48 protein-coding genes (2 of these 48 cut by a window edge) are annotated in these 57,671 nt (G+C 54.5%); 19 read left to right on the top strand and 29 right to left on the bottom strand.

Going from position 1 to position 57,671, the window contains the following annotated elements; translation table 11 throughout:
- The 12 genes from HUF19_RS03200 to HUF19_RS03145 all read right to left on the bottom strand — a co-directional run.
- Positions 1-399, bottom strand: the 5' end (the start) of a protein-coding gene (locus tag HUF19_RS03200; protein WP_260998465.1) for an adenylosuccinate synthase. It extends 894 nt beyond the left edge of the window; the window shows 399 of its 1,293 coding nt (coding positions 1-399); the start codon lies at positions 397-399; its stop codon lies beyond the left edge, outside the window.
- A 24-nt stretch (positions 400-423) separates the two neighbouring features.
- Complete coding sequence (locus tag HUF19_RS03195) at positions 424-1,590, bottom strand: ATP phosphoribosyltransferase regulatory subunit (protein ID WP_260998464.1); 1,167 nt, start codon at positions 1,588-1,590, stop codon at positions 424-426.
- Positions 1,591-1,601: 11 nt separating this feature from the next.
- Positions 1,602-1,799, bottom strand: coding sequence for a DUF2065 domain-containing protein (locus tag HUF19_RS03190; RefSeq protein WP_260998463.1), 198 nt, complete (start codon positions 1,797-1,799; stop codon positions 1,602-1,604).
- 114 nt (positions 1,800-1,913) lie between these two features.
- The gene (hflC, locus tag HUF19_RS03185) at positions 1,914-2,783 is read right to left on the bottom strand and encodes a protease modulator HflC (RefSeq protein ID WP_260998462.1); all 870 of its coding nucleotides are present in this window, start codon (positions 2,781-2,783) and stop codon (positions 1,914-1,916) included.
- The gene (hflK, locus tag HUF19_RS03180; RefSeq protein ID WP_260998461.1) at positions 2,783-3,964 is read right to left on the bottom strand and encodes an FtsH protease activity modulator HflK; all 1,182 of its coding nucleotides are present in this window, start codon (positions 3,962-3,964) and stop codon (positions 2,783-2,785) included. The genes hflC and hflK overlap by 1 nt, the downstream gene beginning before the upstream one ends.
- Before the next feature lie 97 nt (positions 3,965-4,061).
- Positions 4,062-5,372, bottom strand: coding sequence for a ribosome rescue GTPase HflX (hflX, locus tag HUF19_RS03175; RefSeq protein ID WP_260998460.1), 1,311 nt, complete (start codon positions 5,370-5,372; stop codon positions 4,062-4,064).
- A gap of 17 nt (positions 5,373-5,389) precedes the next feature.
- The gene (hfq, locus tag HUF19_RS03170; protein WP_145469863.1) at positions 5,390-5,644 is read right to left on the bottom strand and encodes an RNA chaperone Hfq; all 255 of its coding nucleotides are present in this window, start codon (positions 5,642-5,644) and stop codon (positions 5,390-5,392) included.
- Between the two features lie 105 nt (positions 5,645-5,749).
- On the bottom strand, positions 5,750-6,709 hold the full coding sequence (gene miaA, locus HUF19_RS03165; RefSeq protein ID WP_260998459.1) for a tRNA (adenosine(37)-N6)-dimethylallyltransferase MiaA: 960 nt from the start codon (positions 6,707-6,709) through the stop codon (positions 5,750-5,752).
- Positions 6,709-8,592: a DNA mismatch repair endonuclease MutL gene (mutL, locus tag HUF19_RS03160; RefSeq protein ID WP_260998458.1), complete on the bottom strand. Its 1,884-nt coding sequence runs from the start codon at positions 8,590-8,592 to the stop codon at positions 6,709-6,711. The genes miaA and mutL overlap by 1 nt, the downstream gene beginning before the upstream one ends.
- 18 nt (positions 8,593-8,610) lie before the next feature.
- A complete protein-coding gene (locus HUF19_RS03155) occupies positions 8,611-9,939 on the bottom strand; it encodes an N-acetylmuramoyl-L-alanine amidase (RefSeq protein ID WP_260998457.1) in 1,329 nt (442 codons plus the stop codon).
- Complete coding sequence (gene tsaE, locus HUF19_RS03150) at positions 9,936-10,412, bottom strand: tRNA (adenosine(37)-N6)-threonylcarbamoyltransferase complex ATPase subunit type 1 TsaE (RefSeq protein ID WP_260998456.1); 477 nt, start codon at positions 10,410-10,412, stop codon at positions 9,936-9,938. The genes HUF19_RS03155 and tsaE overlap by 4 nt, the downstream gene beginning before the upstream one ends.
- Positions 10,412-11,932 (bottom strand): NAD(P)H-hydrate dehydratase, encoded by a 1,521-nt coding sequence (locus HUF19_RS03145; protein WP_260998455.1) that lies wholly within the window; start codon positions 11,930-11,932, stop codon positions 10,412-10,414. The genes tsaE and HUF19_RS03145 overlap by 1 nt, the downstream gene beginning before the upstream one ends.
- A 65-nt stretch (positions 11,933-11,997) precedes the next feature.
- Between HUF19_RS03145 and queG the strand changes: the two genes are divergently transcribed.
- Both queG and HUF19_RS03135 read left to right on the top strand, forming a co-directional pair.
- The gene (gene queG / locus HUF19_RS03140; RefSeq protein WP_260998454.1) at positions 11,998-13,095 is read left to right on the top strand and encodes a tRNA epoxyqueuosine(34) reductase QueG; all 1,098 of its coding nucleotides are present in this window, start codon (positions 11,998-12,000) and stop codon (positions 13,093-13,095) included.
- Between the two features lie 115 nt (positions 13,096-13,210).
- Positions 13,211-14,260, top strand: a complete 1,050-nt coding sequence (locus HUF19_RS03135) for a sensor domain-containing diguanylate cyclase (RefSeq protein ID WP_260998453.1) — start codon at positions 13,211-13,213, stop codon at positions 14,258-14,260.
- Between the two features lie 642 nt (positions 14,261-14,902).
- Here the strand turns inward: HUF19_RS03135 and orn are convergent.
- On the bottom strand, positions 14,903-15,445 hold the full coding sequence (gene orn, locus HUF19_RS03130; protein WP_260998452.1) for an oligoribonuclease: 543 nt from the start codon (positions 15,443-15,445) through the stop codon (positions 14,903-14,905).
- Between the two features lie 99 nt (positions 15,446-15,544).
- Here orn and rsgA point away from each other — a divergent pair, with 99 nt between their 5' ends.
- The gene (gene rsgA, locus HUF19_RS03125; protein WP_260998451.1) at positions 15,545-16,576 is read left to right on the top strand and encodes a small ribosomal subunit biogenesis GTPase RsgA; all 1,032 of its coding nucleotides are present in this window, start codon (positions 15,545-15,547) and stop codon (positions 16,574-16,576) included.
- A gap of 79 nt (positions 16,577-16,655) precedes the next feature.
- Here the strand turns inward: rsgA and HUF19_RS03120 are convergent, their stop codons facing one another.
- Both HUF19_RS03120 and motA read right to left on the bottom strand, forming a co-directional pair.
- On the bottom strand, positions 16,656-17,681 hold the full coding sequence (locus tag HUF19_RS03120) for a flagellar motor protein MotB (protein WP_260998450.1): 1,026 nt from the start codon (positions 17,679-17,681) through the stop codon (positions 16,656-16,658).
- A complete protein-coding gene (gene motA / locus HUF19_RS03115) occupies positions 17,681-18,532 on the bottom strand; it encodes a flagellar motor stator protein MotA (RefSeq protein ID WP_260998449.1) in 852 nt (283 codons plus the stop codon). The genes HUF19_RS03120 and motA overlap by 1 nt, the downstream gene beginning before the upstream one ends.
- Positions 18,533-18,737: 205 nt before the next feature.
- Between motA and HUF19_RS03110 the strand changes: the two genes are divergently transcribed.
- The 4 genes from HUF19_RS03110 (at position 18,738) to HUF19_RS03095 (ending at position 22,881) form a co-directional block, all read left to right on the top strand.
- Positions 18,738-20,363: an HDOD domain-containing protein gene (locus HUF19_RS03110; RefSeq protein ID WP_260998448.1), complete on the top strand. Its 1,626-nt coding sequence runs from the start codon at positions 18,738-18,740 to the stop codon at positions 20,361-20,363.
- An 84-nt stretch (positions 20,364-20,447) separates the two neighbouring features.
- Positions 20,448-21,284 (top strand): sulfurtransferase, encoded by an 837-nt coding sequence (locus HUF19_RS03105; protein WP_260998447.1) that lies wholly within the window; start codon positions 20,448-20,450, stop codon positions 21,282-21,284.
- Between the two features lie 8 nt (positions 21,285-21,292).
- Positions 21,293-22,150 carry an archaetidylserine decarboxylase gene (gene asd, locus HUF19_RS03100; RefSeq protein ID WP_145469877.1) on the top strand — a complete coding sequence of 286 codons (858 nt, stop codon included), beginning with the start codon at positions 21,293-21,295 and terminating at the stop codon, positions 22,148-22,150.
- Positions 22,151-22,407: 257 nt separating this feature from the next.
- A complete protein-coding gene (locus HUF19_RS03095) occupies positions 22,408-22,881 on the top strand; it encodes a GNAT family N-acetyltransferase (RefSeq protein WP_260998446.1) in 474 nt (157 codons plus the stop codon).
- 1 nt (position 22,882) lies between these two features.
- On the opposite strand, the gene epmA is transcribed toward HUF19_RS03095, so the two are convergent.
- Both epmA and efp read right to left on the bottom strand, forming a co-directional pair.
- Complete coding sequence (epmA, locus tag HUF19_RS03090; protein WP_260998445.1) at positions 22,883-23,806, bottom strand: EF-P lysine aminoacylase EpmA; 924 nt, start codon at positions 23,804-23,806, stop codon at positions 22,883-22,885.
- Positions 23,807-23,892: 86 nt separating this feature from the next.
- Positions 23,893-24,459, bottom strand: a complete 567-nt coding sequence (gene efp / locus HUF19_RS03085) for an elongation factor P (protein ID WP_145469881.1) — start codon at positions 24,457-24,459, stop codon at positions 23,893-23,895.
- Between the two features lie 47 nt (positions 24,460-24,506).
- Between efp and epmB the strand changes: the two genes are divergently transcribed.
- The 3 genes from epmB (at position 24,507) to HUF19_RS03070 (ending at position 29,698) form a co-directional block, all read left to right on the top strand.
- Positions 24,507-25,529, top strand: a complete 1,023-nt coding sequence (gene epmB, locus HUF19_RS03080; protein WP_260998444.1) for an EF-P beta-lysylation protein EpmB — start codon at positions 24,507-24,509, stop codon at positions 25,527-25,529.
- Positions 25,530-25,663: 134 nt separating this feature from the next.
- The gene (locus tag HUF19_RS03075; protein ID WP_260998443.1) at positions 25,664-27,481 is read left to right on the top strand and encodes a cyclic-di-GMP receptor FimW-related protein; all 1,818 of its coding nucleotides are present in this window, start codon (positions 25,664-25,666) and stop codon (positions 27,479-27,481) included.
- A gap of 117 nt (positions 27,482-27,598) precedes the next feature.
- Positions 27,599-29,698 (top strand): EAL domain-containing response regulator, encoded by a 2,100-nt coding sequence (locus tag HUF19_RS03070; RefSeq protein ID WP_260998442.1) that lies wholly within the window; start codon positions 27,599-27,601, stop codon positions 29,696-29,698.
- 75 nt (positions 29,699-29,773) lie between these two features.
- Here the strand turns inward: HUF19_RS03070 and serB are convergent, their stop codons facing one another.
- Both serB and HUF19_RS03060 read right to left on the bottom strand, forming a co-directional pair.
- Positions 29,774-30,985, bottom strand: coding sequence for a phosphoserine phosphatase SerB (serB, locus tag HUF19_RS03065; RefSeq protein ID WP_260998441.1), 1,212 nt, complete (start codon positions 30,983-30,985; stop codon positions 29,774-29,776).
- Positions 30,986-31,021: 36 nt separating this feature from the next.
- Entirely contained in the window at positions 31,022-31,192 is a 171-nt protein-coding gene (locus tag HUF19_RS03060; RefSeq protein ID WP_186435978.1) for a hypothetical protein, read from the bottom strand.
- A gap of 198 nt (positions 31,193-31,390) precedes the next feature.
- On the opposite strand from HUF19_RS03060, the gene HUF19_RS03055 reads away from it, so the two are divergent.
- From HUF19_RS03055 to HUF19_RS03045, 3 genes are all read left to right on the top strand, one after another.
- The gene (locus HUF19_RS03055) at positions 31,391-32,713 is read left to right on the top strand and encodes an adenylate/guanylate cyclase domain-containing protein (RefSeq protein WP_260998440.1); all 1,323 of its coding nucleotides are present in this window, start codon (positions 31,391-31,393) and stop codon (positions 32,711-32,713) included.
- A 105-nt stretch (positions 32,714-32,818) separates the two neighbouring features.
- Positions 32,819-33,943 carry a porin gene (locus HUF19_RS03050; RefSeq protein WP_260998439.1) on the top strand — a complete coding sequence of 375 codons (1,125 nt, stop codon included), beginning with the start codon at positions 32,819-32,821 and terminating at the stop codon, positions 33,941-33,943.
- An 11-nt stretch (positions 33,944-33,954) separates the two neighbouring features.
- Positions 33,955-34,383: a type 2 periplasmic-binding domain-containing protein gene (locus tag HUF19_RS03045; protein WP_260998438.1), complete on the top strand. Its 429-nt coding sequence runs from the start codon at positions 33,955-33,957 to the stop codon at positions 34,381-34,383.
- Positions 34,384-34,472: 89 nt separating this feature from the next.
- On the opposite strand, the gene HUF19_RS03040 is transcribed toward HUF19_RS03045, so the two are convergent.
- From HUF19_RS03040 to HUF19_RS03030, 3 genes are all read right to left on the bottom strand, one after another.
- Positions 34,473-35,057, bottom strand: a complete 585-nt coding sequence (locus tag HUF19_RS03040; protein ID WP_260998437.1) for a tRNA-uridine aminocarboxypropyltransferase — start codon at positions 35,055-35,057, stop codon at positions 34,473-34,475.
- Entirely contained in the window at positions 35,054-37,891 is a 2,838-nt protein-coding gene (gene uvrA / locus HUF19_RS03035) for an excinuclease ABC subunit UvrA (RefSeq protein ID WP_260998436.1), read from the bottom strand. Before uvrA ends, HUF19_RS03040 begins: the two co-directional genes overlap by 4 nt.
- A gap of 64 nt (positions 37,892-37,955) precedes the next feature.
- A complete protein-coding gene (locus HUF19_RS03030; protein ID WP_260998435.1) occupies positions 37,956-38,636 on the bottom strand; it encodes a LuxR C-terminal-related transcriptional regulator in 681 nt (226 codons plus the stop codon).
- Between the two features lie 283 nt (positions 38,637-38,919).
- Between HUF19_RS03030 and HUF19_RS03025 the strand changes: the two genes are divergently transcribed.
- Positions 38,920-40,320 carry an MFS transporter gene (locus HUF19_RS03025; protein WP_260998434.1) on the top strand — a complete coding sequence of 467 codons (1,401 nt, stop codon included), beginning with the start codon at positions 38,920-38,922 and terminating at the stop codon, positions 40,318-40,320.
- A complete protein-coding gene (gene ssb / locus HUF19_RS03020) occupies positions 40,304-40,969 on the top strand; it encodes a single-stranded DNA-binding protein (RefSeq protein WP_260998433.1) in 666 nt (221 codons plus the stop codon). Before HUF19_RS03025 ends, ssb begins: the two co-directional genes overlap by 17 nt.
- Before the next feature lie 77 nt (positions 40,970-41,046).
- Here ssb and HUF19_RS03015 read toward each other — a convergent pair whose 3' ends face one another.
- The 5 genes from HUF19_RS03015 to ettA all read right to left on the bottom strand — a co-directional run bounded on the left by HUF19_RS03015 (position 41,047) and on the right by ettA (position 46,287).
- Positions 41,047-42,051, bottom strand: a complete 1,005-nt coding sequence (locus HUF19_RS03015; RefSeq protein ID WP_260998432.1) for a cytochrome-c peroxidase — start codon at positions 42,049-42,051, stop codon at positions 41,047-41,049.
- 82 nt (positions 42,052-42,133) lie between these two features.
- Positions 42,134-43,369: a molybdopterin molybdotransferase MoeA gene (gene moeA / locus HUF19_RS03010; protein ID WP_260998431.1), complete on the bottom strand. Its 1,236-nt coding sequence runs from the start codon at positions 43,367-43,369 to the stop codon at positions 42,134-42,136.
- Entirely contained in the window at positions 43,369-44,034 is a 666-nt protein-coding gene (locus tag HUF19_RS03005; RefSeq protein WP_260998430.1) for a fumarylacetoacetate hydrolase family protein, read from the bottom strand. Before HUF19_RS03005 ends, moeA begins: the two co-directional genes overlap by 1 nt.
- Positions 44,035-44,103: 69 nt before the next feature.
- Positions 44,104-44,469 (bottom strand): PilZ domain-containing protein, encoded by a 366-nt coding sequence (locus HUF19_RS03000; RefSeq protein ID WP_260998429.1) that lies wholly within the window; start codon positions 44,467-44,469, stop codon positions 44,104-44,106.
- A 156-nt stretch (positions 44,470-44,625) separates the two neighbouring features.
- Entirely contained in the window at positions 44,626-46,287 is a 1,662-nt protein-coding gene (gene ettA / locus HUF19_RS02995) for an energy-dependent translational throttle protein EttA (protein WP_145469897.1), read from the bottom strand.
- 215 nt (positions 46,288-46,502) lie between these two features.
- On the opposite strand from ettA, the gene HUF19_RS02990 reads away from it, so the two are divergent.
- From HUF19_RS02990 to HUF19_RS02980, 3 genes are all read left to right on the top strand, one after another.
- The gene (locus HUF19_RS02990) at positions 46,503-50,675 is read left to right on the top strand and encodes a sensor domain-containing protein (protein WP_260998428.1); all 4,173 of its coding nucleotides are present in this window, start codon (positions 46,503-46,505) and stop codon (positions 50,673-50,675) included.
- Positions 50,659-51,804 (top strand): DUF3570 domain-containing protein, encoded by a 1,146-nt coding sequence (locus HUF19_RS02985; protein ID WP_260998427.1) that lies wholly within the window; start codon positions 50,659-50,661, stop codon positions 51,802-51,804. Before HUF19_RS02990 ends, HUF19_RS02985 begins: the two co-directional genes overlap by 17 nt.
- Before the next feature lie 110 nt (positions 51,805-51,914).
- Complete coding sequence (locus HUF19_RS02980; protein ID WP_260998426.1) at positions 51,915-52,850, top strand: GGDEF domain-containing protein; 936 nt, start codon at positions 51,915-51,917, stop codon at positions 52,848-52,850.
- A 4-nt stretch (positions 52,851-52,854) separates the two neighbouring features.
- Here HUF19_RS02980 and HUF19_RS02975 read toward each other — a convergent pair whose 3' ends face one another.
- Together HUF19_RS02975 and HUF19_RS02970 are read right to left on the bottom strand one after the other, a co-directional pair.
- Positions 52,855-54,168 carry a DUF1501 domain-containing protein gene (locus HUF19_RS02975; RefSeq protein ID WP_260998425.1) on the bottom strand — a complete coding sequence of 438 codons (1,314 nt, stop codon included), beginning with the start codon at positions 54,166-54,168 and terminating at the stop codon, positions 52,855-52,857.
- On the bottom strand, positions 54,161-56,578 hold the full coding sequence (locus HUF19_RS02970) for a DUF1588 domain-containing protein (protein WP_260998424.1): 2,418 nt from the start codon (positions 56,576-56,578) through the stop codon (positions 54,161-54,163). The genes HUF19_RS02975 and HUF19_RS02970 overlap by 8 nt, the downstream gene beginning before the upstream one ends.
- Before the next feature lie 241 nt (positions 56,579-56,819).
- Here HUF19_RS02970 and HUF19_RS02965 point away from each other — a divergent pair, with 241 nt between their 5' ends.
- Positions 56,820-57,671 carry the beginning of a ubiquitin-like protein gene (locus HUF19_RS02965; RefSeq protein WP_260998423.1) on the top strand. The gene runs 1,665 nt beyond the window's last position, so the window shows 852 of its 2,517 coding nt (coding positions 1-852); it begins with the start codon at positions 56,820-56,822; the stop codon falls past the right edge of the window.

Below are 57,671 nucleotides of genomic sequence, written 5' to 3'. Positions count from 1 at the left end.
ACCACGACCGGTGGTACCGATCTTGGCATTGCCACGCTTGATCTCACGAGCCTGATCCAGAGCACAGTGATACGGCAGAATCAGCGGACAGGCGTGGGAGATACGCAGACGTTCCATTACCGGTACGCCACGCTCTTCCAGTGCCCGGATCTCTTTCAGCAGAGCATCCGGCGCCAGCACCACACCGTTACCGATGATACAGGTCACGCCATCACGCAGGATGCCGGACGGAATCAGGTGCAGTGCGGTTTTCTCACCGTTGATTACCAGTGTATGACCAGCATTGTGACCACCCTGAAAGCGCACTACAGCGGCGGCTTTTTCAGTCAGCAGGTCAACAATCTTACCCTTACCTTCGTCACCCCATTGGGTGCCCAGAACAACAACGCTTTTGCCCATCGCGGTATCAATCACTCTAAAAAATTAAGCTTCGACCAGCTGCCACTGGCCATCCAGTTTTTTCAGATACAGATCCGCCCGGATCGCATCATCGTTCAACGGCACCAGAACCCGCTTGCCCTGCTCGCGCAGTTGCGCAATCAGTTGCCATAAGGCCGGGTCATTCTCATTGGGTGCAACTACTGTCTGTTTTACTTCTGCCTGATAGGTCCCGAAACGGGCCAGCACTTTCAGATCAGCACTGAAGCCGGTTGCCGGACGGGCACGGCCGAACACCGCGCCGGTTTCGTCATAACGGCCACCCTGAGCGATGGCATCGCCATAGCCAGGAATATAAGCAGCAAACACCAGACCGGTGTGATAGTTATAGCCACGCAGCTCGGTCAGGTCGAAATACAGCGACGTCTGCGGGAAACGCTGTGCAAGCTGCTCTGCAACCTGCTGAATATGTGCCAGTTCGGCGGAAGTTTCCGGTACCAGCTCGGCCATACGGCTGATGGCGGCATCCAGTTTCTGCCGGTCGCCCTGCAGGCGGATCAGCAGTGCAAAGGCTTCTGCCAGTGCCGCATCCTGAATTTCGCGCGCGGCCCAGGCTTCAAGGTCGGTGGCGCATTTCAGTTTCAGCAGATCAAACAGCTCACGCTGCTGCTCAGCGCTGATACCGGCTTTGGCTGCCAGCGCGCGGAAGACACCAACATGGCCCAGATCCAGATGCACCTGCTGTACACCGGCGGACTCAAGCAGAGTCAGCATCAGGCTGATAATCTCAACATCGGCACTGACGCCGGCTTCGCCGTACAGTTCAGCACCAATCTGCGTCGGGGTGCGGCTGGCCAGCAGCGAGCTGGCCTTGGCATGGAATACGGTACGGCAGTAGCTCAGACGGCTGATGCCTTCCGGAGCCAGACTGTGGGCGTCGATACGGGCAACCTGAGGCGTGGTATCGGCACTCAGTCCCATCAGACGGCCAGACAGCTGGTCGGTGACTTTAAAGGTACGCAAATCGAGATCTTTGCCGACACCGGTCAGCAACGAATCAAGATATTCAAGCGCCGGTGGAATCACCAGGTCATAGCCACAGTTATCCAGCAGGTCGAGCAAACGGCGACGCAACTGTTCAATCCGCCGCGCCTGTGGCGGCAGCACTTCTTCAATACCATCCGGCAATAGCCAACGGTCAGCGCTAGTCATCGTCCAGCCTTTTAATTGATTACGTAAAGTAAACCCAGCCCGATCAGCATACTGATCAGACCGGTCATGCGCATCGTGCGATCATCGACTGTGGCCAGCTGAGCGACCAGCTTGCGCCACCGGGTGGGGTAGAGAAACGGCATTACCCCTTCAAGAATAAACACCAGGCAGAGGGCGATAGCGAATTCACGCCATAAATCGGGCTGCACCGGAGGTCCTCAAAAGAAAATCGCACAAAAAAACCGGGCACCAGGCCCGGTTGCAGGATTCTACCAAAGCCGTTGCGCCTTGAACATGGTTAAGGCGCGGGCATTGGTTATTGCTTACTTGCCTTTTGAATCCTTCAGGTAACGGAAGAAGTCACTGTCCGGCTCCAGCAGCAGTACATCGCTCTGACTGAAGGTCTGGGTGTAGGCTTTCAGACTACGGGTAAAGGCATAGAACTCAGGGTCTTTGTTGTAAGCAGACGCATAAATACGTGCAGCTTCAGCATCGCCCTCACCCTTGGTGCGTTCAGCATCACGGTAAGCTTCAGCTTCCAGAACGGTTTTCTGACGATCGGCATCGGCCTGAATACCTTCTGACAGCTCTTTACCCTGAGAGCGGTGTTCGCGCGCTTCACGCTCACGTTCCGCCGACATACGGTTATATACCGAAGCACTGAGGTCATCCGGCAGATCAACGGCTTTCACGCGCATATCAAGAATCTCAATGCCCAGATCATCCTGAGTCTGAGTATTCAGGGCGGCGGTAAGCTTGGTCATCAGCTGATCACGCTCACCGGATACCACTTCATGCAGGGTACGGTTGGCGATTTCATCACGCAGACCTTTGTTGACCAGGTTAGCCAGCAGGTTAGAGGCTTCCTGACGGTTACCGGAAGTGGCTTTGTAGTAGGAATTCACATCCTTGATACGCCACTTGGTGAACGAATCGACGATCACATACTTTTTACCGGAGGTCAGGAAGTGCGATGGATTGGTATCCAGCGTCAGTACCCGTGCATCAAAACGCTTAACGTTCTGCATAAAAGGCACTTTCCAGTGCAGACCCGGTTTGATGTCATTGTCGACCACTTCACCGAACTGCAGCTTGATTGCGCGTTCGGTTTCGTTGATGACGTACAGGCCCTGACTGGCGACCAGCAGCAACACACCCAGAACGATCAGACTCAATAAAGCTTTCGGAGACATTAACGACCCTCCCTGCGAGTAGTGTTGCCAGTGCTGTTCTGACGGGTGCGGACTTCATTCAGTACCTGATCAGTCAGACGGGAAATGTCACCACTGCTCAGGGATGCGCCGTCGCCTTTGGCTGCCGGCATGTTCTGCATCAGCTTATCCAGCGGCAGATACATCATGTTGTTGCCGCCTTTCACATCCACCAGAACCTTACTGCTGCTGGTATAAACATCGGACAGCGCTTCGATATACAGACGCTCGCGGGTAACCGCCGGCGCTTTTTTGTATTCAGAGTAGAGGTTATTGAAACGTGCGGCCTCACCTTCTGCGCGGGCAATAATACGGGCCTTATAAGCGCTCGCTTCTTCCAGCTGACGCTGGGCGCGACCACGGGCTTCCGGTACAACCGCATTGGCGTAGGCTTCGGCTTCGTTAATAAAACGTTCTTTATCCTGTTTGGCTTTCTGTACGTCATCGAATGCCGCTTTCACCTGAGCCGGTGGGCGGGCATCTTTAATGTTGACGTTAGTCAGCACCATACCGGTCTGGTAACGGTCGAGGTAATCCTGCAGACGAATCTGCACTTTTTCCGCAAGAACCGCACGACCAGTCGTCAGAATCGGGTCCATTGCCGCCGAACCCACTTCATGGCGCAGGGCACTTTCCGCAGCAGACAGCAGAGTGCGTTCCGGCAGCTCAACACGCAGGGCGAAAGCAATAGGATCGGCCACGCGGTATTGTGCGTTCAGCTCAACTTCGACGATGTTTTCATCTTCGGTGAGCATACGCTCTTTGATTTCCGCTTCCCGAACCTTGGTGGTATTCACCGGAATCACCTGATCAACCAGAGGTATTTTGAAATGCAGACCCGGGCCTTCGGTATTCAGGTATTTACCCAGACGCAGAACAACACCACGCTCCTGTTCATCCAGGGTATAGAAAGAATTAAACGCCAGCATGACAACCAGAATGGCGGCGGCGATACCAAAAAAGCCACCGGCTCCACTGCCATTGTCATTACCGTTATTGTTATTGCCATTTCCCTTGCCGAACAGACCATTAATCTTGTCCATCAGCTGTTTCAGGGCATCATCCAGATCCGGTGGCTGATTGCCGCGATTTTTATTACCGCGGTTGTTGTTACCCCAGGGATCATTGGGATTGCCCTTTCCGCCGGGCTCATTCCAGGCCATAAGTCACTCCAGTTAGGCAGACAATTTGATGCGCACGTCCGTATGACAACGCATCCTGAAAAATATCGGAACCGGTTGCATTGAGTAACATCGTTACTCAGTGCCAGGCTTCCTGTACCGGTTCAAGAAAACGGCTTTCGGCCATATCAGCGCGCGCCAGAGCACGTTTGAAATCCTGACGCTGCATTCTCAGGGTCAGTACCATATCACCGTTTTCAGCATAGTGTTCTTTCTGTATCGCACCCAATTCGTAAAGAATTGCACGTAGCTTGGCTTCCGCCGGGTGCAGACAGATATCTTCATTGAAGACTTCCGTGCTCAGCAATTCGCCAATGGCCTGATTCAACAGATCCAGTCCAAGACGCTGCTGAGCCGATACCCATACCGCTACAGGCTTGCCCTGATCGTCACGGTCAATACGGGCTTCGCTGTGTTCCAGCAGGTCAATTTTGTTGTAGACCCGCAGTTGCGGTACCACATCGGCTTCAATTTCTTTTAATACCAGCTCTACCTGCTGAATATTGCCTTCGCGTTCCTGTGCCGCACAGTCGATCACATGCACCAGCAGATCCGCTTCGGCCGCTTCCTGCAAAGTGGCCTGAAAGGCCTCAACCAGCTTGTGTGGCAGGTGGCGAATAAAGCCTACCGTATCGGCCAGCACCACCTCACCAACGTTATCCACCGCAAAGCGGCGCAAAGTCGGATCAAGCGTGGCAAACAGCTGATTGGCGGCATACACATCGGCGGTGGTCAGGGTATTGAACAGCGTCGACTTACCAGCGTTGGTGTAACCGACAATGGCCACACTGGGAATCGATGAGCGCTTGCGCGCACGGCGGTTCTGATCACGCTGGGCATGAACCTTTTCCAGCCGGGCGTTGATGTTTTTTACCCGCTCACGCAGCAGACGACGGTCAGTCTCGAGCTGGGTTTCACCCGGCCCGCGCATACCAATACCACCTTTCTGTCGCTCAAGGTGAGTCCAGCCACGGATCAGACGGGTCGACTGAAACTGCAGCTGCGCCAGCTCAACCTGCAGCTTACCTTCATGGGTACGTGCACGCTGGGCGAAAATATCGAGAATCAGACCGGTACGGTCGAGAACACGGCACTGTAGTGCCCGCTCCAGGTTACGTTCCTGGCTGGGTGACAATGCGTGATTGAAAATAACCAGTTCTGCGCCATGCAGGCGCAGAGCCTGACCGATTTCCTCCACTTTACCTTTACCGATAAAGGTTTTGGGATCGGGGGTTGAGCGTTTGGTGGTTACCAGATCCACCGGATCGGCACCTGCCGAAATAACCAGTTCCCTGAACTCGTTAAGGTCCTCACGATTGAGGCCCTCAGGAAAATCAATATGAACCAGTACTGCGGTTTCGCCGCCATTATCCGGGCGTTCAAAGAACAAATCAGCGGCTCCTGCGTTTACTCGTCGCTGCTGCCATCAACTTCGCCGGTATCTGCAGGCTGCAGACGCACATTGCGGGATGGTACAACAGTAGAAATTGCGTGTTTATAAACCATCTGACTGACCGTGTTTTTCAGCAGAATAACAAATTGGTCGAATGATTCGATCTGACCTTGCAGCTTGATGCCGTTTACCAGAAAGATAGACACTGGAATACGTTCTTTGCGCAGCTGATTGAGGTAAGGGTCTTGTAGAGAATGCCCTTTTGACATAATGGTCTCCTTAAATGAAGGTGTGCCGTCCAATGTGGGGACAGCCAAGAAAAATAATAAGCCCCAGTTCGTCCGGAGCGACGCGAATGCGATAAAGCTGCGAAATCAGGACGATGCGCTAAATATGGCGTTGGCATGCAGGATTTTCAAGGCGCTTTGCAGAAGATTACTATCCTCTGTCTCCAGCCAGTACAGATCGGGCCAGCTGCGCAACCAGGTTACCTGCCGCTTCGCCAACTGGCGCGTGGCTATAATGCCACGCTCAATCATTTCCTCATAATCATATTTGCCGTCCAGATAGTCCCATACCTGACGGTATCCGACGGCCCGCACGGCAGGCATATTGACGTTCAGATCACCGCGCGCATGCAGCTTTTTTACTTCATCGATAAAGCCCTGCTCCACCATCTGGCGGAAACGCAGCGCAATGCGTTCATGCAGGGTGCTGCGTTCGCGCGGACATACGGCCAGATTGACCACATGATAAGGCAGTGGTTCGCTCTGCTGCTCAGCCCAGAACTCGGTCAGGGTTTTGCCCGATACTTCATACACTTCCAGTGCACGCTGAATGCGCTGTGAATCCATCGGCTTTAACCGTTCCGCCGATTGCGGATCAATGGCGGCGAGTTTTTCGTGCATATGCGGCCAGCCATACTGCAGCCCTTCGGCCAGCAGACGCTCACGAACCTCTTCATCAGCCTGTGGCAATTGCGCCGCGCCATCACGCAGAAATTTAAAGTACATCATGGTGCCGCCGGTCAGCAGTGGTACCTTGCCGCGGGCGGTGATATCGGCCATTTCGCGCAGTGCATCTTCGCGGAAATTTGCCGCAGAGTAACTCTCTGCCGGATCAATCAGATCAATTAACCGGTGCGGCGCACGCTTCTGCATTTCGGCGTCAGGTTTGGCGGTACCGATATCCATACCCTTGTACACCAGCGCCGAATCGACACTGATAATTTCGCACGGATATTTTTCCACCAGCTCCAGTGCCAGTGCGGTTTTGCCGGAGGCGGTCGGCCCCATCAGAAAGATGGCCGGCGGTAATTCATGCACAGTGCTCATCAGCGGCCCCGTAAAAACAGTTTGTCCAGTTCACCCATGGTGAGCTGAGTCCAGGTCGGGCGGCCATGATTGCACTGGCCGCTGCGCTCGGTGGCTTCCATATCGCGCAGCAAGGCGTTCATTTCCGGAATACTGAGCTTGCGGTTGGCACGTACCGAGCCATGACAGGCCATGGTGCCGAGTAATTCATTGCGGTGCGCCAGAATACGGTCGGAGGTGCCGTGTTCAAGCAGGTCGCCCAGCATATCAGTGATCAGCCGTGGAACTTCCGCCTGCTGCAGCAGCACCGGAATCTGGCGTACAACCACGCTTTCCGGTGCCACCCGCGCAAGCTCAACGCCGAGCAAGCGGAATTCATCGGCAAACTGCTCGGCGGCATCCGCTTCGCGCTCACTCACCGCCAGCGTCACCGGCACCAGCAGCGGCTGACTCTGTACGCCCTGCTGATCGACGGCGATCTTTAACCGTTCGTAGGTAATACGTTCATGGGCCGCATGCATATCAACCACCACCATACCCTGTGCGTTCTGCGCCAGAATATAAATGCCGTGCAGCTGCGCAATGGCATAACCCAGAGGCGGCATATCGGCGCTGGGCGCTTGTGGTAACGGCTGTGGCTGACCCTGTCGTACTTCCTGCCCCCAGGGCGCATCGTCGAGCGGCTGACTGAGCGCGCGCAGGCCGTCCAGTTGTGCACTGACGGCCCCCTGTTGCGGCACCGCATTAAATGCAGGCTGATAGCTGCCGGCATTTTCCTGTACCGCCTGCGCCTGCCAGTCGAGGCGTGCCTGCTCCTGAAATTCACCGGCCTGCACCCCACTGAGCGGCGCCGTCTGTGGCACCAGCGTGGCCGGTGTGCTGCCCGCCAGACGATCATCCGGACGCACATCACCCAATGCTTTATGCAGAGTGCGGAACAGGAAATCATGCACCAGCCGGCCATCGCGGAAACGCACTTCATGCTTGGTCGGATGCACGTTCACATCCACCAGCTTCGGGTCCAGCCAGAGGTAAAGAACAAAGGCCGGATGACGGCCGTGATACAGCACATCGCGATAAGCCTGTTTAATCGCATGCACTACTAATTTATCGCGAACCACACGGCCATTAACAAAGAAATACTGCATATCTGCCTGCGAACGCGAAAACGTCGGTAAGCCGACCCAGCCCTGCAGTTGCAGACCTACTGCTTCGGCGTCGATATGCACCGCACTGTCGATAAAATCTTTATTGAGCAGACTGGCCACGCGTTTTTCGCGGTCAATGGTGCGCTCGGCACTGCGCAGCTGGTGAATCACCCGGCCATTATGGCGCAGCGAAAATGCCACATCGTAACGGCTTAACGCCAGACGCTTAACGGTTTCTTCCAGATGGGAAAATTCGGTTTTTTCAGTGCGTAAAAATTTCCGCCGTGCCGGGGTATTAAAAAATAAATCGCGCACCTCAAGCGTCGTACCCACCGGATGCGCCGCCGGAGTCACACTGGCGGCCATATCACGTCCTTCGGCATGCACACTCCAGGCTTCTTCCGAATTTTGCGCTCTTGACGTCAGGGTTAAACGGGTGACCGAGCTGATACTGGCCAGCGCTTCACCGCGAAAACCAAGGCTGGCGACCGCTTCCAGATCGTCCAGGGTGGTGATTTTACTGGTGGCATGACGGCTGAGTGCCAGCGGCAGATCATCGTGTTCAATGCCGTGGCCATCGTCGCGGATGCGCAGCAGTTTGACCCCGCCCTGCTCAGCATCAATTTCGATGCGGGTTGCACCGGCATCCAGGGCGTTTTCCACCAATTCTTTAACGATATTGGCGGGACGTTCGACTACTTCACCGGCGGCGATCTGGTTCGCCAGGCGCGGTGACAGCAGATGAATTCGACTCATAAAAATACAGCCCGGAAATCAGGTATTGGGAATTTTGATACGCTGGCCGATGCGCAGCTGATCATTTTTCAGTTCGTTGACGCGGCGCAGCTCGTTTATCGCCACGCCATTTTTAACGGCAATATCCGACAGGGTATCGCCACTGCGGATTACATAGGTATTAAATACCGGCGCACTGCCTTTCTGTGCAGCAAGTAAGGTTCCCCGTGGCGGGTGCTCGCGGAAATATCCGGTAATGCCGGCAAAAATCGCCCGCGCCATTTTTTTCTGATAACTACTGGTGCCCAGTTTGCGCGCTTCATCCGGGTTGGAAATAAAACCGGTTTCTACCAGCAGCGCCGGCATATCCGGAGCTTTCAACACCACGAAGGCGGCTTCTTCCACATGATTTTTGTGCAGCCGGGAAACGTTACCAATATTATCGAGAATATGAGTGCCGAGTTTCACGCTGGAATTGCGTTTGGCGGTCATGGATAAATCCAGCAGCGTCATTGCCAGATGGTCTTCTTTATCTTCCAGACTGACACCACCGATAAGATCCGATTCGTTCTCTTTATCGGCCAGCCAGCGCGCCGCTTCTGAGGTTGCTCCGCGCTCCGACAACACAAATACCGAGCTGCCATGGGCGCTCGGGTGTTTGAACGCATCGGCATGAATGGATACCAGAAAATCGGCATTGGCTTTACGCGCTTTTTCAGTACGTTCACGCAGACCGATATAGTAATCGCCGGTACGCACCATAAAAGGATGAAAGCCGTGCTCGGCAATCAGCAATCGCTGCAGTTCTTTGGAAATGGCCAGAACAACCTTTTTCTCATAAATACGGCCATGGCCAATCGCCCCCGGATCTTCGCCACCGTGGCCGGCATCAATAGCAATAATGATGTCGCGTTTATTGTCGGTATAAATATCGGCTTTTTTAACCGGCGCCACGATCTGGGCACCGACCTCACGCTCCAGATCAACCACCAGACGATGATTGGCATACACATTATTCGGCGCCAGCGGAAAGCTTTTCGGATTCAGCGGTTCGGTTACATCGAGCACGATGCGCACGTCATTACCATTGCGCTTGCCACTGCGGATACCACGGATGGACGTGGACTGCAGATCAACTTTCGCCAGATCGTTCAGCACTTTGGAGTCGGCCAGATCGATCACGACCCGGTCAGGATTGCTGAGGGTAAATATTTTATGTTCCGCCGGGCTGGATAAATCAAACACCAGCCGGGTTTTATCCGGCGACTGCCAGACCCGCACATCTTTAACGTCGGCATGCAGTGCCGGGCTGAGCAGCAACGGCAATACCAGCCCCAACAGGAAAACAGGCAGAAAAACAGGTTTCATGTCTGCTCAAACCCCTGCGCCAGTTTATCCAGAGCCTGCACCCAGCGCTGACCACGCTCACTGCCGGCCTGCCAGCTCAGTTCGCGGCAGTCACCCAGATCGTCGATATGCAGCACCAGATCGGCCGCTGGCAGAACACCGCGGCCTTTTTCGGCCCATTCAATTAAGCACAGCGCCTGGTTATCGAGATAATCGCGGATACCCATAAACTCCAGCTCTTCAGCATCGCCCAGACGATACAGATCGAAGTGGCAGACATGGCAGGCGGCCAGTGGATAATCTTCAACCAGAGTGTACGTCGGGCTTTTCACCGCGCCCTGATGCCCCAGCGCCTGAATCAGGCCACGGCTGAAAGTGGTTTTACCCGCCCCCAGCGTACCTTCCAGAAACAGCAGGCCGCCTTCGCTTAATACCGGCGCACAGGCCGCGGCAAAGGCCGTCATGGCGGATTCTCCGCACAGGCGAATGGTCATCAGTTAATCAGCTCCCGCAACATCATCATTAAATCGCTGGCCAGTAAACCACGCTGACCGTAACGTGCCGCCACCATATCAGCCGCAGCACTGTGCAAACAAACGCCATAACGCGCCGCCGCCCAGGGAGTCATGCCCTGCGCCAGCAACGCGGCAATCACGCCACTGAGCACGTCGCCCATACCGCCGCTGCTCATGCCCGGATTGCCATCAGTACACAGCGCCAGACGACCATCCGGCGCGGCAATCAGTGAACCTTGCCCTTTAAGGACCACCACCGCCTGATATTCCTGCGCCAGCTTGCGGGCCGCAGCAAAACGGTCGGCCTGCACTTCACCAATGCTGCAACCAAGCAGCCGTGCCGCTTCACCCGGATGCGGCGTGAGCACAGCATCACGGCCGGCAAAATCGCAACGCCAGCCCGGTGATGCAAGAATATTCAGGGCATCGGCATCCAGCAGCAGTGGTCGTTCATCACCTAAAACCTGCTGCAACAACAACTCTGACCAGCTGCTCTGCCCCAGTCCCGGCCCGACCGCCAGCACCGCCGCACGGCTGAGCAGCGGCTGTAATTCCAGACCGGACTCAACAGCACGAACCATCACCTCGGGACGACGCATCAGCAGTGGAGCCACATGTTCGGTACGGGTCGCACAACTGACCAGACCGGCGCCACAGCGAACTGCGGCTTCCGATGCCATGGCCACCGCACCGCCCATCCCCTGGTCGCCGCCGATCACCAGCACATGGCCGAACTCTCCTTTATGGGCATTACCAGGCCGTGCCGGTAAGCGCTGACCCAGACGATCCAGGCGATCCCAGCTGATGCGTTCGGCATCCGCCGGCAACTGGCGATACAGCAGCGGATCGACAGCCAGCGAAGCAAAGGCAATCGCGCCACTGACATCCGGTCCGGCCGCAGTCAGCATGCCGCGCTTCATGCCGATAAAAGTCACCGTCAGGCTGGCTTCCACGGCATTGCCCATAATGCGGCCAGTATCGGCATTCAGGCCGGAAGGCAGATCCAGCGCCAGTACATCAGCCCAGTGTTGGTTGATAGCGGCAATGGCCTGAGCATAATCACCACGAACCTCGGCGTTCAGACCGGTGCCCAGCAGCCCATCAACAATGACCCGCCCTTCGTAATCCAGTTCCCCACTGAAGACCTGCGGCTGCACCCCAGCCTCCAGCGCCATTGTCCGTGCCTGTTGCGCGCTGTCCGACTGCTGTTGCAGATCGCCCAGGGTATAAAAGCAAACGTCCATGCCGTGGTAACAGGCCAGCGCTGCCAGTACCCAGGCATCACCACCGTTATTGCCCGGTCCGGCAAAGACGCAGATCTGCTGCTCGTCCGGCCAGCGTTCCAGCAGGCAGGCAAAGGCCGCTTCACCGGCACGCGACATCAGTTCAAAACCACTGATGTTTTCCTGCTCTGTCGCCAGCCGGTCAAGCTCGCGCACCTGATCGGCGCGGTAGAGTTCACCCGGCAGATGATCCCTGGCGGTGTAAGGTCGATTCATCCCTTGGCTGCCTAATATGTTAAATTGCGCAAAATTATATAGAAGCTGAGCCTGAAGACGAACCCATGACAGAAAGATCGCCGGACAATGCACCGGATTACACAGATTTATCGCCGTCATGGGCCACATTACGCGCCCAGCTGCACAGCTGGGCAGAAGAACTGGGCTTTCAGCAACTGGGCATTACCGGCGTCGATCTGGGCGAGCATGAACAGCGCCTGCAGCAATGGCTCGCCGCCGGTTACCACGGTGAAATGGGCTATATGGCCGACCATGGCAATATGCGCTCGCGTCCGGCAGAGCTGTTGCCCGGCACCCTCCGGGTGATCAGCGTACGTATGGATTATCTGGCACCGGATATCCGCATCACCGATCAGCTGAGCGATAAAAATCAGGCCTATATTTCGCGTTACGCCCTCGGCCGCGATTATCACAAGCTGGTGCGCAAGCGCCTGACCGAGCTGGGTAAGCGCCTGCAACAGGCCGCCGGCGAGATGGGCTTCCGCGCCTTTGTCGACAGCGCGCCAGTGCTCGAACGGGCACTGGCCAACCGCGCCGGGCTTGGCTGGATCGGCAAGAACACCATGCTGATCAACCGCAAAGCCGGCTCGTATTTTTTCCTTGGCGAAATCCTCACCGACCTGCCGTTACCGATTGATGAACCTTATACTCAGGATCACTGCGGGCGCTGCACCGCCTGTCTGGATATCTGTCCGACCCAGGCGTTTGTCGGCCCGCATGTGCTGGATGCACGGCGCTGTATTTCTTATCTGACCATCGAGCTGAACGGGCCGATTCCTGAAGACCTGCGATCCGGCATCGGCAACCGTATCTTCGGCTGTGATGACTGCCAGATCGGCTGTCCCTGGAACCGTTTCAGCAACGCCAGCAAAGAAGGCGATTTCAGCCCACGCCACCAGCTCGACAAGGCCAGCCTGCTGCAACTGTTCGCCTGGGATGAAGCCACTTTTTTAAACCGCACCGAAGGCATGCCCATCCGCCGTACCGGTTACGAAAACTGGCTGCGCAATATCGCCGTTGCTCTGGGTAACGCGCCGCGCAGTCTGGAAGTGGCCGATGCCCTGCAACGCAGGAGGCCGCAGGTCAGCGCTCTGGTGCAGGAACATATCGACTGGGCACTGGCGCAGCAGCAACACCAGTAACCAGGCCAGCAACAACGCCTGTACAACGCGGAGAGAGTCGCCCTCCTGCGCCAGACTGTCTAAACTTGAACCATACCTGACGCTGCTCAGCTCTCAGTTGTTGGAGATTTTCATTATGACCACTGCCTTACTTCCTACATGCGAAAAGCAGCGTCTGCAGGCTCTGAAGGAACTGGACATTCTGTACCTGCCGCTGGAAGACCGGTTTAACCCGATAACACGCACCCTGTGCCGGTTATTTGATGTTCCGGTTGCCTACCTGTCACTGATTGATGATGAAAACCAGTGGTTTAAATCTATCCATGGTCTCGACCTGATCAACACCCCGCGTTCCGATGCGCTCTGTCAGCACACTCTGCTGGAAGACGAGTATCTGATCTGTGAAGACATGACCCAGGACCCGCGCTTCGCCGACAACCCCTACGTTACAGGCGCGCCTTATGCACGTTTTTATGCCGGATATCTGCTCAAAAGCCGTGATCAGAACGTCGGTACGCTGTGTATTATCGATACGAAACCACGCACATTCAGTCAAGACGACCTCAACGCTCTGGCTGATATCGCCAGCTGGGCGCAAACCGAACTTAACCTGACGCAAATCAGCGACGCCCACGTACAGCTGATCAGCGAACTGGACGAAGCCTATCAGCAGGCGCGGATCGACAGCCTGACCCGGCTGTGGAATCAGGGCACGATCAAACAGATTCTGCACCGTACCTTTCAGCGTCATCTGCTTAATCTGACACCTTTGTCGGTGCTGATGATCGATGCCGACCACTTTAAAAAAGTGAATGATACCTACGGCCACGCCGCCGGAGACAAGGTGCTGCAGAGCATTTCCTCAGCCCTGCGTCAGGCACTGCGGCCACAGGATGCGATTGGCCGTTATGGCGGTGAAGAGTTTCTGATTATTCTGGATGACTGCGAACCACGCCAGGCCGCAGAGCTGGCCAAACGGATCCTCAACCGCGTGCGCAACCTCCGCTTTCCCGATGTTGCTCCGGATCTGAAAATCACCCTCAGTATTGGTATTGCCGGCTCATCGGCGCGCGGACTGGAGAGCGAAACCGATCTGATGGATCTGGCCGATCAGGCATTATACCGGGCCAAAAATAATGGCCGGGATCAGATTTGTCTGCTGCTCGGCGAAGAAGCCGCAGACTGAATGCTCCTGCCGGTTATAAAAAAGCCCCGCAATCGCGTAATGCTGTTCACTTAACGTTTTAAATCATTTTGAAACGCCCAATGCCTCACAGGGGAACTTATCCCCTTGCCGGCGGGCCGACCCCAGCTTCGCGCTGTGCAGGACTTAATCCGCTCTGAATAATCCTGCGATCTCGGTAACGCGAATAATGGGCCATCCATGGCCCTATTCGCTCGCCCGGCATCCATGCCGTGACGTACCGGCGCAGCATTATTCAAACCGGCGTCCTGCAGGCGCATTGATTATTCCGCTAAGCGGCTTTTCAGAGCGGACATTGCTGTTCGATAAAAACGACGTTGCGGCTGGGATAAACCGCGCCTCTGGGCCCGCCGCCATGAGCGATGATTTTTACGATCTGGCTGGCATGGATGCCAGACAAGCGTATGTGGCCATGGATGCCCGATATACGCGTGGTCAGTAAAAAACGAGTGAATAAGGATTACGGGCCAGAAAGCGCAAAGCAGGGGCCCGGGGAGAAGTTCCCCGGATTGGGGCGCAGGGGCTTGCCCCGCAAAGGCTGTTCAAATGCAGTCAGCGCTGGCTGGTTGCTTAAGTGAACAGCATTACCCGCAATCGCGGGGCTTTTTATACGTGCAAGCGAAGCTACAACGCCAAAAAGTGCTCACGGTAGTGCTGCATCTCAGCAATCGACTCTTTGATATCATCCAGCGCCTGATGGCTGCCTTTCTTCTGGAAAGATGACACCGCCGACGGTTTCCAGCGCTTGGCCAGCTCTTTCAGCGTGGACACATCAATATTGCGATAGTGCATATAGGCTTCCAGCTCCGGCATATATTTCACCAGAAAACGGCGATCCTGATGAATGCTGTTACCGCACAGTGGTGAAGTACCCGGTTTCACATGCTGACGCAGAAATTCCAGCGTTAACCGCTCAGCGTCACGGGCATTGGTACTGCTGTTGCGCACCCGCTCGGTCAAGCCAGAGTTGCCGTGGGTTTTGGTATTCCACTCATCCATGGCATCGAGCAATACGTCGGGCTGATGAACCGCGAGCACCGGGCCTTCGGCAATAATGTTGAGGTTGCTGTCGGTGACTATGGTCGCGATTTCGATAATCACATCCTGCTCTGGCTCCAGACCGGTCATTTCCAGGTCCATCCAGACTAAATTTTCGTTTTGGCTCATAACGGCTTGCTCATAGATACATAGCGGCAGTTTAGCAACTTGCGCCAGCCCCGGCCAACACGGACAATGGCCGCCTTGCCCTCACTACAGCGAAGATTGATGAGCAAACGTAAACTGACCAAACGCCAGGCCTGGCGCGTGGAGAAAATCCAGGAAGAAAAAGCCAAACGCGCCCAGCAGAAAGAAAGCGGCATAGCCGAACAGCTGAATGCCGGCGAGCTGGGTGATGAGTGCGAAGGTCAGGTGATTGCGCACTTCGGCACTCAGGTGGAAATCGAAAGCCGCGCCGAAGGCGCTCAGCGTTACCGCTGCTATCTGCGCGCGAATCTGGGCTCTCTGGTCACCGGTGACCGTGTGGTATTCCGCCCGGGCGCTGAACACAATGGCGTACACTCCGGTGTTGTCGAAACGGTACTGCAACGCAGCTCCGAATTATCCCGCCCCAATCCTTATAACGAAATCAAACCCGTCGCCGCCAATATCGACTTTATTGTGCTGGTTGTAGCGCCGGAACCTGAGGCACACAGCAACCTGATTGACCGCTACCTGGTGGCCGCCGAAAACTGCGATATCGAGCCCATTATTCTGCTCAATAAAACCGACCTGCTGAATGACAGTAACCGTGGTCATTTTGACCAGCTGCTCGGTGCTTATGAAGATCTGGGCTACCGCACTCTGCGGGTATGCAGCAAAGACGACAGCAGTCTGAGTGAGCTGAAAGAATTCCTCAATGGCCGGATCAGCGTTTTTGTCGGCCAGTCGGGGGTTGGTAAGTCTTCATTAATTGCCACGCTGCTGCCGGGTGAAGAATTAAAAGTCGGTGCCTTGTCAGAAAATACCCGCAAAGGGAAACACACCACCACCACCGCACGCCTGTATCACTTTCCGGCTGGCGGTGATCTGATCGATTCCCCAGGAATCCGCGAATTTGGCCTGTGGCATATGAGCGAAGACGAAGTGCTGTATGGCTTCCGCGAATTACGCCCACTGGCTGGTTATTGCCGCTTCCGCGACTGCGCCCACGGCCAGGAGCCGGGTTGTGCGATCCGTACGGCGGTTGAAGAAGGCAAGGTTAAGCCCGAACGCTTCCAGAGTTATCAGCGTATCCTGCAGACCCTTACCGAACTCTGAGCTCGTCAGACCACTATTGCGCATAAAAAACGGCAGCCTCAGGCTGCCGTTTTTTATGCTGTTTCTGATGGCTCTGTGACTACCAGAACGCCTCATTTTTATTTGGCGGATTATCGTACGAGTTATCTTCCGACTCGCGTTTTTTACGCAGTTCTTCCAATAATGATCCGGCTTTATTAATCACCGGCTGACGGGCGTCACCCGGAGCCTGATTATTGCTGTCGATAAACTCCACCTGCGGCTCACCACCGGAACGGTCACGCACAGTCTCTTCCGATTTCCTGTTCAGCAGGGTAATGGAAATACGACGATTCACTTCATTACCCGGATCATCCGGCTTCAGTGGTGCGGTATCTCCCATGCCTATCACCTGAGCGATCTGCGATTTTGGCACCCCGGCTTCCATTAATGCCCGGCGTGCTGAATCCGCCCGCAGCGAAGATAAGCCCCAGTTGGCGTCATCCTCATCGCGGATGCCACCCATGCGGGATGAATCGGTGTGACCGGCAATGGATAAACGGTGTTCCATGGTGGCCAGTAACGGCGCCAGTTCCCACAGAATATCTTCAGAATAATATTTAAGCCGTGCACTGCCGGGATCAAACATCGGGCGTTTGGTCTGATCGACAATCTGCAGACGCAGACCTTCGGTGGTGATATCCAGCAGCAGCTGATTTTTGAACGGACTGAGGGTCGGACTGGCGTTAATCTGCGCTTCAATCTGCGCTTTCATATCTTCCATCCGTTTCTTCTCAATCGCTTCGGCCAGACTTTCAATTTCTTCGGCCTGCAGAATATCTTCCGGATCGATGGTTTCCGATTCCGAAACGTTATCCGACACAGAAGGAGAACCACCCAGATCAATGACGTATTTAGACGGCACTTTTTTGCCATCTTCAAAGGCTTTCGGGTCCTGAAAATACCCAGAGATAGCCGCGCGTTCCTGCTCATTGGACGAGTTAATGACCCACAGCACCAGAAACAGCGCCATCATCGCCAGAGCAAAGTCAGCCATGGCCACTTTCCAGGCGCCGCCATGGTCGTCATGCCGGCCCTTTTTCTTACGCCGGACAATAATATTCTGGTGAGGACCGAGATTTTCCATCAGCGACCACGAACCTTGCTTTCAACTTCGGTAAAGCTCGGACGGCCATGGGTAAACAATGACTTACGTCCAAACTCAACCGCAAGCTGTGGTGGCAAGCCGTTAAGAGAAGCAATGATGCAGGATTTACTGGCTTCGTAGAGTTTAATTTCTTCTTCTGCCAGGTGGCGCATGACCGCACTTACCGGGCCAACAATACCGTACGCCAGAAACACCCCGCTGAAGGTACCGACCAGAGCGGCGGCAACGTGCGCCCCGATTTCGCTGACCTCACCACCGATGGCACCCATGGTGATGACAATCCCCAGCACCGCCGCCACGATGCCAAAGCCCGGTAACGCATCGGCAACTTTACCCACCGCATTACCCGGTAATTCCAGTTCGTGCAGACGGGCATCAATTTCCTGATCCATCAGAGCTTCCAGTTCAAATGAGGTCAGGTTGCCGGCGGCAATAATACGGAAATAATCGGCAATAAAATGGGCCAGCTCTTCGTTCGCCTGAATCGCCGGATAACGGGAAAAAACCGCGCTGGACGCCGGGCTTTCAACATCGGCCTCAATCGCCATAATGCCTTCTCGCCGGGCTTTATTCAGGATGTCATAAATCAGGCCGAGTACATCCATATACATCGCCTTATTGACCTTACTGCCCATAATGACCTGCGGTGTCAGCCTGAAGCACTCCACCACCACATGCCACGGATTCGATAATAAAAAGGCTCCGAAGGCGGAACCACAAATAATCAGAATTTCGAAGGGCTGCCATAACGCCAGCAAATTGCCATGAGACATGACATAGCCGTACAGCACACTTCCGATTACGATCACCAGCCCAATTAAAAACAGCATTCACTAGAGTCCTTGGTGCAACAACTCCCGGAGGGAAGGATTAAGACTACAGGAGTCTCTGAATAACCCGGAAAGGCTCGTACACGACGGCAGAGATACAGGATGCCGAGCAAAGCCGAATGCCAGAGCCGAGAGCTGTGCAGGTTTATTCAGACACTTCTATAGTTAAGTAAAGGCTACAAACGGCTGTTACACAAACAGGGTCATGACACACTTATCGATAGCAAAACCACCGGCAACGCTCTGGCAGGCACTCGCAGAGTGTCATGACTTTCCTGTTCTGGAGGAATCGCGTGAGCGTATCCGCCAGCAAATGCATAACCGCAGCGTCAGCTTTGAAGACCTCGCCAGTTCGGTTGAGCGCGATCCGGCGCTCTGCCTGCATTTATTACGCCTTAGCGTGGAGCGCCATCCCGGCTGCAACGAGCAGATTTCAGGAGCTGCCAGCTGCCTGTCTCTGCTGGGTATGCAGGAACTGGTAAAGCTTATGAAGCAACTACCGGTAGTTTCGGCCGATACAGAAGATCCCGCCGCTCAGCTGTACCGCAATGCACTGTTAACGGCCCAACTGGCGGGTAATCTGGCGGCGTTATGGGCCGCCAGTAAAGGTAATACCTCCGTCAGCTATGCCCGCTGGAGCACCATGCTGAGCTCTGCTCCGCTATGGCTGGCACTGCTGCATTACCCACAGGCACAGAACTGGCTGCATTTGCTTGGCCGCGGGTATGAGTTGGGCGAAAGCACCCGCGCTGTTTTCGGCAACCAGCTCCCTGCCATACAGAAACTGAATAAACAGCTGTCACTGCCGGTTATGGCCGCAGCTTTATTTAATAAAGAAAACTGGCCAAGTGCTGAACAATGGCGGGTTTTGCGTCATCACGACCCCCGTGATCTGGACAATCAGCGCCCATTACTGCATCACTGCCAACAGCCGGCGATGATCAGTCTGATGGCCAACAGCCTCGCCTGGCACTGGCATATAGCCCCTGACGGTCGTCACAGCAAACGCTGGCAAACCCTGGTCAGCCATTGGCTGGGTAAACCTGAGCACATGCTGCAACCGGAACTGCGCCAATTGCAGGTACAAACCAGCAAGCAACAGCACAGCGGCATTGCTACCGGGCTGCAGCTGCTGCTCAGCCCGCAACCAACCGTCCACACATACCCCTGGATTGAGACAGAAAATGCCGCACCCAAGCAGCCCATGTCCGGGGAGCAAGCACAGCCTGATCATCAACGCAGGGCAACACCTGCCGTCAATGCAGAGCCGCAAGAGCGTCACAGCGACGATAAATACATGAAGAAACTGTTGCGCCAGCTGCAACAGGAACCCGACAGTTTCGGCGACTGGCACTATCTGATGCGCGGTATGCTGAAAGGGGTCTGCGCAGGTATCGGTCTGTCCAGCGCCTGTATTGCCCTGCTGAATAAAGACAGAACGGTTCTGAAAGTATTCTATGTTGAAGGCATGAGCGAGCAGGCGCCGATGCGGCGCTTTGCGGTCGATATGCGCAAGCCTTCACTGTTCAGCAAGCTGCTGGAAAAACAAGCCAGCCTGCTGCTTAACCGCGATAACCGCCAGCGCTTTCTGCAACATCTGCCACCGGCCACCTGCGAGCTGATTCCGGCCCAGACCATGATGATGTCGATTGATGCCGGAGCAGCGCCCATTGGCGTAATGATGGGCTTTGCTGCTGAGCATCAGCCGGAATTATCCCAGGCGGAATACATCAGCTTTAAAAACCTCTGCCAGGTATCCAGCCAGAGTCTGGCAATCCTGAAAACCAACACCGAAAAAAAGCGCCGCGCTGCCGGAAACAACAGCCAGTAAAGCCGCTTATGCATGCTGCGCCTGACATCCGTCCCCGGCTTGGATAAACTCTCGCCTTTATTATTCATACTGGCGGAGTTTTCCATGGCAGATTTTCCTCTGTTGCTGGAACCGGAAGCGCTGGCGGCGCAATTACCCCTGACGCCGGCCCAGGGCAAAGTCCTGATCATTGAGCAGGCTAAATACGAAGATTACCTGCAACAGCACATTCCCGGTGCCGTGCATCTGGATTTCAAACGCCTGCAATGCAGCGGCCAGCCGGCTCCCGGCAAGTTGCCGCCGGTTGAGCAGCTGTCTGAAGTATTCAGTGAACTGGGGCTGACCGCGGATACCCATGTTATCTGCTCCGACGATGAAGGCGGCGGCTGGGCCGGACGTCTGATCTGGGTGCTGGATATGATCGGTCACCAGCACTATTCCTATCTGAACGGCGGCATTGTTGCCTGGCGTGCAGCCGGCCTGCCGACCGAAAGTGGTGAACATAAAGTACAGGCGTCCGGCTATCAGGTGGGCGCACTGCACCATGAATTTGCACTGGATAAAGAGCAGATTATCGCCCGTATCGGCCAGCCGGATTTTGCCATCTGGGATGCCCGCTCAGCGGCGGAATACAGCGGCGAAAAAGTAATTTCACAACGCGGCGGACATATCCCCGGCGCGGTGAACTACGAGTGGACGCTGGGAATGGATAAATCCCGCGGTCTGCGCATTAACGAACTGAACGGCTTCCGTCAGTTACTGGCAGAGATGGGCATCGATAGCAGCAAAGAAATCGCCACCCACTGTCAGACCCATCACCGTTCCGGCTTTACCTATCTGGTCGGAAAAATTCTTGGCCTGAACATCAAAGGCTATGCCGGCTCCTGGTCCGAATGGGGCAACGACCCGGCCACTCCTGTCAGCACTGGCAGCCAACCCTGAGGAATCCCATGTCATTTAAAGATCAAGCCTTTATCGGCGCCCAGTATCTGTTACCACAACACCTGCTATCCCGTGCTGTTGGCTGGCTGGCCAGCTGTGAAACCAGCTGGATCAAAAATCCGCTGATCCGTGCCTTTATCGATCAGTACGACGTCAACATGAACGAAGCGCAGCGTAAAACCGCCGAGGAATTCCGCTGCTTTAACGACTTCTTCACGCGCGAGCTGGAAGACGGCGCACGCACCATCGCCAGCGGTGATGATGTGATTGTTTCTCCGGCCGATGGTGCGGTGTCCCAGCTGGGGCCAATTGAAAACGGCCGTATTTTCCAGGCTAAAGGTCAGGATTACTCGCTGATCGAACTGCTTGGTGGTGACACCCAGCGCGCAGAACCCTTTATGGGCGGCGAGTTCGCGACTATTTACCTGTCGCCAAAGGATTATCACCGCGTGCATATGCCAGTGACCGGCACGCTGCGTGAAGTGGTTTATGTGCCGGGCGACCTGTTTTCAGTGAACAAAACCACCGCCGAAAATGTTCCGCGTCTGTTTGCCCGTAATGAGCGTCTGGTTGCCATCTTCGATACCGAGCATGGCCCGATGGCGATGGTGCTGGTTGGTGCCATGATTGTGGCCGCGATTGAAACCGTCTGGGCCGGACTGATTACCCCGCCGAAACGTCAGCTGAAAGTCACCGACTTCACTAACCCGCAGCCAGTCACGCTGCAGAAAGGTGAAGAAATGGGTCGCTTCCTGCTCGGTTCGACCGTTGTCCTGTGCTTCGGCAAGGACAAAATCGACTGGCTGGATCAGCTCAAAGCCGACTCGCCGCTGCGCATGGGCGAAGCCATCGCCAAGGCCGACTGACGGCACGGGCCAACCGTAATCCGACTGCTCCGGGCACAAACCCGGAGCGGTATCGCATGAACTCTCACCTCACCTCTCCGGCCTGATTGCACAAACTGCGACGTGCAGCACGGCTTTTCCGATCTCTGCACGTAATCATGACCAGCAGCAATAATAGATACATATTTATCAACAATACTGTGGGCAGTCCTGCGCTGTGCGGGGTAAGCTCCTGAACTCCTGATCAGATTATGAATTACTGCAGCAGTAGGTAAGCCATGTACATTGATACCGCTTCAACGTCCGATATTTCAGCCCTGTGTGATCTGGCTTCATTGCTGAATGAGCAGGAAGGTGACTTTTTCGGCCAGCGCACACAGCAGGTGCGTCGCCTGGGAAATCTGCTGCTGGCGAAGGATCATGCACTGGTTCTCTGCATCCGCGATCAGGATGACATCATTGCCATGCTCACCCTGAACAGCCTTAACCCCGGCAACGACGAGCCAGCTATTATGTTGCTGAATGAAATCGTGGTTCTGCCTGCCTACCGTGGCCAGGGAGCCGGCAGCACCCTGCTGCAGGGCGCGATCAATCACGCCAGGCAGGCGGGTTGGAAGCAAATTGTTGTCCGTCTGACCGACATCAGCCCACTGACAGAACAATTGCTTTCACGCTTTGGTTTCAGCCAGACAGCCGTTCAGGGCATGGTACTGAACCTGAACAGCAATCAGACCGCACAGTCTGTTGCCTGACTCAGGCACGGCTCCAGTCAAAACTCAGTACATCGGCAATATTGCCGCTGTCCTGAATCACCATTAATAAACGGTCCAGTCCCATTGCCACGCCGGCACAGTCTGGCAAGCCATGCTTCAGTGCCGCCAGCAAATATTCATCAATCGGACGGCCGCCGGCTTCCTGTGCAAAACGCCGCCGCTGTTCTTCCGCATCAGTCAGCTCATAATACCCATTGGCCAGCTCAGCACCGTTGAAATACAACTCGAAACGCTGTGCCACCGCGACACCGTCAGCGTTGTTACTGACCCGTGCCAATGCCGCCTGTGAAGCAGGAAAGTCGTCGATAAACACCAGAGTATCCGCCGGCAGAGAAGGTTCCACCTGATGACTCATAATCACATCCAGCCAGCCATCGCGACTGAGCTGCAGGTCCTGCCCCGCCAGTTGCCGGCCCAGAACAGCAATCTGCTCATCACCGGCAGCATGAACTTCCAGCCCGGCATAACGGTTCATGGCCTCGCCATAGCTCAGGTTAAGCCGTGGCAGGTGCGGGTAACGGGCCGACAATAACTGCGTCACAAGCTCAGCAACTTCATCCATTAACTGTCGGTGATCAAAGCCTACCCGGTACCATTCCAGCATGCTGAATTCCGGATTATGCCGCCGCCCGGCTTCACCTCGACGGAATACCCGCGCAATCTGAAAAATATCGCCACTGCCGGCACACAACAGACGCTTCATCGCATATTCAGGCGAAGTCTGCAGCCAGCGCTGCTCGCTGGTGCACATGGGCTCGATATTCGGATCTGAGACTGGTGCTGAGGCCAGGACCGGGGTTTCGACTTCGAGTACATCGCGGGCAGCAAAAAACTGCCGGATTTGTTGATTTACCCGGGCACGGGCACGCAGCGCATGCATTGCGGCAGAAGGTTGCCAGTTCATGAGTTACCTGTTGATGTCGTTATAAAAAACATAAAAAAGACACAAAAAAGGGAGCCGCAAAGCTCCCCTGTAACAGCATCAAGAGCTCAGGCGCGGCTGACGTAGTCGCCGCTGCGGGTGTCGATACGCAGCTTGTCACCGATATTGATAAACAGCGGCACTTTAACCACAGCACCGGTGGTCAGCGTGGCCGGCTTGTTGCCACCCTGAGCGGTATCGCCTTTCAGTCCCGGATCGGTTTCCACCACTTCCAGCTCAACAAAGTTTGGTGGAGCGACGGTCAGTACAGCACCGTTGAACAGAGTGATGGTGTAGATTTCCTGTTCTTTCAGCCACTTCACAGTATCGCCCAGCGCTTCCTGCGAGGCAGCATGCTGTTCAAAAGAACCGTCGGTGGCCATGAAATGCCAGAATTCGCCGTCGTTGTAGAGATATTCCATCTCCAGTTCCATCACATCGGCGCCTTCCAGCGAATCACCCGATTTGAAGGTTTTTTCCACCACACGGCCATTACGCAGATTGCGCAATTTAACGCGGTTAAACGCCTGGCCTTTACCCGGCTTAACGTATTCGTTATCCAGAATGGAACAGGGCTCGCCATCCAGCATGACTTTAAGACCTGATTTAAATTCGTTGGTAGAATAATTCGCCATGTAATAACCCGTTTTAAATTAATCGCTTCTTAGGAATTCATATCAAGTTGCCTATCATAACGCGATCTGCCGCCGCTGTTGAGGGCGAAGACTGGCAGCAGATTCTGGCCCAGGCATTCCGCCGTCCTCAGGAACTGCTGGAATACCTCAATCTGCCACTGTCAGAGATGCCCGAGCGCCTGCAGGCCTGCCGGGAATTCAGCATGCTGGTACCCCGGACCTATGCCGCACTGATGCAAAGCGGCGACGCCGCCGATCCCCTGTTATTGCAGGTACTGCCGCAGGCTACGGAAAACGAACACAAACCGGGCTATATCACCGACCCGCTGGCGGAAAAAGACACCAATATCCAGCCAGGAATTATTCACAAATACCGCGGCCGGGTACTGCTGCTGGCCACCAGTGGCTGTGCCGTTAACTGCCGCTATTGTTTCCGCCGCCACTTTGCCTATGGTGAAAACCGCATCGGCCGCAAACAGTGGGCAGAAGCTCTGAGCTATGTTGCAGCCGATACCAGCATCAGCGAAGTGATCCTCAGCGGCGGTGATCCGCTGTTGCTGCAGGACGACGCTCTGCAGGAACTGGTCATGCTGACAGAAGCCATTCCCCATGTGCGCCGCCTGCGTATTCACAGCCGCCTGCCGGTCGTGATTCCGCAGCGCCTGACACCGGCACTGCAAAGCCTGCTGAGTAACAGCCGCCTGCAGGTCAGCATGGTTTTGCATATCAACCACCCGACCGAACTCAGTGACGCCCTGCGCCAGCCATTACAGGCACTGCGCCAAAATGGCATCACCCTGCTGAACCAGGCCGTTTTACTGAGAAAAGTGAACGACAACCTCGGTATTCTGTCTGATTTAAGCGAACGGTTGTTTGAATTTGGGGTGCTGCCTTATTACCTTCACCTGCTTGATCCCGTGCGGGGGGCTCATCACTTTGACCTGAGCGAGCAAGAGGCCGTTTTACTGTACCGGCAATTGCTGGCAGAACTACCCGGTTATCTGGTTCCGCGCCTGGTTCGTGAAGAGGCTGGCAAAGCCAACAAGTCCCCAATCAACCTCGACAGGTAAACGGATATTGCCTATAAGGAAGTAGGCTTTTGCTATGAATCACATGCACTTACAGCAAAGTCGCTATACTGTGTTTGAGGTTCGGCAAAAATCTGCCGAATGAAAAACTTTGGTTTAATCAACAGCAGGATTGCATGGAAAGCCCAAAAACACCGATAAAACTGCACATTCCGACCACACCACTCGCGCAACCATCATTCTGCGCGGGTAATGTCGAGAGTGTTACACAGTGGGCTAAAGAATTACCGATGGCGAACACCGGTGAGGCCGCGCGTCAGTTATATCAGGCAATCCGTGAACTGAATCAATGGAATACCGACCCCTTACTGCGCTTTAAAGTGCTGGAAGTGGTGCGTCCCTACATCTATTCCATCTGCACCCTGCTGAATAAACATTTTCTGCAGTCGTCCATATCACTGAACGATAAGCAGCTGAAAATCGCCAACCTCAGTCAGGCGCTGCAGGGGCATCTGGCCACCGGCTATAAGATGGTTGTCGCGCACAGCATCAGCCGCGTTGCACCAGCCGATAAGCCATCAAAAGTCGTTACTCTGGCAATCCACCGCGCAATTTCCGATACCAATCAGACCATACTGCGTGCTTTCCAACTCTATTGTCAGCCACCGGAGCACGCCTGGCTGGAAGTGAACCAGCTCTATCTGCTGGCCGAAATGCACAAGCTGCTTGCTTTTAAAGTCAGCGATCGCCAGACCCGTTTTTTATCCACATCCACCATTCAGGATGTGTATATCCGCGCTCATCTGCTGGGGACCGCGAAACCGAACAACCTGCGTCAACAGGACCTGGCTCAGCTATACGATGCCAGCGAATTATGGGCAGAGTTTGCTTCACTGTCAGGCGCCGACGATGAAAGCGCCCTGTTTATTATTAACCTGCACCGTGACCGTCCGGGGCAGTACCGTCAGCATCTGCGTGACGCTCAGAAACCGTTATTCCGCAGCCTGAATACCGCGCAACTGGTACAGGCGCTGAAACACTGGGCTGCCAACCCGAATGGCGCCCATCAGATCACGGTTCCCGGCAAACTCAGCGATAACCTTTTGTCCCATGCCATTCAGTCCTGGGGCATTCACTGGCAGCGCTCCTTCCGCCGTGCAGCAACTGAAGGCCAGCTGCGTATTTGTATCGGACTTTCTGCAACCCACTATTACAGCGGTGGTCAGCAGGATTTCGAAAAAATGCTGACATCTGTTAAACCCAAGACTCTGGAAGGCGAGGTTGAACGCAGCGTTGATGTCGGTAAAGCCAGCAGCGAAGGCGATGTCTGGGCAAATGCATTCGATGCCGGCGGCGCCCGTATTGCCGAAAATACCGCACTGAATATTGATGCCATTGAATTCATCAATAAACACAAAGCGCAGGAAGAAAGCAGTGACGAAGTCACCACAAAATACCCTGCACATCAGGTCGACCTGATCAACACCAGTCCGGGTGGTTATTGCATTCACTGGAACGGAGAAGTACCGGCCAGTATTCAGGCAGGCGAACTGCTGGGTATTCAGGAGCGCGGGGTCAAACACTGGTCGATTGGTGTTATCCGCTGGATCCGCCACCTGCGTGATCAGGGAACCCAGCTTGGGGTTGAACTGTTAGCTCCGAAGGCCGAAGTTGGTGCTGCGCGGCTGTTGCAGAAAACCGGCAGTAACGGTCCGTTTATGAGAGCCCTGCTGCTGCCTGCCATCAAAGCCATTGCTCAGCCAGCGACTTTACTGTTACCCCGCATCCCTTTCCGCACCGGCAACAAGGTGGAATTAATGTATCCTGAATTGCAGGGGCGTTATCAGCTGACCAAACGACTGACATCAACCAGCAGTTTCAGTCAGTTCCAGTTCCGCAGTGCCGGCGCCGCCAGTCAGGCGCAATCTTCAGGTATGCAACAGACTCCGGAACTGGGCGAAGATGATTTTGATTCCATCTGGAACAAACTCTGAGCACAAACACCACCATCTGATTGTTTTAAGATGACTAACTGACGCTTTTGTCACACCTGGTCATTTTTTTTTCGCGCACGCTCTCTATAATCGCTGTTTTGTTTATCAGAGGTTGGCATGTCGACAAGTCGGGACACATTGCATCTGTTGTTGCTCACAGAAACCCAGAATGATGCCGAAAGTCTGGTGAGCCTGATGCGTAATTCCGGCAGCGCGACCCGCGCGCACCAAATTACCTCTCTGGCTGATCTGAATGAACAACTGCAGGAAAAATCCTGGGATCTTCTGGTTGCCCAGCCTGGTGCCAACAGCATCAGCTATGAAGACCTGCTGAAACAGATCAAGCGCCTGAATAAAGACCTGCCCGTTATTCTGATTGCGGAAGAAGTCGACGCCATGACCATGGAGGCAGCAATCCGCCTCGGCGCCTGCACCATAGTGCCCATCGATGAAAGCAATCTGCTGCTGCTGATCATTCAGCGCGAACTGCGCCACCTGCGTGCACGTCGCGAGTTACGCACCCTCGAAGTACGTATCCGCGATGCCGAAAAGCGTTGCCAGAACCTGCTCGAAAGCTCCAAAGACGCCGTCGCTTATATTCACGATGGTATGCACGTTTACGCCAATCAGGCCTATCTTGAGCTGTTTGGCTACGCTTCGGTTGAAGAACTGGAAGGGATGCCGATCATGGACATGGTCGACAGCTCCGGTCAGGCCAGCTTTAAAACCTTCCTGAAAACCTACCATGCTGATCAGGGAAGTAATCAGGAACTGAAAACCACCGGCGTCAACGATAAGGGTCAGGCCTTTCCGATGCTGATGAGCTTTTCCGCTGCAACCTACGGCGACGAACGTTGCACTCAGGTTGTTATCCGCACCAATGCCGATAACAGCGAGCTGGAAGCCAAGCTTAAAGAAATCAGCAGCCGCGACATGATGACCGGCCTGTACAACAAGCCATATTTTAACGCCCGCCTGGAAGAAGCGGTTGACCGTGCCGTCCTCAAAGGGGCGAAAGGCGCCGTGCTCTACATAAACATTGACCATTTCGGCAAAATCAAAAGCGAGATTGGCATCAACAATGCCGATACCGTGATCAGCGAAATCAGCAATTGCCTTAAGAGCCAGGTCAACGACAAGATTTTGCTGGCACGCATTGGTGAGGATATCTTCACCCTGATGCTGATGGGTGCAGATGCCGAATCGGCTTTGCAGTTTGGCGAGCGTCTGCGCGATAAAATCGAACACCTGCTGATCGATATCGGCAACCGTACTGTTACGGTCACTGCCAGTATCGGCCTGTCGCTGATCACCGAAAACAGCTCACGACCGGAAGACATTCTGCAGCAGTCGCACCATGCATCCGATGATGTGCGTAAGCAACCGGGTCACGAACGCGGTAATGGCGTTCACCTTTACCTGCCGAAAGAAGCAGGTGAGATTCAGCAGGCAGCCGACCTGCAGCAAACACTGGCGGATGCAGTACGTAACAACAGCTTCCGCCTGCTGTTCCAGCCGATGATCAGCCTGCGCGGTGAAGAAACCGAGCACTATGAAACATTGCTGCGCCTGCATCAGCCCAATGGCGATGAACTGTCCGGCGGTGATTTCCTGAATAATGCTGATATCAGCGATGACCTGAAGCGCAAGATTGACCGCTGGGTGATTCTGCACACCACGAAATTACTGGGTGAACACCGCGCCAAAGGACACAATACGCGTATGTTCATTAACCTGTCGGGAGCATCCCTGACAGACGACACTCTGCCAGGCTGGATTGGTGTCGCAATCAACGCCGCCAAGCTGCCAAAAGGGTCGGTGATTTTCCAGTTTAATGAAGAAGATGCCAGCCGCCTGCTGAAACAAACACAGCAATTCAGCCATGCGCTGATGGAAAAAGGCATTCCCGCTGCCCTCAGCCGTTTCGGCTGCGCACTGAACCCAATGCAGACCCTGAAGCACCTCGCGGTTGATTACGTTAAAGTCGACGGCTCCTTTACTCAGGAACTGGGACAGAATCCGGAAGCGCAGAATCACCTGAAGACCTTACTCGAAGGTCTGCACGAAGAAGAAAAACGCACCATTGTGCCATTGGTTGAAAGCGCCAACTCGGTTGCTTCACTGTGGCAGCTGGGCGTTCACTTTATCCAGGGTTATTACGTGCAACCGCCACAGGCTGCGATGAGCTACAACTTCAGTGATGAGAACGATGAATAATAATCGCTGAACATAAAAAAGCCCGGTCAGTAGCCATACTGACCGGGCTTTTTTTTATGGCCGCTGCCGGGCGCCTTACTCAAGGATATCGCGATCGCGATAGCCCAGCAGGTACAGAATACCGTCCAGTCCCAGCGTTGAAATGGCATTCTTGGCGTTTTCCCGCACCAGAGGTTTGGCGCGGAAAGCAATGCCAAGACCAGCAATGCTGAGCATCGGCAGGTCGTTGGCACCATCACCAACGGCAATGGTCTGCTCCAGACGAATGCCTTCTTTCTCCGCCAGTTCACGCAGTAACTCGGCTTTACGCTGACCGTCGACCACACGGCCGGTCACCCGCCCGGTGACGATGCCATCTTCCATTTCTAGCTCGTTGGCATAGACATAATCGATGCCCAGCTTGTCCTGCAGATAGCGGCCAAAGTAATTAAAACCGCCGGACAGAATGGCAGTTTTATAACCCAGCGCTTTCAGATTACGGATCAGGCGTTCTGCGCCTTCGGTAACCGGCAGCTGCTCGGCAATTCCCTGCAGTACATCGCCACTCAGGCCTTTGAGCAGCGCCACACGCTGTTCGAAGCTCTGGATAAAGTCCAGCTCACCCTGCATGGCGCGCTCGGTGATTTCTGCCACCTGCTCACCCACACCGGCCGCCCGCGCCAGCTCATCAATCACTTCTGCTTCGATCAGGGTTGAATCCATGTCGAAGCAGACCAGACGACGGGTGCGGCGGTAAACGTTATCTTCCTGGAAGGCAATATCCACGCCCAGCTCGTTAGCAACCTGCAGAAACTGAGCGCGCATGACGCTTTGCTCGGCATCACCACGCACCGAGAACTCGACGCAGGCACGGGTGTTCTGCTCGGTCTGCACCAGAGGCACACGCCCGGACAGGCGGTTGATCTGATCAATATTCAGACCATGCTCAGCCACGATTGCCGTAATACGGGCAATCGCATCCGCTTCAATGGCCCGGGCCAGCAGCGTAATAATATGACGCGGCTTGCCCTGACCATTAACCCAATGCTCATAGCTTTCCGGAGTGACCGGGGTAAAGCGGACAGACAGACCCAGCTCGTGAGCCTTGAATAAGACGTCTTTTAAAACCGGCGCCGATTCGGCACGGGAAGGGATGGCGGCCAGAATACCCAGCGACAGGGTGTCGTGGATTTCGGCCTGGCCAATATCAAGAATGGTGACATCATATTGCGCCAGAATGGCGCTGATGCTTGAGGTTAACCCGGGCTTATCGGCCCCAGTCACTCGGATTAGAACCAATTCAGTCACGGACGTTACACCTGCAGGCAGATCAGTTTGATGCAATTACAGTTTGCCGGCGTCAGCTTTGGCAGCAGCAACCACCGCACGCAGCTCTTCGATCAGCTCAACAGTTTCATGTACAGACAGCGCGCGTACGCGGTCAACGCTCATCAGGTACAGACCCTTTTCCAGTTGTTGCAGCTTATCTTGCAGAGACTGTTTCACGTCGCTCATGGTGAATCCCCATTCATCAAAATTATAAATTCGGTTTACAGCATGCCGGATCATCATCCCCGCCCTCAATAAGAGTGCTGACAAATGCCGTTTCGCCCTAGCGTTACCGCAGGCGGCGCATATAATACCACCAATGTTGAGGAAATCTTCGTTTGTTTGAGTAATGTGATGCGGATCGCCAGCCTGATTGGGCAAAAGTTGAATACAAGTCAAATTTGCGGCCTGCTCGCAGCCTTTCTGATTTTACTGACAGGCCTGCTGATCAGCAGCCTGACCTACACCCATCTGGAAACCCAGCTGTCGGCCAAGCTGCGTCAGGATGCACAACGCCAGCTACAGCGTCTGACCGTCGCCCTCGCACCCAGCCTGCTGCGCCAGGACCGTATCAGTATCAGCCTGACCCTGAATGACTGGAGCAAGGGCCCCGAAATTGACGCCATCCGGGTACTTAATGCCAGCCAGCAGGTCATCGCTGAAAGCGGCCGGCCAGCGCCCGGCAGTATTGAAATCAGCCAGCCGGTCACTCAGGATAATCTGTCCATCGGGCTGCTGCGCGCCGACATCAATCTCAGCAGCGCTCAACAAATCGCCCGCCGCTATCTGGCACTCGGATTGATTGCCAGCGCTCTGGCAGCATTAATGGCCGCTCTGGTGGTTTATCAGCTGAGCGAACGCTACCTGAATTATCTGCGCCAGTTACAACAACGCCTGGATAACTGGCAGGCCGATAAGGATCTGCTGCACCTGCCACCACCACCGCGCCTTGCTGATCTGCAACAGCTGCACAACACGCTGAGTAAAATCGCTCAGAAAGAACAGCAGCAGCGGGCCATGCAGGAAGCATTGGGACGGTTTATTTCTGCCCCGCCAGAAACCAGCGAGCTGCTGCGCTACCATAACTGCGCACTGCTGTTTATTGAAATTCAGGATCTGGAAGTCCTGCAGAGCCGCCTCAGCGCCGAACAGCTGAGCCAGACGCTTAATCAATATCATCGCCTGCTTTCCCACGCCGCCAAACTGTATAACGGTAAACTCGACCGCTACCTGGGCGATGGCGTGGTGATGTTGTTTGGCATGTCACGTGATACGCAGTCCGGTCATGAACACGAAGCTCTGCACTGCCTTTATGCAGCACAATTATTCCTCGGTCTGATTGCCCACCTGCGCGATCACGACAGCAAAACATTACCGGTAGAATTCCGCGTTGCCGCCCACTGGGGGCCGGTACTGATGGCACCATTAAGCGATGACGAACAGATCCAGTGCAGCCTGATCGGCGATACCGTGCACTGGGCCTCACACCTTGCCACCAATGGCGAGGAACGCCGTTTACTGGTCAGTCAGGAATTACTCGCCCACATTCCTCAGGACGCCGGTATTATCTGGGAAGAAGGACCGATGGTATCCGACCTGCACGGACGCGAGCAGGCCAGCTACTGGCTTAACAGTCTGGCAGAAAAGAATCAGCTGCTCATTCAGCGACAGATAAAACACATCACAGCCATGAAGGAAAGCGTCTGATTTTTTAATCCAGCAGACATAAAAAGAAATTAAATATTGCCAATTTGAACTATTCCAGACCTCGACTAAGGTTATCTGTGATACCAACAGTAGAGGATACTATTCATGGTTCTTCGCAAATCCGGTTTAGCAGTCGCAGTGCTGCTGGCCTTTAGCCCCGCTGCTTTTTCAAGTGATTTAAATATAAACGGCTTCATGAATGTGACCGCCGGTAACCTGTCCACCGAAGATATTTCACTGGATGGTTATGATGACGGTGTTTCATTCGATGTTGGCACCCTGGTTGGCCTGCAGATTTCAAAACAGGTTAACGAGACTACATCAGCGACTATGCAGCTGATTTCCCGTGGCAGTGATAATTACAGCACTGAAGCATCATGGGCCTACGTAACCTACGCCGCCAGCGAAGATACTGATATCCGCATGGGGCGTCTGCGCACTCCGTTTTTCTATTATTCTGACTTCCTTGAAGTCGGTTATGCCTACAACTGGGTTCGTCCGCCATCAATTGTTTACCGCCTGGATGCATTTTCATCCATCAGTGGTGTTGATGTGACACACCGCTTCGCCATCGGCGGTATGGACGGTTCTGTTCAGGCTTATACCGGTCGCTATAACGATGACTTTACGCTGAGTGGCGACACCTACAATATTGAACTGCGCCGCGCGGCGGGTATGGTTTTCAGTCTGAATTCCGGCGACTTCGGTGCCCGCCTGAGCTATCACCAGGCCGATCTGACGCTGGATGCCAATGCCGCTCTGGCAGGACCTGATGGCCGCGCCCTCGATAATCTTGCAGCAGGCGGCGCTCTTGCTGGCGTTGGCGATGAATTTACTGCCGATGAAGATAAAGCCAAGTTTTATCAGGCATCCGTATCCTACGATAACGGCAGCACTGCTGTAATTGCTGAATGGACCGCATTGGACCAGACCACCGCTTTACTGAATGATGACAGCGCATATCTCATCAGTGCTGCACAGCGCTTTGGTGATACGACTGTACACCTGACCTATACCGCTTCAGAAGATGATCTTGAGTCTGGCGTCGTCGGGCAGGTGCAGAAAAATGCGGAGTCCAAAGAAAACAGTATTATCCTCGGCATGCGTTATGACTACGACAGCAGCACCGCCTTTAAAGTCGATATCCAGCAGCATGATGAAGAACTGGTGAACGGCGCCAAAGGTGAGTCAGGAATACTCTACAACGTCGGCATGAGCCTGGTATTTTAAGGAGAATGACTATGAATATGTTTAAAGTAATCTCCCGACTTGCCATTGCCATGACCTTATTTTTCGGCGCCGTAGTTCATGCCGAAATTGCAGTCATTGTCAGTGCTTCAAATGCCAATTCGGCACTTGATCAGGATACGATTTCCCGGGTTTTTCTGGGTAAAACCTCAACCTTTCCGGATGGCAGTCAGGCAATTCCTGTTGATCAGAATGAAGGTTCTGCCAGCCGTGAAGCCTTTAACGATAAAGTGTTGGGTAAAAGCTCAAGCCAGTTAAAAGCCTACTGGTCACGTCTGATTTTTACCGGTAAAGGTACGCCACCGAAAGAATCAGGGTCGGATGCTGATATCAAAGGCCTGGTTGCTAAAAACCCTAACCTGATCGGTTATGTCGACTCATCAGTGGTCGATGGTTCAGTAAAAGTGGTCTTTAAATTCTGATTTTATCCGGAAGTTAAAGACACTGAAAAAGGCGCTTCGGCGCCTTTTTTAGTGTCCAAAAATAAAAAACAGGAATATTCGCGGCACCTTCAGCCCTTATGACCGAAACCCTGCTGAATTTCGACCATTCTGTTCAATACCCGTAAAACAGGCTGATAATCCTGCGACGGATCAAGCCATTGCAATGCACTGACACCGGCCTCAATAGTCGACAACCCACCACGTTGCTGTGATGCACGTATTGCATAACCACTGGGTTGTTGTGGCGTTAAAGCGATATGAGGTAAATCATTGAGCCAGGGATTCAGGTGTAACAAACGCCGGACTTTACGCCAAGTTCCATCCAGAACAAGTAAACGCCGGACATTTGTCCGTGCGTTTTCTGTCAACGCTGGTTTGTGCGTAAAGGGATACAGCAGTGCCGTTGTATTCTGCTCATCGGCAGCACAAATATCCTGAGGTTGCAGAGAATCCGCCACCAGTAAACGACTGCCAGCAATGCTTTTATGCAGAAAGGGTGCGGTCGATAACGGATGACGCGCCTCGGTCGGGTCCTGCCAGATAATCAGCTCTACCGGACTAGACAATCTGTGAATGTACGGGCAAAGGCAAACCGACAAAGGACGCCGGCACTGCTCACAGTGCCGGCGTTTCTGGACAAACTCCGAGCTCATTTTTTCTGTGGTTTAAGCAACGATTTAAGAAAGTGGCCGGTGTGTGAGGCTTTATTCTTCACCACGTCTTCCGGCGTTCCCTCGGCAATAATATAACCACCTTTGGAGCCGCCCTCAGGGCCAAGATCAATAACCCAGTCGGCGGTTTTAATGACATCCAGATTATGCTCAATCACTACGATGGTGTTGCCGTCATCGCGCAGACGATGCAATACCGCCAGCAACTGTTCGATATCATGGAAATGCAGACCAGTGGTTGGCTCATCCAGAATATACAGCGTTTTACCGGTATCGCGTTTTGATAATTCCTTCGCCAGTTTTACCCGCTGTGCTTCACCACCAGATAACGTGGTTGCCGCCTGACCAAGGCGGATATAACTCAGACCTACATCCATCAGCGTCTGTAATTTACGCGCCACGGCCGGAATAGCGTCGAAGAATTCACGTGCATCTTCAACCGTCATATCCAGCACTTCGTGGATATTTTTACCTTTATAACGGATATCCAGTGTCTCGCGGTTATAGCGCTTGCCTTTACAGATATCACAGGGAACGTAGATATCCGCCAGGAAGTGCATTTCTACCTTAATAACACCATCGCCCTGGCAGGCTTCACAACGGCCACCTTTCACGTTGAATGAAAAACGTCCGGCTTTATAGCCACGGGAACGGGATTCCTGTGTACCGGCAAATAATTCCCGTACCGGAGTAAAAATACCGGTATAGGTCGCCGGATTGGAACGTGGTGTCCGTCCGATCGGGCTCTGATCAATATCGACGACTTTATCCAGCTGCTTCAGGCCTACGATCGAATCGTACTCAGCGGCTTTCAGGGTCGTGGCACCATTTAACGCTGTTGAAGCCAACGGGAATAAGGTGCGGTTAATCAGAGTGGATTTACCTGAGCCGGATACGCCAGTCACGCAGGTCATTAATCCCAGCGGAATGGTCAGATCAACATTATTCAGGTTATTACCACGGGCTCCTGTTAACTGCAGGACTTTATTCTCATCGTAAGGCGTGCGTTTTTCCGGTACGTGGATAGAACGCCGGCCTGATAAAAACTGTCCGGTGACCGAGTTCGGATTTGCAAAGACCTGCTCAGGCGTGCCCTGCGCAATCACTTCACCACCATGTACACCAGCCCCGGGACCGATATCAATTAAATGATCGGCGCTGCGGATGGCATCTTCATCGTGTTCCACCACCAGCACGGTATTGCCCAGATCACGCAGATGAAACAGGGTTTTCAGCAGGCGGTCGTTATCACGCTGGTGCAGACCGATAGAAGGTTCATCGAGAATATACATAACGCCAACCAGACCGGCACCAATCTGCGAGGCCAGACGGATACGCTGCGCTTCACCACCGGACAAAGTGTCGGAGCTGCGGTTCAGCGTCAGATATTCAAGCCCGACGTTGACCAGAAAGCGCAGGCGCTCACGGATTTCTTTCAGAATTTTTTCAGCAATTTCACCGCGATGTCCAGCCAGATGAAGCCCGGTAAAATAATCAAATGCCTGCTCAACCGGCATCGCCGTACAGGCATGGATGGTTTTATCGCCAACAAACACATTACGCGCTTCAATCCGCAAACGAGAGCCTTCACAGGATGGGCATGGCTGCACACTGAGATATTTGCTCAGTTCTTCGCGTACCATCTGTGAATCGGTTTCGCGGTAACGGCGTTCAAGGTTAGGCAGCACACCTTCAAAAGGATGCGCTTTAATAATCTGGTCGCCACGGGAATTAACGTAATTAAAATTCACCGCTTCATCGCCACTGCCGTAGAGCAGCAGATCGCGTTGTTTAGCCGTTAATTTTCCGAAATTTTTCTCGATATCAAAACCATAGTGTTCGGCTACCGAACTCAGCATCTGGTAATAATAAATGCTGCGTCTGTCCCAACCGCGGATCGCACCTTCACCAATGCTCAGATTCTGGTCGTGCACCACCAGCTCCGGATCAAAATACTGTTTTACGCCCAGACCATCACAGCTGGTGCAGGCACCGGCCGGGTTATTAAACGAAAACAGGCGCGGCTCCAGCTCAGACAAGCTGTAACCACAGTGCGGGCACGAAAACTGCGATGAAAACAGCAGAGGCTCAGCTTTATCGTCATCCATAGAGGCCACAAGAGCCAGGCCACCACTCAGCTCCAGACAGGTTTCCAGCGACTCTGACAAACGCTGTTCAATACCTTCTTTTACCTTAAAGCGGTCAACCACAACCTCGACGCTGTGCTTACGGCGTTTATCCAGTTCCGGTGTATCGTCCAGATCACAGACCAGACCATTCACCCGTACGCGGATAAAACCCTGCGAACGCAGGCTGTCAAATACATGCAGGTGTTCGCCTTTACGGTCACGCACCACCGGCGCCAGAATCATGTGTTTACTGTCATCCGGCAGATCCATGATGCTGTCGACCATCTGACTGACGGTCTGGGCTTCCAGTGCAACTTCATGCTCAGGGCAACGTGGCACACCGACACGGGCAAACAGCAAACGCAGGTAATCGTAGATCTCGGTAACTGTACCGACGGTCGAGCGGGGATTGTGTGAGGTGGACTTCTGCTCGATGGAGATTGCCGGTGACAGACCTTCAATCAGATCAACATCAGGCTTTTCCATCATCGACAGGAACTGACGGGCATAGGTCGACAGGGACTCGACGTAACGGCGCTGCCCTTCGGCATAGAGCGTATCAAATGCCAGAGAGGATTTGCCCGAGCCACTCAGCCCCGTAATAACGACCAGCTTGTCGCGGGGAATATCGATATCGATATTTTTGAGATTGTGGGTACGGGCCCCTCTCACCTGAATCTTATCCATAGACAGCTCATCACATCAGAGAAAAGCCGCCATTGTAGTTCAGGCAGAGGTTGAGTTCAGCCGCTTATTCAACTGATTCGTGCAACAGCTCTTCCATATACTCTTTAGCCCAGTTCACAGCCTGAATGCGGTTACCCGCACCAATTTTTTTGAACAGGTTATAAATATGGGTTTTAACTGTATGCATGCTGACGTTGAGCTTATCGGCAATTTCGATATTAGTCGCACCAGTCGCAGTTAAACGCAGGATCTGTTTCTCACGCTTGGTCAGCACCGTTGTGGTGGTGGTCATCTTACGCGGCTTATGGCGGGTGCGTTCCAGATACTGCCCTACCAGCTGACGTGGCAGCCAGTATTCGCCCTCAAACAGACCCACAATGCCTTTGCTCAGCTGTTGCTGCGAACACTCACGATAGAACAGACCATTGACCATTGGCCAGGCCATCAGGCGTTCAACCGGATGATTATGCGGAGTATTGAAGAAAGCTACCTTGATATCCACCGGCTGCTCGTACACCTGCTCCAGCAGATCATGCAGCTTTTCCGGACGGGCACATTCAGCGTCAACAAGAACCAGTGTTTTACAGGGATAACGATTCCAGTCTTCACGCCATTCCGGCACATTAACTAACTGACAATCAATGTTAGTACGCTGATGAATGTAGCCAATAAGGATGGAATTCTGCAGATTTTGTTGGCCGAACAAGATGATGCGACGACCCGGGAGGCTTGTCTGACGATCCATAACATAACTCCTTTATGCCAGTGGTGATCCATAACCGGTCTTCCGAAACCAGTGCTAAGAGTGTACGCAATCCGCTAAAAATTGCCACTTGAGCATGACTTTTTTTCGTAGTTTTACGGATTGACCCAAGCCTATTTTATGAACGTTAGTACCAATGCTGGGCATTACCTGACCCGCCGCACACAAGCAATCTGCAGATAACCGCGCTTAAGACTTAATCCACAGACGGCATTGCTGTTAAACTGGCGCACTTTTTGGCTGTACCTACGGAATATCTGTGAGAATGTCGAGCTCTACCCTTCAAGAAACAGCGCACAACGGCATTTCTGCCGTCGAACAACGTGCTGTCATCTCTCTCGCATCACTTTATGCCCTGCGTATGCTGGGGCTGTTTATGGTGTTGCCGGTGATGATGATTGAAGGGCAAAAACTTGAAGGCGCGACCCCACAACTGCTGGGTCTGGCCATGGGTGTCTACGGCCTGACCCAGGCACTGCTGCAGATCCCGGCCGGCACCCTGTCGGACCGCTTTGGCCGTAAGCCTATTATTATTGGCGGCCTGTTGATTTTTGCCCTTGGCAGCCTGATCGCCGCCAGCGCTGACAGTGTTTACGGTGTGATTCTCGGTCGCGCCCTGCAGGGCGGCGGCGCCATTGCCAGTGCGATTATGGCACTGGTCACCGATATGACCCGTGAAGAAAACCGCATGAAAGCCATGGCGTCCATCGGTGCCAGTATTGGCTTGTCTTTTTCTGTCGCTCTGGTGCTGGGCCCCTGGCTTGCCGGATTAGGCGGCCTCAGTCTGATTTTTGGTCTGACCGGCGTACTGGCACTGCTTGGCGTTCTGATTACTGTATTTGTCATTCCAACCCCACCCGCACTCCCTCATCGTGATGCCTCGGCGGTACTGAGTGAAGTCGGAATTCAGCTGCGCAACACCCGGTTATGGCCGCTGAATCTGGGAATTTTTCTGCTGCATGCCCTGATGGTCGCGATCTTTATCTCAATTCCCGGGCAGCTGCTGAAGCTGGAACTCCCGGCTGAGCATCACAGCTGGCTGTATCTGCCTGTATTGCTGAGTGCTTTTGTGCTGATGGTGCCTTTCATTATCGTTGCTGAAAAACGCCGCAAGATGAAAAGCGTGGTGATTACCGGCGCAGCAGTGATCGCCCTGAGTCTGTTTGGTATGTCCGCCGCCTCAGAACTGTGGCATTGGGTGGTACTGCTTCTGCTCTATTTCTGGGGCTTTAATCTGATGGAGGCAAGCCTGCCGTCCTGGCTCAGTAAGATTGCTCCGGCCGGCGCCAAGGGCAGCGCCATGGGCATTTATTCCAGCATGCAGTTTCTCGGTGCCTTTGCCGGCGGCAGCCTCGGCGGCTGGCTTATGAGCCAGTACGGCAGCAGCGCATTATTTGTCGGATTGGGGGCATTAATGGTACTTTGGGCATTGCTTATGTCACAGTCTGCCGCTCCCCAACACCTTACCAGCGTACGTCTGGAAAGCGCGGACGGCTGCAGCGAACAACAACTCGCACAACTGATGGCACTGACCGGAGTATCGGAAGTCAGTCTGCTTGCCAGTGAAGGCGCAATCTATTTAAAAGTCAGTGCTGATGCCTTTGACCGGACACAGGCATTGGCCATCATTCATTCCACAGGAGAAGAGCATGGGTCGCAGCGTTAACAAAGTGACACTCATTGGTACTCTGGGTCGTGACCCTGAAGTTCGTTATATGCCGAATGGCAACGCCGTGGCCAATCTGACACTGGCTACTGACGAAAGCTACAACGACAAACAGACCGGCCAGAAGGTAGAGTCCACCGAATGGCACCGTATTACGGTATACGGCAAACTGGCCGAAATCATTCAGCAGTACCTGAAGAAAGGCTCAAAAGCCTACTTCGAAGGTAAACTGCGTACCCGCGAATGGGAAAAAGACGGCGTTAAACGCTACACCACCGAAATCATCGCCAACGATATGATGATGCTCGATGGCCGTGGCGACAACATGGGCTCCTACTCCGCTCCGGCAGCGCCATCACAGACCATGGGCCAGCCTATGGGTATGAACGCTCCACAGGGCTATCAGCAGGCTCCTCAGGCCGCACCGCAGCAAGCTCCGATGGCCGCCCCTCAGGCTCCGCGTGGCTATCAGCAAGCACCGCAACAGGCACCACAGCATGTTCCGCAACAGGCCCCACAGCATACTCAGCAACAGCCGGCCTATCAGGGTGGTTACCAGCAGCCAGCTCAGGCTCCGGTGCAACAGCCTCAGCATGCACCACAGCCAAGCAACAGCTTTGACGATTTTGATGATGATATCCCGTTCTGACCAACCGCTCCGGCGGTTATAAGAGCAATAAAAAACCCTGCCTTGCAGGGTTTTTTATTGTCTGTCAGCAGGGCCTGTTATGGCCGTTGCAGTTCAGCCGGCATGGGGGCGGTAACCGCCTGCAGGAAGGCCTGAATCGCCTGATTGTCATCGGCGCTCAGTGTTCGCCCTAACTGCACTTTCGCCATAATGTCGATGGCGTCTTTCAGTTCTGCCACAGAGCCATCATGAAAATAAGGCGCGGTCTGAACCGCATGGCGTAATGGCGGCACTTTGAATACCCGGCGGTCGCTTTCTTTACCGGTAAATGCCATACGGCCAATGTCTTCCTGCGAGCCTGTATACTGGGTGTAGTCGGCCACAATACCAAACTTCTGATAAGAGGTTCCGCCCAGTAAGCGGCCATTATGGCAGCCTGCACAGCCGGTATTGATAAAGGTTTTCAACCCCTCTTTCTGCGCTGCACTGAGAGCCGCTGCATCTCCCTGCAGATAGCGATCGAAAGCAGAAGTGGTTACCAGATGCTCCTGATAAGCGCTCAGTGCTTTCCCCCAGTTGGCAGCGGTGACACCATCATCGTACAGCGAGTTAAAGCGTTCATTCAGATCTGGCAGGGCCTTAATAACCGCCAGCGCTTCCTCGGTCGAAGCATGAGCGTAAGCCGGTGGTGCCGTCAGTGAGCGTATTGCCTGATCCGCCAGAGATTCACGATCACCGGTCCAGTGCATGCTGATCTGCGGCACAATGTCGACGATTGTCGGCGTATTGCGTTTACCCTGAATGCCGAAGGCTCCCTGCGCGGTTTTGCGTCCGTCGGCACCGCCTTTACTCTGCTCATGGCAGGTACCACAGTTAGTACCATCGCGACCGATACGGGTATCGAAAAACAACACCCGGCCCAATGCTGCTTCAGCTTTTGAAGATTGCAGTTGCGGCGCTTCTCCTGAGCCGAACACAGCCTGAGCCTGCTGTTGCAATGCATCAGCGCTGGCAGGCAACGGTATTACGGAAGTTAATGCCACAAAGGCGATCAGCCCTGCGGTAACACCGCCGGGCAGAATTTGGCGGGAAGTCAGGTTCATAAGTTACTCTCATTAACTGGCACATAAGTGGGGGGATAGGACGGGGATGACCCGTGAGAGTTCCGTCGCCCGATGAACAACACTATCCCAGTAAAGCATCAAAAGGCTCAACCGTAACGGTCTCCCCCTCATTCACCCGGCCACGCATCTGCTCCAGCACAATGTAGCAATTCGCCTGACTCATCGAACTGAGTACACCCGAGCTTTGCCCGCCGGTTGGCCGCACCACTATCTGGCCCTGTTCATTCAGTTGCCAGATACCACGCTGGAAGTCCGTGCGTCCCGGACTTTTGCGGATAACACTGGCGGCCACTGCCGGCAGACGCAATGCTGCTGTCTGCGTTTCACCGGCCAATTTGCGCAGCATCGGCGCTGCCAGCTGATGCATAGTCACCAGTGCCGATACCGGATTGCCGGGCAAGCCGATAAATACGCTGTTGGGCAGACGACCGCTGGCAAAGGGCTTACCCGGTTTAATCGCCAGCTTCCAGAAACTGATTTCGCCAAGCTCGGCGAGAATATCTTTGGTGTAGTCGGCTTCACCCACCGATACACCGCCAGAGGTAATGACCACATCGGCCTGACGGTCGGCCTGAATAAAGGCCTGACGCAGTGCTTCGGGGCTGTCATCCACTTTGCCCAGATCCAGCACGTCACAACCAAGGCGTTTTGCCACAGCCGCTACGGTAAAGCTGTTGCTCTGATAAATCTGCCCGTCTGCCAGAGGCTCACCCGGCATCACCAGCTCATCTCCGGTCGCCAGCAATGCAACTTTCAGTCGCGGCCGCACACTGACCCCGGCAATGCCAATACTGGCCAGCAAGCCAACATCCGCCGGGCGCAGACGCCGCCCGGCATGCAGAATCACCTGCCCTGCACGGATATCATCACCGCAATAGCGCACGTTATCGCCCTGTGGCGCTGAGGCCTGAAACTGCACCCGGCCGCTTTCCAGCACGGTGGTATTTTCCTGCATGACCACAGTATCGGCCCCGGCAGGCAGCAGTGCGCCGGTCATAATGCGCACACATTCGCCCGGAGCAACGCTGCCACTGAAGGGATGACCCGCCATGCTTTTACCCAGCAGGGTTAATTCGCAGCCAGCATTTAAATCGGCAGCCCGCACGGCATAACCATCCATTGCGGAGTTATCTGCCGGAGGGACATTCAGTGTGCTGCAGACATCCTCTGCCAGCACACGGCCAACAGCCTGCTGCAATGGCACCTGCTCTTTTCCGGGCAAAGCTTCGATACCTGACAGCAAAGTTGTCAGAGCCTGATCCAGTGGCGTCAGGCCAGGCATATCACAGGCCGCCATCAGCCCTGCTCCTCAACACGGCAGTGCACACTGAGCCAGTCCTGCAGACGGGCTTCCAGCTGATCGCCGGGCAACAGAGGTCCAACACCAGCCGGGGTGCCGGTCATAATGATATCGCCCGGATTAAGGGTGAAAATCCGGCTCATATGGGCAATCAGCGGCAGCAATGGGAACAACATATCGGCACTGTTCCCCTGCTGTTGCAGCTGGCCATTACGCATCAGGGTCAGGCCCAGCTGCTGCCAGTCTTCTACCCTTGAGGCGGCAACAAAGTCACTCAGTGGACAGGCACCATCAAAGCCCTTGGCTATTTCCCAGGGCTGGCCTTTGGCTTTCAGGCCGTCCTGCACATCACGCAATGTCAGATCCAGCCCCAGCCCCACACCGGCAATGGCGGCCGGAACGTCATCTTCAGCGGCGTGACATAAGCGCTGACCAATCAACACCGCGACTTCCAGCTCATGATGCACAGACCCCTGCCCCTGCGGGATACGGAACGATGGCGCCATAGACACCGCAGCATCAGCGGGTTTGATAAACAGAATGGGCTGACTGGGAATTGGGTTATTCAGTTCACGCGCGTGTTCTGCGTAATTACGTCCGACACAGACAATTTTGCCGGTTGCATGGGTAAAGGGCTGACCTTCGAGGATGGGGAAATACATAAAAAAACGGCCTGATCAGGATCACAGGCCGTTACTATACCTTGTCACCCGGCTCGCCGGGAGAAGGATCTAATCTGCAGAACTCGGGCGCACCAGCTCTGCCAGTTCACGGTGTACAGCCTGCGGATCAGCCAGATTCAGCTCCAGCAGACGGCGCAGGGCGGTCATACTGTCGAGATCCATCGAATCACAGGCACAACCGACCACATCATCATCGATATGCACCAGTGAACAGCGCATTTCTATCGTTTCCCGCGGTGATAAAACCAGGGTGACCACCAGTTGCTGCTCCAGCCGCCAGTTAACATTTTCCGGACGCACCAGTAACACACCACGCAAACTGATATCCAGACAATGGGTTTCAAGCCGCTCCCCATCGGTTTCAACCTGAACCCGCTGAAGGAAATGCACACGTTTGAATTGCCGAGAATCCATGACTTACCTCTGTCATATTCCGGGGCATTATGCCCACAGATGTATAAAGGTTTAGTCCGGATTACTGAGATCGCAAACCGCTGAGGCTGACGTTTATGACAGATGAAGAGGGAAAGTGATAAGCCGGAGCAGGTCGCTCCGGCTTATGCGGATGGCTTACGCCAGACGCTTGTACTTCATACGCTTAGGCGCGGCATCGTTGCCCAGACGTTTCTTACGGTCAGCTTCGTACTCGGTGTAGTTACCTTCAAAGAAAGTCACTTTAGAGTCGCCTTCGTAAGCCAGAATATGAGTGGCAATACGGTCGAGGAACCAGCGATCGTGAGAAACCACCATCACTGCGCCCGGGAAGGCCAGTACCGCTTCTTCCAGCGCACGCAGGGTTTCTACGTCGAGGTCGTTGGACGGTTCGTCCAGCAGCAACACGTTGGCGCCCTGCTTCAGGGTATAAGCCAGCTGCAGACGACCACGCTCACCACCGGACAACTCACCAACACGCTTCTGCTGATCGCCGCCTTTGAAGTTAAAGCGGCCGATGTAAGAACGGCTCGGGTAGTCTTTACCGTTAATGTTGATCATATCCAGACCGTCGGAAATGGATTCCCATACGGTTTTCTTGTCGTCCAGTTCATCACGCAACTGCTCAACAAAGGCCAGTTTCACGGTTTCACCGATCACCACTGAGCCGGAATCCGGCTGCTCTGTACCGGCAATCATACGGAACAGGGTCGATTTACCGGCACCGTTACCACCGATGATGCCGACGATGGCACCCGGCGGTACGGTAAAGCTCAGGTCATCGATCAGCACGCGGTCGCCATAGGCTTTGGTAACGTTATGGAACTCAATCACCTTATCGCCCAGACGCGGGCCGGGTGGAATGTAGATTTCGTTGGTTTCGTTACGGGTCTGGAATTCACGCGAGTTCATTTCTTCAAACGCGGCCAGACGCGCCTTGCTCTTCGCCTGACGGCCCTTAGCCCCCTGACGAACCCACTCCAGCTCATGCTTGATGGCTTTGGAGTGTGCTTCTTCCTGTTTCTTTTCCTGCTCTAAGCGTTTTTCTTTCGCTTCCAGCCAGGTGGTGTAGTTGCCCTGATACGGAATGCCGTGGCCACGGTCCAGTTCCAGAATCCATTCCGCACAGTTATCGAGGAAGTAACGGTCGTGGGTAATGGCCACCACGGTGCCCGGATACTCCTCCAGGAACTGCTCCAGCCAGCCCACAGATTCGGCATCCAGGTGGTTGGTTGGTTCGTCTAATAACAGCATATCCGGCTTGGACATCAGCAGACGGCACAATGCCACGCGGCGGCGCTCACCACCGGACAGTTTGGTCACGTCGGCGTCCCAGGGTGGCAGGCGCAGCGCATCGGCGGCAACTTCCATATGGCGCTCCATATCATGACCGCCGGCCGCTTCAATAAAGGCTTCCAGCTGCCCCTGTTTTTTCGCCAGCGCATCGAAGTCGGCATCCGGCTCGGCGTAAGCGGCATACACGGCATCCAGTGCTGCGCGGGCATCAATCAGCTCACGCAGGCCATCTTCGACGTTACCTTTAACGTCTTTGGCCGGATCCAGCTCAGGTTCCTGTGGCAGATAGCCGATTTTCAGGTCAGGCTGCGGACGCGCCTCACCAATAATGTCGGTATCCAGACCTGCCATAATTTTCAGCAGGGTGGATTTACCGGAACCGTTCAGACCCAGCACGCCGATTTTGGCGCCTGGGAAGAACGAAAGAGAAATATCACGCAGAATCTGACGTTTGGGCGGAACAATCTTGCCCAGACGGTTCATGGTGAATACATACTGTGCCATGGAAAAAATCCTCGTTTCTGATGGCGGCAAAGCTACTCAAAAGCGCCGCTGAAGGCAACATAACAGGCCATTCTCTGCCCTTTTTCGCGCAATAGAGGAGATTTGCTGCGGGCAAAGTCACAGAAATGTCATCAGCGCCCGATTATGTCGCCTATACAATCTCAAGCTGTCTATACTTACCCCATGATAACTAATAAAGATAAGACTCTGTAACCATGCAGTTCCGTCTGTCACAGCGTACGGGTCAGGACGACCCGCGCCGCTCAACGCTGATTAACGTTCCGCTGTTTCTGCTCAGCTTTGTCTTTCTGGCACTGGTTCTGGCCGGTAACGGCTACCGTCAGTGGCACAATGACCAAAAGGCATTTAATAAAGAAGTTGCCCTGACACTGGAAAACTACGTCCAGCAATCCGGCTTGCTGGCTCAGGCCGGACTGGCCGCAAACACCATGTTCAGTCATGGCTATGCCGCTTTGCTGGAAGAGTCTGCCAACGGTGACGAAGCGGCTGCGGTGCGCCTCTGGCAGGATATGAAGCAGTCCTTCTTCAACCTGACCGGCTTTGTGCTGTTTGATGATAACGGCCGTTATCTGATGCATCAGGGCGCCCCGCTGCACGCCGATGAAATCCGCGACATCTATGCCAATATCCAGAGCCTCGGTGGCGATAAAGGCATGTTCTCCCTGCGTTATGGCGGCAAAGGCGGTTATTACTTTTATACCCGTTTCCGCGCCCCCAGCGGCAATGACTATATTTTTGTCAGTCGCCGCTCCTACAGTAAATTGTCGAGCATTATCTATAACGGCAATTTCCCCGGCTTCGAGATGCTGCTGCTGGATACCCGCGATAATTCCATTGGCATCCGCGAGCATTACTACGCCGACTCGTCCCATCAGCCAAGACTGACAAAATCCGAAGAACAACAGATTCTGTACCGTACCAACATCCCCTTTACCCACTGGGATGTTATTGCCCTGCCGGTCGAGAAGGATGCGCAGGCTCTGCTGTGGAGCCGTATTCATCCGCCACTGGTGGTACTGGCCACTTTCTCAGTGCTGGCCGGTATTCTGTGGATATTCCTGCGCCGTCAGGAACGCCGTGCCGCCGAGCTGGAAATTATCCGCCGCCAGACTGAGCAGCGCGCCGACCGGGTGCTGATGTCGATCGATGACGCACTGATTTCCACCGACGCCTTTGGCCTGATCAACTACGTTAACCCCAAAGGAGCAGCACTGCTGATCGAAAATGGCCAACACGACTTTATTGGCGAAAGTCTGGCCGAAGTCTGGCCCGATAAACAGGCGCTGTGGAACCGTGGTCTGAGCGCCGATGAACTTGAATTACTGCAGGACAACGGCCGCCAGCTGACCGTCCGTATCGGTGAAGAACAGCGTATTCTGGAGCAGGGATATAACCCGTTGTATGAAGGCCGGCGTATTACCGGCATCGTCTGGCTGCTGCGCGATATTACCGATGCCGTACATGCCACCAGCGCGCTGGAAGAAAGCCGTTCCCGCTATAAAGCCCTGTTTGAAGAAGCCGGTGTTGCCCATTGCCTGCTGGATATTTCCCATTTTGATGGTCAGCTGGAAAGCGTCCGTCTGGTCAATATCAATGATGCTGCTGTACGCATGACCAAGGCTCAGGATCGCCAGCAACTGCTGCAGGATTACAGCCACCTGATGGTGCAGGGCAGCCGTGAGCTGCGCTCTGCCCTGCAGCGCGCGGTTGATCTGAAACTGAACACCACCGAGTTTGAATTACCACTGCGTATATTCAGCGGTGAACAACGCGATTTCTGGGTCAACCTCAGCCTGCGTTCCGGCACACCGGGTCAGGCGCTGATGACCGTCCTTGATGTTACTGAACGCAAAAAAGCCAACGAAAAAACCCGCGAACGCGAAGCCTTCTGGTCCAAGGTAATGGCCGCCATGCCGGATCTGGTTTACGTCGTCGAACTGACCCCGGATCTCAGCCATAAAGTGATTTATCACAACCGCACCATGGGGGAAGTGCTGGGTTACCCACCACACCTGCTGTTAGAAGCCAATGACTGGCTGCGCTACGCAGAACCGGGTGAAGAAGAGAAACTGGCTATCGCCCTGAACAAAAACCGGGTACTGGAAATGGGTACCACGCGTGAAGCCACTGCCCGCTTCCGCCATTACGACGGCAGTCTGCGTATTCTGAAGTTCCGTGATACCCCTTTTGCTCTCGATAAAGACGGTAAAGTTGTACGCTATATCGGCACCGCCCGCGACGTAACCGGTGATATTGAGAAACAGGAACGCATTGTCGAATCCGAACGCCGCTATCGTCTTCTGGCAGAAAATATGAGCGACGTTATCTGGGCTACGGATCTTGATCTCAATTTTAATTTCGTCAGCTCCTCGGTTGAACGGATTCTCGGTTACAGGCCGGACGAATTACTGCGCGAAGGCGTCGGCGCTATTTTTAAACGCCGCGATATCCGCACCCTGTTCCGGGCTATGCACCACGAAATTCAGCAGGCATTACTTGATCCGGCCAATGCTCAATCGCGTAATGTGATGATCCGCAAAGATGCAATAGCCACCAGTAAAAGCGGTAAAGAAATTCTGCTCGAACTGCAGGCCAGTCCGCTGTGGAATGACCGCGGAGAACTGCAGGGCATGCTGGGTATTTCTCGCGATGTTGGTGAAGCACGAAAAATTGAGCGCGAATTGCAACTTGCCGGTGAAGTATTCGCCAACAGTAACGAAGCCATTTTAATTACCGATCGCACACTCAATATTGCCAACATTAACCGCGCATTCAGTTCCATTACCGGCTACCAGCATGAAGAAGTGATTGGCCGTACCCCCGATTTTCTTATTTCTCCGGAGCGCCATGGCGTTACCTTCTTTGAAGAAATCGGCGAAGCTCTGGTCGCTGAAGGTTACTGGCAGGGCGAGATTTTCTACCAGCGAGCCAGTGGTGAAATCCGTACCGGCTGGGCTGGTGTCAGCGCTATCCGCGACCAGGATCACGAAGTACAGAGTCTGATTATTATTATGTCCGACATCACCGAACGTAAGGTGATTGAAGAACGCATTCATAAGCTGGCGTATTTTGATCCGCTCACCGGCCTGCCTAACCGCAGCCAGATGCATGAGCGCCTCGATGTATTACTGAAAACCGCCGCACGTCATAACCAGTGTGTTGCGTTGTTGTTTATCGACCTTGACCGTTTCAAACCCATTAATGATTCCATGGGTCACCCGGCCGGTGATCAGGTATTAAAACAGGTCGCACAGCGTCTTCAGAACTGTACCAAAAAACAGGATCTCGTCTGCCGCATCGGTGGGGATGAATTTACCGTTGCTCTTGGCGAACAGCTGGATAATGAAAAAGCGGCCGACACCGCCGTTAAGGTAGCCGAACGTATTCTGCATGCACTGAACCGCCCCTATATTCTTGGCCAGCGTGAAGTCTTTATCAGTGCCAGCATCGGTATTTCTATTTATCCGCATGACGGCGGCAGCGTCATTGAACTGTTGAAAAACTCCGACATGGCGATGTATCACGCCAAAGATCTGGGGCGTGATAATGTGCAGTTCTTTAACGAAAAAATGAATCAGAAAGCGGTTGAATTGCTGGAGCTGGAAAACGATCTGCGCCACGCCTTAAGCCGTAATGAACTGGAACTCTACTATCAGCCACAACACCAGTCGGGCAACGGCAAAGCGGTTGCTGCTGAAGCTTTATTACGCTGGAACCATCCGACCAAAGGGCTTATTTCCCCCGGATTATTTATTCCCATTATTGAAGACACCGGGCTGATTGTTCCTATCGGCCAATGGGTACTGGAACAGGCTTGTCAGCATTTTTCCGATTGGCAAAAAGAAGGACTTGAACTGCAACGTATCGCCGTCAACGTTTCCGCCCGTCAGTTTAAGCAGGATGATTTCCTGCAGATTGTGAAAGATGCCATATTCAAAGCCGGCATCCGTCCCGACCAGCTGGAACTGGAGCTGACCGAAAGCATCCTGATCGATGATATTGAGCACACCCTGGAAGCACTCGATGGTTTACGCAAACTCGGCGTACGCACAGCGATCGACGATTTTGGCACCGGTTATTCATCACTGAATTACCTGAAGCAGTTCCCGGTCGATACCCTGAAAATTGACCGCAGCTTTATTCAGAATCTGCCCGATAATGCGGATGACGCGCAGATTACCCGCACCATTATTGCCATGGCGCACAACCTGGGTATGGGCATTATTGCTGAAGGAGTGGAAACCCGTGAGCAACTGGACTTTTTAATTTCTGCCCGCTGTGAAGAAGTGCAGGGCTTCCTGTTCAGTAAACCGCTTCCCCAACAGCAATTCCTGCAGCTGCTGCAACCTTATGAAACCCAGAGCTAAAAGCGCACTGCTGGCGCTCGCAGCTGCCGCCCCTGTTCATGCCCTGGCACCGCCACAGGAAGCACAGCTGCAATACCGCATCAGCCAGTATCAGGAAAACGATATGCCTGCTAACCGGGTCGCCAGCGGTTCCACTGAACGCTATCAGATTTCCGTACAGCAACTGCAGTGGCAAACCCCTGTCGCCGGCCAGTGGCTGCTGAATATGCAGGGCAGCTACGAAACCCTGAGCGGCGCCTCACCTCTGCAGACCTTTGAAAACAGCAGCGGTCAGAGCGAAGTGATCATGAGCGGTGCCTCTATCGACGAAAGCCGGCAGGATGCGCAACTGCAGCTGACCCGCTATTTGCGCAACAGCACGCTCGGTGGCGGACTGTATTATTCCAGCGAAAACGACTATCAGGCGCTGGCCTGGAATCTGGCCGGCAGCCTTGAACTCTGGTCAGGTATGACCACCCTCAATGCCGGCATCAGCCAGTCGGACGATACGCTCAGCCCCAGCGACAGCAGCCTCTCGGTTAACCGCCAGCTGGCCGATAACCAGAGCCGAAAGCGTCAGGAAGGTTATCTGGGCATCAGCCAGATCCTGAATAAATACGAAGTTCTGCAACTGACTCTGAGCTACAGCCAGAGCAGCGGCTATTTATCCGATCCATACCGCAATATCGATCTGCGCCCGGATAACCGCGATGCCCAGACCCTGAGCCTGATGTACCGGTTTTTTATGAAGCCCTGGGATGGTGCCGCTCACTGGAATTACCGCTTTTATCACGACAGCTGGGGCGTGGATTCCCACACGCTGGAGCTGCGCTGGTATCAGAATCTCGGGCGCTATTGGCGCGCCACGCTGGGCAGCCGCCTTTACCGCCAGCAGGCCGCTGATTTCTACTCGCTGGCCAGTACCGCCAGTGGCAATGCGCAAACGAACGACGCCCGTTTATCCGCTTACGGCGCCATAACCCTTGAACTGGGTGTGGACCTGCTCTGGTCTCAGGCACTGCAGTTCAGCATCAGCGGACAGAATTACCGCAGCCGTGAATCCTGGGGACCGGATGGCAGCAAAGCACCTGAAGCACCGGCATTGGTGAATTATCAGCTGCTCAGCGCCGGTATTCTTTACCGTTACTAGGGCCTGGCCTGCTACATCTGTCACGGAACAAATAATCGCCAGACATTACTGGCTGTCGGCCGTTGTCTATACTGCTCTCCAGCGCCTGCAAACACGCAGAGGTCTGCTCTATGAACAGCCAGATCAACGACCTTCTTTTCCGCCTGCTGGATGAAACGCCCAACGCTTTCGGTGTCTTCGACAGCAACAACCAACTGCTCTACTGCAACGCCAATATGGCCAGCGTGTTCGGTCTCAGCCGCCAGCAGGCCAAAGGGCTGACGCACCGGGAACTGATGCGTAATGCCTACAGCAGCGGGCTGGGTGTACGCATCGACAGCGAAGACTTCGAACAGTGGATCAATGATGTGGAAAGCCGCCAGCGTCTGGACCCGGTGCGCACCTTTGAATCCGGTCTGATGAACGGTGAATGGCTGAAAATCACGCAGGTCACCATCGACAATCATCTGGTCCTTATCGGCACCAATATCACCGAATTAAAAGATACCGAAGCCCGTCTGCGCGCAGCACTGGAAGAACTCAGCGATGTTGCCAATACCGATGTACTGACCAACGCCGCCAACCGCCGCCACTTTTTTAACCGCGCCGGAGAAGAACTGGCACGCGCCCAGCGCTATCAGCACCCGCTGTGCCTGATGCTGCTCGACATTGACTACTTTAAACAGGTTAACGACCTGTTCGGCCATCACGCCGGTGATCAGGTATTGCAGTTTTTTGCCCGCTTTTATGAGAACGGCCTGCGCAAAATTGATTTTTTTGCCCGTCTGGGGGGGGAGGAATTTGTTGTTCTGCTGCCGGAAACCCAGCTGCATGATGCGATGACTCTGGCCAACCGCCTGCGTAAACAACTGGCGCTGCAAAGCATTTACACTATGCCGGAAGAGCAGAAGATTCAGATCACGGTGTCGACCGGCGTCAGCCAGTTTGAAGGCAGTGGAGATTCCGTACAGACCTTACTGAGCCGTGCCGACGAGGCCTTATACCGCGCCAAAGCCCACGGCCGTAACTGTTGTGAAGCCGCAGCCCCATGGCCTGCTGCGGGATAAAAACTCAGAGCTGACCAAACAGATTGACCGACTCCGCATTCAGCGGAAAACGCTGGCTCAGCTCATGGCCGGCAATCCCGGCTAATTCCCGCATCGCCTGCTGTATATGCTTGGGCTGTAAAAGTATGCCGTTGCTGTCGGCGGCCAGCGTCTGAGGATTAATCGCCTGCGCTTCGTGAGCGGCAGTGGTTAAGCCCACGCTGCGGTTCGCCCAGCTGGCGTTCTTACTCATAAAAATCGTGCTGCTGATCGGCCAGTGATCTTTACCATTACCGTCGTTATAGCCCGGAGTACGGGCAAAATCGGAACTGATCATCACCACCAGCTTATCGTCGATGCCCAGCCGCTCAGCCTCAGCCCAGAGATATTCCACACCGTTCTGCAGGCGCATTAATGCTGCCGCATGATCAGCATCGTGATTGGCGTGGGTATCGAAGCCCCAGGCCACCAGATCGGTGCTGACACATAACCCCGACTGATACGCCGCCAGTGCAATCTGCGCCTGACGCAACAGCGGGTTCCAGTAACCATCAGCATCGGTGTAATCGACCAGCGTCTGGGGCACATACTGCGCCAGCAACTCCAGCAATTGCTGGCCATCTTTGGCCGCCGCAAACTGATTCAGCGCCGCCTGCATTCGCGACGCCATATGCGGCTGTGCGGCCTGTAACCGCGCCAGACGTTCCGCGCGGTGGCGGTTGATGATGTCGCGTGTGCTCTGACGATGAAAATACTTTGCCGCATCCCAACCGCTGCCGCCGTCGAGAAACTGATCCTGATACACCAGTTTATTAAGCGCACCGGGGTCCTGCATCAGGGTGTAATTGATGACGCCTGCCGTCTGGTTGTAACCGCCATTACTGAGATATGCCAGCGGCAGTCCGGCGCCATACACCGCCGCCGCCAGCGCCGCAAACGACGGATAACCTTCCGCCAGCCGGCCACTCCAGTTGTAACGCTGGCCGGCCTGATGCGCGTTGGTCTGGGCATCAATGCCGTTCACTACCAGCATGTGGGGGTGCAGGTTGCTGAAGAAGCGCTGGTTGTGGGCAAAGGGCGCGTAGGTAACAGAGCTGCCGCTGATGGTTTGCACGCCCTGAGTACTGGCCCAGTGATTGATCGCCGGATTGACTTTTGGATCGCAGAAACTGGTGACATCCCAGCCGCCACCCGCCTCGATGCTGACGAAAAACGGGCCGGAGTAAGGCGTGAAATTACCCTCTGCCGCACGCGCGCGCAGTGACATTGGCAGACCTGCGGCCAGACCGGAAGCCACCAGCAACTGCAGGAAATGGCGACGATTCATTCCATTATTCATAAAGCATCCTGAAATCACTGAGCAGATACGTCAGCACAGCCATCCAGCTGCGCAGGGTGTGGTTAGGGTCCTGTTTCAGGGCCGCGTCGTTATCCCAGTCGAGCAGACAGAACTCGTCCTGCTGATCATCGCTGGTATCGTTGTGGTACAGCCAGTCACTGGGCGCATTGGCCACACGCTCGCTCCAGACTTCGTTAAACAGGTTGTAGGTACTGTTCTGCTCCAGCGCCAGATCGGTCAGCGGATCGCCCCAGATCACTTCAATCAGCCGGTTAACCTGCACCTGCACTTGAGCGGATGCATTAGCCGGGGTATCGGTCATCTCCACCAGGGTAAACAGCGTGCGCTGTGCCTTGGGTAATTCAAATTCGGCGATTACCCGCTGACACACCATTTCCTGCGACATACGACCGGCCACGGCATACATCAGGGTGTTCAGGCTTTGCCCGCGCTGCACCACGGTATCGCTGTCGATACCGCCATACAGGCCGTAATAATCCCGCGCCAGCAGGTCATAATTTTCATCCCAGGTGTGATGCCAGAGGCCACCACTCACCGCCTGAATCTTACGGCTCAGCTGCTCGGCGCTGAGCAACTGACCGGCGCCCATATCGCCGTAATACGCCATTGCCGGAGCCTGCCATGCGCGAAACACCGGGCTCATTGCCATATCGGCCAGCAGATCTTTCAGCTGATAACCGCCGCTGCGAAAGGCAGTCGCCAGTTCACCAAGCATGCGCTGCTGTTCGCTGTAACGGGCCAGCTTGTCGGCGTAATCAACATCGCTCGGTTCGGTTGGTTGCGGCAACAACTCACGCCCAAAGACCGCCGGCCACCAGAAGGCGACCGTACCTGAAGCAAAGCGCTCATCGGCCACCATCTGCTGCGCCAGCCACTGCAGGCTGTTGTCATTATTGGCAGCCGGCAGTGTCTGCCCGGCAAAGCCCGGTGCGCGCATATCGCGGTACCAGAGATCACCCTGCTGATAGAGACTGCCGGCTTTGTAGGTGTCCGGCAGTGAGTCATCACCATCCCAGGCATCGCGGTAATGGCCGTTGTCGCCATAGTTCTGAAAAGCGCCGGCCACCGGGTCCATCATTTCGTGGCAGACCGCACAGGATGGATTATTCAGTGTCGGGTTGTTGGTATCGGCCAGATCAGCCGGGTCCATAGAGCGCAGCGCCAGCCCCTCGATATCCACATTCAGGAAAAAGTAATACGCCCAACGGGCCCGCGCGCGGTTGCGGTTGGTATCGGTTGAGGGATAACGCGCCAGAAACATCTGTGAGCTGAGCAGACCAGCCTGGGGCAATGGCCCACCGGCATAGCCATCGATAATCTGTGCCGGGCGCCAGTCGTCCGGATCATTGTTATCCGCAAAGCTGATTCCGGTGTGATACACGTCGTTGGAAAACGGGTTCACCATGATATAAGAGGCGGTCAGCACTTCGCTGTAGGGGCGGTCGTGGGTGACGACATAGTTAATCAGCTGCAGCGGTGCGGTGGCCACGGCCCTGTTGGTATTGGCCCAGGCAAAACCAAAGGCTTCATTGGCGGCCTGACGCTGTTCATCGGTGGTGGCACTGTTTACCGCCTGCTGTAACGGTGCCAGACGGGATTCGATATAGGTGAAGCGTCCGCCTTCATACAGCAGATCCAGCCCCGGCGTGCGGTTGTTGGCGAATTTATTGGTGAGTAAGCGGTCATTCGCGCTTTCCATCAGGAAATCACTGAAGTGCTCACCGCTCATTAAGTGGCGGATCGCATTGCGCAGGCTGATCTCGGTGCCATCGGCAATTGACGCCTGCTCTGCGGCTGTTGGCAGGCGTCCGGCAAACAGCAGCGCCGACTTACGCAGCGTGGCATTGTTATCCAGCAATACCGCTTCGTCCCAGAACGCCGACAGGCTGACGCTGCCGTCGCTGCCATCACCGTCACTGCAGCTGGCAACCGGGCCGGCAAGCCAGCCCTGCAACGCCTGATGAGCCGCAGAACCTGAAGCAAACACCCGCCCGCCACCGTGCACGACCTGCGCCAGCGGCTTGGCTTCTATATTGGCCAGACCAGACTCAGAGGCGATGTAAGTATTTACTGCGCTGAGATTATCAGCCAGATAAGAACTCACTGAGGCCGGCTTCAGCACCAGTCCGGACTCCGCCGCAATGCCACCGGTCTGGTGGCACTGCATACAGGATGGCGCCAGTACCGGCGCCCATAATTCAGTATTGAAACGTTCCAGCTCAGCCGCACAGGCCGCAGCGCCATTACCATCCGGCAAGCCACCACCGGGCTGCTGCGGATTGCTGTCACTGATCAGCCCGCCCTGATATTCCCCGGTACCACATGCAGCTAAAAGTGTCGTAAGGAGGAATAGAAACGATAAAACTAAGGAGTTAAATACTGGCGACATACGGCACCTGTCATGGCTGGCTGCAATCAGTATGGATCACTCTTCGGTGGGTATCTGTAAGGACAGGTAACGTCGTGTAGTTTTATTCACTCTTGTGACAAAGGTCGCGGCATAAGTCTTTGTCTGTTGCCTGCTGCTTGTTTCTGATCGTTATAAAAGCCAAACAAATGTACACAATTCCAGCACAACGAAACGCTAAACTATGCCCCAGCACCTTTTATCCCTCCCTCTGAGAATAATTATGGCAAAGCAATGCCTCACCCGATTCAGCGCAAAATTCGCGCTGATGTTTATGATTATGCTGTTCAGCGTTCCCACGATGGCCATGCAGATTTTTGTGAAAACGCCTGCAGGAAAAACCCTCACGCTTGATGTTGAAGCCAGTGACTCCATTGAAAATGTCAAAGCCAAAATTCAGGACAAAGAGGGCATCCCTCCCGACCAACAGAGCCTGATCTTTGCAGGAAAAATGCTTGAGGATGGACGCTCGTTATCGGATTACAACATCCGGAAAGAAAGCACCCTGCACCTGCTTATAAAATCACCCATCAGTTTCACTCTGGAAGAAACCGTCACCCTGAATGCCAGTGGTTTGCTCACCCAACTGCCTGAAAATCTGGTCAGCGCTCACGATAGTGATGGCACAGCGCTGCCGGTACAGCACGATCTGTCATCAGAATGGCTGGCGCCAGGACAACACATACTGACCTGGACCGCGGAAGATGGTCTGGGCAATCAGGCTCAGCAGCTGCAAACCCTTAATATTCTGCCTCTGGCCAACTGGGCACCGGATCAGCGCACCAACGAAGGCAAACAGGTTAAGGTGGCCTTACACCTGAATGGTGATGCGCCCGCTTATCCGGTCGAGGCCACTTTCAGTATTTCCGGGACGTCGGTTTACAACGACGACCATAACGCTCAGGCCGGCACACTGGTCATTAACAGCGGCCGCTATGGTGAGCTGAATATTGATATCACCGCAGACGCCAGCGCTGAAAATCTGGAAACCCTGATCATCACACTGGACACGATCAGCGCGGCCAGCAAAGGGGCGAAAACCCGCCACACGGTATATATCGATGAAGCCAGTCAG

The sequence above is a fragment of the Thalassolituus hydrocarboniclasticus genome, from assembly GCF_025345565.1.
Classification (GTDB): Bacteria; Pseudomonadota; Gammaproteobacteria; order Pseudomonadales; family Oceanobacteraceae; genus Venatoribacter; species Venatoribacter hydrocarboniclasticus.
The sequence above is the reverse complement of the archived record's forward strand: the minus strand, read 5'-3'. Positions and strand labels throughout refer to the sequence as shown.

Coding starts and splice junctions, on each gene's coding strand:
- miaA (WP_260998459.1), bottom strand. CDS start 6,709: ATGAGCACTGTGCATGAATTACCGCCGGCCATCTTTCTGATGGGGCCG.
- orn (WP_260998452.1), bottom strand. CDS start 15,445: ATGAGCCAAAACGAAAATTTAGTCTGGATGGACCTGGAAATGACCGGT.
- HUF19_RS03015 (WP_260998432.1), bottom strand. CDS start 42,051: ATGAACCTGACTTCCCGCCAAATTCTGCCCGGCGGTGTTACCGCAGGG.
- rsgA (WP_260998451.1), top strand. CDS start 15,545: ATGAGCAAACGTAAACTGACCAAACGCCAGGCCTGGCGCGTGGAGAAA.
- HUF19_RS03095 (WP_260998446.1), top strand. CDS start 22,408: ATGTACATTGATACCGCTTCAACGTCCGATATTTCAGCCCTGTGTGAT.
- HUF19_RS03145 (WP_260998455.1), bottom strand. CDS start 11,932: ATGAATCGACCTTACACCGCCAGGGATCATCTGCCGGGTGAACTCTAC.
- efp (WP_145469881.1), bottom strand. CDS start 24,459: ATGGCGAATTATTCTACCAACGAATTTAAATCAGGTCTTAAAGTCATG.
- HUF19_RS02970 (WP_260998424.1), bottom strand. CDS start 56,578: ATGTCGCCAGTATTTAACTCCTTAGTTTTATCGTTTCTATTCCTCCTT.
- hfq (WP_145469863.1), bottom strand. CDS start 5,644: ATGTCAAAAGGGCATTCTCTACAAGACCCTTACCTCAATCAGCTGCGC.
- motA (WP_260998449.1), bottom strand. CDS start 18,532: ATGCTGTTTTTAATTGGGCTGGTGATCGTAATCGGAAGTGTGCTGTAC.
- HUF19_RS02985 (WP_260998427.1), top strand. CDS start 50,659: ATGAAACCCAGAGCTAAAAGCGCACTGCTGGCGCTCGCAGCTGCCGCC.
- tsaE (WP_260998456.1), bottom strand. CDS start 10,412: ATGACCATTCGCCTGTGCGGAGAATCCGCCATGACGGCCTTTGCCGCG.
- HUF19_RS03105 (WP_260998447.1), top strand. CDS start 20,448: ATGGCAGATTTTCCTCTGTTGCTGGAACCGGAAGCGCTGGCGGCGCAA.
- HUF19_RS03075 (WP_260998443.1), top strand. CDS start 25,664: ATGGAAAGCCCAAAAACACCGATAAAACTGCACATTCCGACCACACCA.
- HUF19_RS03025 (WP_260998434.1), top strand. CDS start 38,920: ATGTCGAGCTCTACCCTTCAAGAAACAGCGCACAACGGCATTTCTGCC.
- HUF19_RS03050 (WP_260998439.1), top strand. CDS start 32,819: ATGGTTCTTCGCAAATCCGGTTTAGCAGTCGCAGTGCTGCTGGCCTTT.
- HUF19_RS03030 (WP_260998435.1), bottom strand. CDS start 38,636: ATGGATCGTCAGACAAGCCTCCCGGGTCGTCGCATCATCTTGTTCGGC.
- hflK (WP_260998461.1), bottom strand. CDS start 3,964: ATGGCCTGGAATGAGCCCGGCGGAAAGGGCAATCCCAATGATCCCTGG.
- HUF19_RS03005 (WP_260998430.1), bottom strand. CDS start 44,034: ATGTATTTCCCCATCCTCGAAGGTCAGCCCTTTACCCATGCAACCGGC.
- HUF19_RS03135 (WP_260998453.1), top strand. CDS start 13,211: ATGACCACTGCCTTACTTCCTACATGCGAAAAGCAGCGTCTGCAGGCT.
- ettA (WP_145469897.1), bottom strand. CDS start 46,287: ATGGCACAGTATGTATTCACCATGAACCGTCTGGGCAAGATTGTTCCG.
- mutL (WP_260998458.1), bottom strand. CDS start 8,592: ATGAGTCGAATTCATCTGCTGTCACCGCGCCTGGCGAACCAGATCGCC.
- HUF19_RS03070 (WP_260998442.1), top strand. CDS start 27,599: ATGTCGACAAGTCGGGACACATTGCATCTGTTGTTGCTCACAGAAACC.
- HUF19_RS03040 (WP_260998437.1), bottom strand. CDS start 35,057: ATGAGCTCGGAGTTTGTCCAGAAACGCCGGCACTGTGAGCAGTGCCGG.
- HUF19_RS03045 (WP_260998438.1), top strand. CDS start 33,955: ATGAATATGTTTAAAGTAATCTCCCGACTTGCCATTGCCATGACCTTA.
- HUF19_RS03110 (WP_260998448.1), top strand. CDS start 18,738: ATGACACACTTATCGATAGCAAAACCACCGGCAACGCTCTGGCAGGCA.
- HUF19_RS02975 (WP_260998425.1), bottom strand. CDS start 54,168: ATGAATAATGGAATGAATCGTCGCCATTTCCTGCAGTTGCTGGTGGCT.
- uvrA (WP_260998436.1), bottom strand. CDS start 37,891: ATGGATAAGATTCAGGTGAGAGGGGCCCGTACCCACAATCTCAAAAAT.
- moeA (WP_260998431.1), bottom strand. CDS start 43,369: ATGGCGGCCTGTGATATGCCTGGCCTGACGCCACTGGATCAGGCTCTG.
- HUF19_RS03155 (WP_260998457.1), bottom strand. CDS start 9,939: ATGAAACCTGTTTTTCTGCCTGTTTTCCTGTTGGGGCTGGTATTGCCG.
- HUF19_RS03120 (WP_260998450.1), bottom strand. CDS start 17,681: ATGGAAAATCTCGGTCCTCACCAGAATATTATTGTCCGGCGTAAGAAA.
- HUF19_RS03195 (WP_260998464.1), bottom strand. CDS start 1,590: ATGACTAGCGCTGACCGTTGGCTATTGCCGGATGGTATTGAAGAAGTG.
- epmA (WP_260998445.1), bottom strand. CDS start 23,806: ATGAACTGGCAACCTTCTGCCGCAATGCATGCGCTGCGTGCCCGTGCC.
- HUF19_RS03060 (WP_186435978.1), bottom strand. CDS start 31,192: ATGAGCGACGTGAAACAGTCTCTGCAAGATAAGCTGCAACAACTGGAA.
- hflC (WP_260998462.1), bottom strand. CDS start 2,783: ATGTCTCCGAAAGCTTTATTGAGTCTGATCGTTCTGGGTGTGTTGCTG.
- asd (WP_145469877.1), top strand. CDS start 21,293: ATGTCATTTAAAGATCAAGCCTTTATCGGCGCCCAGTATCTGTTACCA.
- HUF19_RS03000 (WP_260998429.1), bottom strand. CDS start 44,469: ATGGATTCTCGGCAATTCAAACGTGTGCATTTCCTTCAGCGGGTTCAG.
- HUF19_RS02990 (WP_260998428.1), top strand. CDS start 46,503: ATGCAGTTCCGTCTGTCACAGCGTACGGGTCAGGACGACCCGCGCCGC.
- HUF19_RS02980 (WP_260998426.1), top strand. CDS start 51,915: ATGAACAGCCAGATCAACGACCTTCTTTTCCGCCTGCTGGATGAAACG.
- queG (WP_260998454.1), top strand. CDS start 11,998: ATGACAGAAAGATCGCCGGACAATGCACCGGATTACACAGATTTATCG.
- ssb (WP_260998433.1), top strand. CDS start 40,304: ATGGGTCGCAGCGTTAACAAAGTGACACTCATTGGTACTCTGGGTCGT.